Raw genomic sequence first — 57,186 nt, 5'->3', positions numbered from 1 at the left:
CCGCGGTCCACCAGCCGCGCGGTTTCGAGCGCCTGCTGGCGGATGCCGGGGCGAACTGGCGTTATGTCGAGGCACATACCAAACTGCGCAACGCCAGCCATCTGCACCAGACGCTGTGGAACGTCTGAGCGGATCGTGACCTGGCACCATCAGAAGACGGGGGAGTCTCGAATGTCACGTTTGCTCATCGCCGGCCTCGCGGCCGGCCTGTTGTCGGCCTGTGGGTCCTCGGACACAGCGCCGGCAACGCCGCCGGCCGGCGGCCAGGACGCCAAATGCGCGCCTTATGAGGGCCCGGCGCTTGCCGGCCTGCATCATTACGAAGGCACGATGCATGAGCACAGCTCGTACTCCGACGGCGATATCCATTCGATCCCGGCTGATTTCTACGCGCAGGTCCGCGATGCCGGCTACAGCTTCGTCGGCGGCAGCGACCATTCGGATTCGCTCGACACCGGCGTCTTCATCTCGCTCGGCAATGATTGCTTCACGACCCCGGACGGCCTGCTGACCTGCCTGACGCCGTCGGTCGATGCCTTGATCAAGTGGCAGAGCACCGCGAACCAGGCGAGCGAGATCAGCACGCCGGACTTCCTCGCAATCCGCGGCTTCGAGTGGACCTCGGACCGCTTCGGTCATATCAACGTCTATTTCTCGAAGAACTTCTCCAACGCCAAGACCGACCTCGGTTATCTGGTGACGATGGAGACGTTCTGGCAATGGTTCGGCCGCGATCCGGATTCCATCGGCCTGGGCGGCAGCATCACCGCGCCGGTGCCGTTCGGCGGCGGCGGCGACGGCCTCGCGCATTTCAACCACCCTTCCGACAAGTGCCTGTCGGACAGCGACCCCGGCTGCAACTGGAACGACTTCGCGCTGGTGCCTTCGGCGGTCGAACGCATGTTCGGCATGGAGCTGTACAACACCGACAACCGCGACGATCGTTATCTGGACGAGTACATCAAGGCGCTCGACACCGGCTGGCGTCTGTCGCCGGTCGGCTCCGAAGACGAGCACGGCCTGGAATACGGCGCGGAGACGCGGGCGAAGACGGTGACGATCGCATCGTCGCTGGATGAAGCGGGCTTCCGCGAAGCCTGGCTCGCGCGGCGCACCTACGCCCTGTCGCCGGGGCGGCACCTGCGTGCCGAACTGAAGGTCGATCATCAGGCGCCGATGGGCGCGCGCCTGGAGTGCGAGGCCGCGGCGGGTCCTGTGGCGCTCGATGTCTCGATGACACACGCGGACGGCACGCCGTTTGTGGGCGAATACCACCTGTTCACCAGCGAAGGCGTCGAGTTCCCGGCGATCACCGGCAGCTCGGCGCGTTTCGATCTGCCTGTCGAACTGGGCGCGACGCGCTGGTACGCAGTGCGCGTGCATGAAGCGGGCGGCGAGTCGGTGGCGTATCTGGCGCCGGTCTGGCTCAGCGATGCCGCCGGTGGTGCGGCGCGATGATGCGGGTGTTGCGGTTCGCCTGCGTAGCCGGCACCGGCCTGCTCGCCGCCTGCAGCGGTTCGGGTGCGCCGGAAGGTGGCGGCGGTGGGTCCGCCAGTCCGCCACCGGCTTCGTACGTCGCCGTTCCGTATGTGTCCGCGCATCGCGGCGGTGCGGCATACGCGCCCGAGAACACGATGCTGGCCTACGAGAACGCGGCGCGCCTCGGCGTCGACGATTTCGAGACAGACCTGCTGCGCACCGCGGACAACGTGCTCGTGTTGATGCACGACGACACGCTTGATCGCACCACCAGCTGCAGCGGCGCCGTGATCGACATCAGCTATGCCGACCTGCTCGAGTGCGATGCGGCCTACTGGTTCGCGCCCGGCCAGCCGACGACGAGTCCCGACGAAACGCTCGCACACCCGCTGCGCGGCAAGGGCGTCCGGGTGCCGACCGCGAGCGAGCTGTTTGCGTACGCGGCCACCTTCAGCGGCGACTACGAGCCGACGGTGACGATCGAGGTCAAGATCAGCTTCGACAGCCTCGGCGGCATCACCGTCGAGGGTTTGCAGACCGCGCAGCTGCTGGTCGGCGAGATACATGCCAGCGGCATCCAGGATCGCATCATCGTGCAGTCCTTCAATCCGCTGGCGATCCAGCTGATCAAGCTGCTCGATCCATCGATCCGCACGCTGTACCTGACGCCGACCGGCGCCGCGCTGAGTCTGGCGGTCGCCGCCGTCGGCCAGCACGAGTTCGTCGCGCCCGAGTTCACCTCGGCCGATCTCAACGCGGCGACGGTGCAGCTGGCGCAGGCGCTCGGCAAGCAGGTCGTGCCATGGACCGCCGATCGCGATGCCGACATTCAGCATCTGATCGACATCGGCGTCGACGGCATCATCACCAACTTCCCCGGCTGCCTGCTCGCGAAGCAGCAGCGCTTAGCTGCATTGAGGATGCTGCCGCCCGAGGTGCCGGGCGCTGACGTTCCCGCCTGCCGGCCGTAGTCCGGCCTGAGCGATTTTTGCCGGTGTCGCCGCGGCGGGTCTGCGGCGACACTGATCGCCATCACCTCTGGCGAGCAGGCATCCGATGGCACCTCCCTTGTCGCGTCGCGATTTCCTGCTGGCTGCCGCCGGCGCCGCGGGATCGTCCCTGCTGCCGGGCTGCAGCAGCAGCGACGATCCCATCGCCGCCGCGGCGCGTCTGCCGGATCCCAAGGACAGCGGGATTGATCACATCGTCGTCGTGATGATGGAGAACCGCTCGTTCGATCACATGCTCGGCTGGGTGCCGGGCGCCGATGGTCTGCAGGAAGGTCTGCAATTCCGCGATCAGAACGGTGCGCTGCAGTCGACGCACCGGCTGAACCCGGACTATCAGGGCTGCGGTCTCGAAGATCCGCCGCATGGCTACGGCGCCGGTCGCGAGCATTACAACAACGGCGCCATGGATGGTTTCCTCGCCAGCGCGGCGCCCGGAGATACCTTCCCGATCGGTTACTACACGGCTGACGACCTGCCGTTCTACAAGGGCTGCGCCGAGCACTGGACGGTCTGCGATCGCTATCACAGCGGCATCCTTGCTTCGACGCAGGCCAACCGCGTGTACATGCACTGCGGGCAGACCGATCGCTCGAACAACTCCGGCGGCCTGCTCGGCGTCATTCCGCAGACCAGCACCTTGCCGACGATCTGGGACGCAGCGGCGGAAGCCGGCGTCTCGCGCGGCTACTACTTCGGCAATCTGCCGCTGACTGCGATCTGGGGCGCGAAGTACCTCGGCTTCTCACAACCCTACGCGGCATTCCCGGCCATCTGCACGGCCGGTCTGTTGCCGAACATCAGCTTCGTCGATCCGTTCTTCTACGAGAACGGACTGGATCTGCTGTGCAACGACGACCATCCGCATGCCGATGTGCGCAACGGCCAGGCTTTCCTGAATTTCATCTACAACAGCCTGCGCAATGCACCGACCTGGGATCGCACGCTGCTGGTGATCAACTACGACGAATGGGGCGGCTTCTATGATCACGTCGCGCCGCCGGTGATGCCGATCTCCGATCGCGAAGTCGAGGAAACCGGCAACGATGGCCGTCTCGGCTTCCGCGTTCCCTGTGTGCTCGCCGGCCCGCGCGTGCGCAAGGGCCATGTCGATCACACGCTGTTCGAGCCCAATTCCATTCTCAAGTTCATGGAGTGGCGCTGGAATCTCGCACCGCTCGGCGTGCGCTCTGCATTCACCAACAACCTCGCGTTCGCGCTGGATTTCGACAATCCGCCGCGCGCCGATGCCCCTGCTTTCGATGTGCCGATCGGTCCGTTCGGCAACCCGCTGTGCAACACCGCGCTCGGCCCCACGCATGTCGTGACCGAGAGCATGGCTGCGCATTACGCGGAAATCGAAGGCCTGCGCCGTAAGGCGATCGAGGCCGGTTTCCGTTGGTGAGTTGGGCCCGCAGACTGAGTCCGGGCTGAACGATGTTTTTCAGCCGGACTTCAGCTGCTTTGCAGACACTGTAGGCCTCGTAACGCATGACGGTGAGTACCGCCATTGCGTGCTTACAGGAGAGAGTCATGCAAAGACAGAATTTCAAGCGCCATCGCATGCCGCTGATTCCGCTCGTCGTCGCGACGGTCGGCCTGTTCAGTGGTGCAGCCATGGCTGCGGCGGGCGCAACCGCCAGCGCCGAAGCGCCGCCGGAGCAGAACTTCGGCGCCATCAACTACCGCGTCGGCGGCGTGGGTCTGGACGAGGCGCAGGCGATGCGTCAGATCAGCACCTCGTATCCGCTGACGTTGACGTTTGCCGAGCGCGCGTCGGACGGCCACGGCATGTTCACCGCCGGCGTGGACGTGAAGATCATCGACGCGAGCGGCAACGTGCGGCTCGATACCGTCGCCCAAGGCCCGATGATGCTGGTCGATCTGCCTGACGGCGAGTACACCGTCACTGCCGACCTCAACGGCGACAGCAAGGCGCACGACCTTTCGTTGCGCAACGGCGAACCGAACAAGCTCGTGTTCGTCTGGCCGGCGCAGCAGAGCAGCAGCTAGGCGGTAACCGAACAAGGCCTGCCGAAATCGGCAGGCCTTCTTTTCAGGCTGCTTTGGAACTCAGCGCGCGCTGAGTGTGTAGCGCAGGCTCAGCTGGGCGGCGACCGGCGAGCCGAACACCGCGTACGAAGTACCGCGGTCCGCGCCCTCGATATAGAACTCATCGGTGACGTTGCGGACGACGAGATTCACTTCGAGCTGTTTCCATCCGCGGTAGAACGCATGCAGGTCGAGCCGTTCGTAACCGTCGAGCGTGCCCTCGCTGTACAGATTGATCCGCCGGTCGTCCACCGCGACGCCGGTCACCCCGAAGCCGAGGCCTCGCAGGGCACCGCTCTGGATTTCGTAGTCGCTGTACAGGCTGAATTGCCAGTCGGAGATCGCAAAGGCGGCGTCGACTCGATTAAAGGCTGCGCTCACATTCCAGCCACGCATCGGCTGACCATTGACCTCGATCTCGAAGCCTCTGAACAGTTCCTTGCCGCTCGAGATCGAGTAAGGATCCTCGCCCGGTGCGACCGTGGCCGCAATTGGAATCTTGTCTCGCGCCATGCGATACAACGCCGCTGCGATTCCCAGGCGGCCGTCGAACCACTCCGTCTTGGTGCCGATCTCGTAGATGTCGCCGGTTTCCGGGTCGAGCAATTCGTTGTTGATGTCGGTATCGAACAGCACGGGCTGGAACGACTGCGAATACAGAGAATAGACAGAGACCTGTTTGCTGAAGTCGTAGGTCAGGCCCAGACGGCCAGTGGCCGCGCTGGCGGTGTCACTGTCGCTCGTGCGCGTGTCGCCGGTTCCGTCGAAGGTTCGCAACTTCACCTCGTCGTAGCGTGCACCCAGCAGAACCTTGAGCCGTTCAGTCGCGGCAATCTGCGCCTGCGCGTAGTAGCCGCTGCTGCGTGGGTCTCCGCCGAAGGTCGCGCCCTCGGTCAGCGGCGTGGTCGGCAACTGGAAATCGCCATCGTAGATGTTCGCCCCGGCATACTCGGTGTACATGCCGCTGCGGAAATAATCGTTCTCGTTGATGTCTGCGCCGAACGTCGCCTTGACGGTGCGGCCCGCGATCTCGAATACGCCATTGAGCTGCAGTTCACCCGACCAGATTTCGCGACTGATGTCGAACTTGTTGCCGAGGATGTCGATGTCGCCCAGGCGGCCCTCAAGCTCGTCGGTCGAGGGATCGTCGTTGACGTTGAAACCATAGGCGTAGGCATCGACCTTGATCGGAGTGTCGATCTTGCTGCTGCTCAGCCGCAGGGCCAGTAGCCATTGGTCGCCCAGTTCCTGCTCGACCTGCGCCGAAGCAGATTGGATTTCCCAGGTGTAGGGATTCTTGGTCGCGACGCCGATGTAGTCCCGGCGATTGATCCGCGGTGCAGCGAAGTGGTCTGGGCTGTCGTCGCCGAACGCCCCCGCATTGACCGGCAGCCCGTCGCGGGTCGCACTCAATCCGAAGCCGGTATTGGGAATGATGTCTTCGCTCTGATACAGCGCATGCACGAGCAGTCGCGTGCTGCTCGAGAGATCGAAGTCGATGCTCGGCGCGATCACCGTGCGCTGGGTCTCGACGCCATCGACGAAGGAGCCGGAATCCTCGTAGACGCCGACGATTCGACCGCGGACCGCCTTGGAACCCAGCAGCGAGCCAGTGACGTCGACGTCAGTGCGATAGGTATCGAAAGAGCCTGCGCTGAACTCGACATCCGTGTTGAAAGCATCCTTCGGCTTTTTTCGCACGCGATTAATCAGGCCACCGACACTGCCGCGGCCGTAGAGCACCGAGTTGGGGCCCTTGACGACTTCGACGCGCTCATAGATCGCGAGATCTGGAATCGAGAAGTACGAGCCGCTGACGAAACCGTCGTCGCGGAAGTCGTAGAGGTCATCGATCCCGATGCCGCGGATCGTCGTCTGATTGAAGCCGAACGACGGCTGGCCGGCGAACGGCCCGTTGCCGCTGAACTGCAGCGTGCCGGCCGACAATTCCAGCGCCTGCTTGAGGTTGAAGACCTGCCGGCGGTCGAGCGACTCGCGCGTCAGGACGCTGACCGACTGCGGCGTTTCGCGCAGTGTCAGCGGCGTCTTCGACGCGCCGGACTGCACGTCGCCTTTGAAGCCGCCATCGATGCGCGAGCCTTCGACGACGATCTCTTCGAGCTTGACCGTCTTGTCGTTATCCGGACTGGCCGGTGGCGGCGGCGTGGGTTCCGCTTCCGCGGGATCGGCGGCGCGTGTCGGCAGCGACAGGCCGGCCACCGCGGCGGCCAGCAAGGTTTTCTTCCACATCGGTATCAGCCCCCCAAGAGCAGGTTTTTGGCTGACAACCGCGGGCGGTCGCTGGCTAGGACATGTGCTGCCGGAGGACCTCAGCGGTCCGGCCGGCGAGCTAAGACAGTTTTGAAATCGGTGCGCGTGCGAGCCACAGGACGAAAATCCAGCCGAGTGCGGTAACACCGCCGAGCCAGATCAGAAAGGCCGGCCACTGGCCGATGACGCACAGCGCCAGGCCGGGCAACAGGACGACGGCGGTCAGTGCGCGGCGTGTGCTGCTGCTGCTCGGTGCGCGTTTGTCGCGCAGGCTGCGCAGCCGCTTGGGATCGCGCACTGCGATCAGGATCAGCGGCAGCAGGCTGATGGCCAGCGTCAGCGCGGCCCAGGAGTATGTGGTCATGCCTTGCTTTCCTGGCCGGTCCGGCCGCCGATGAGGTCGTCGGCATCGTCGCCGTCGTCGTCGACGGTACTGACCATCGCTACGGTCGCCTGCCGGCGCACACTGCGCAGGCACAGGATGCCGCCGAGGATCAAGGCCAGATCCATCGCCAGCACCGTATGCAGGCCATTGCCGAAGGCATCGCTCCAGCCGATGCCGCCGAAGATCAGACGCACCGCGGGCAACACGATCAGGCCGATGCCGGTCGCGCCGAGCAGCAGACGTTTCGTCGTCTCAAGCTGCGTCGCGCGCGCGGCAATGATCGCGGCCAGTGCGGCGGTGGCCAGGAACCCACTCATCATCACGCTGTTGACTGCTGCGCCCAGCTGACGCGCCGGGAAGTACGCCAGCGCCGCGACCGTCAGCGCCAGCGGCAGACCGTAGCCCATCCAGTGCGTGGCGCGGGCGAGCTTCGACCAGCCCGGCTGTTCCTGGCGGCGCGTGGTCCACAGCAGCAGGCCGGTGATCGTCACGTAGGCGCCGGCGAAGCCGAGCGCGAACCACACGGCCTTGGAGAACACGCCGGCGAAGTTGCCGAAGTGCAGCGGCGCCATCAGCTCGAACAACGCGCCGCCGGCGGAGGGCTGCAGGCCCAGACCCGGCTTGCTGTACTTGAACGCACCGGTGGCGCCGTCGTAGACGTAGTTCGGCCCGAACAGCTCGCCGTCGCGGTAGTCCATGAACATCGTCACCAGTGCGTCGGCACGATTCCAGTGCGACACCTGCACGAAGGACAGCTCGGCGCCGTCGGCGCGCTGGCGCACATCGGCAATCATCGCGTCGAGATTGGCGGTGACGGCCGGGGCTTCATTGACCGCCGGCGGATTGCCGATGACGGTCTCGATCATCTTGTCCTGATCGCCGCCGAACGCGACCATCGCCATGACCGGAATGCCGAAGGCGCTGCCGAAACTGAAGTAGCTGCCGGTGAATGCGAGGATGAAGGCGAACGGCAGATTCCAGGTGCCGGCAATCACATGCGTGTCGCGCACGGTCAGCAGCTTGTCGCCGCGGCGGCGCAGGGTGAACAGCTCGCGGATCAGATGGCGGTGGACGACGAAGCCGGTCACCGCCGCAACGAGCATCGCCAGACCCAGCACGCCGGTCAGCAGCAGGCCCCAGGGATTCGGCAGATGCAGGCGGACGTGCAGGTCGACCATGAAGTGGGCGAGGGCATTGGCCTCGTCGCCGGCTTCGATCTCTTCGTCGGTGCCTTCGCGGCGCTCGATGACTTCGCCCGTGCGCGGATCGAATTCGGCAGCGACACCGCGCTCACGCGGCTTGCCGTCTTCGTCGAGCTCATGCTTGTGGAAGAAGGCGTAGAGGCGATCGCCGGCGCGCGGGAAGAAGAACATCTCCTCGTGATACTGCGGATCGACGCTGTCGCCGAGGCCGCGGATCATGCCGTCGATGCCGGGCGGAAACGGATTCTTCACTTCGCTGGACAGCGGGCTCGACCAGTCGCCGATTTCCTCGGAGAACACCGAGGCGACGCCGGTGAGGATCACCGCATAGAGCAGCAGGCCGAGGAAGACCGCGGACCAGCCATGGATGGCGAGCAGCTGCTTGTTGCGGTCCTGCGAGAGCTTGATCACGCCTGGGTCCTCATGACATGCGCGGCGATCATGCCCGCGTGAAGAACGGAAAGGCCGGCGACGACCAGCCAGGCGCGGCCAATGCGGCGGTCGAGCATTGCGTAGAAAAACACGCAGGCCCAGATCGCCGGAAACAGCACAATGGGCATGACCAGATTGTCGATCTGCGCCCGGCCTGCGGGCAGCCACAGCGCGCCGCCAGCCATCAACAGCGAGGCGCAGATGAATGCCATGGGTCCGGCCAAGGCAAAGCGGGACCAGAAGCGGCGGCGGGGGGTACTCATGGTGCTGAAGATTCCTGAGGGCGGTCGGGGCGGCAGGCGGGTCTGCGCGACCCTCCGCCTGGGCGGCCGGCCATGTCCGAAAACTGTCCTGATACGGAGATGATAATTATTCGTAACTCCGATGGCAATGAAACTCAGCCGTTTGGAGGGTGTCCGACGGGTCGTCGGAGGGTAATTTAAGAAGCCTGTTCACAAATGCGAAACAGATATAAGCATATGGAATAGGAATGGTTCTCAGCGGGTGCTAAAGTGCGCGCCGCACGGACGGACCGGAAGGCATAAGACGCGGGAGAAAGCCCGCCGAAAAGGCCTAACCAGGACCGGTGAGTTTTGATTCAACCAGGGATGAAAGAGAGATGGCCGCGATCGGCACCGAACAGATTCTGAGCGTCAAGCACTGGAACGACACTCTGTTCAGCTTCCGCACCACGCGCGATCCGGCGCTGCGTTTCCGCAATGGCCAGTTCGTCATGATCGGTCTCAAGGTCAACGACAAGCCGCTGATGCGCGCCTACAGCATCGCCAGCGCCAACTACGAAGAACACATGGAGTTCTTCAGCATCAAGGTGCAGGACGGCCCGCTGACCTCGCTGCTGCAGAACGTCCAGCCGGGTCAGGAAATCCTCGTCAGCCGCAAGCCGACCGGCTCGCTGTTGCTGGACGATCTCAAGCCGGGCAAGCACCTCTACATGTTCAGCACCGGCACCGGCCTCGCGCCGTTCATGAGCCTGGTCAAGGACCCGGACGCCTACGAGCGCTTCGAGAAGATCATCCTCGTGCACGGCGTGCGCATGACCAGCGAGCTGGCCTATGAGCAGTTCCTCAGCGTCGACCTGCCGAACGATGAAGTCTTCGGCGAGCTGCTGCGCGACAAGCTGATCTACTATCCGACCGTGACGCGTGAGCCGTATCGCAACCGTGGCCGCCTGACCGACCTGATCGAGTCCGGCAAGCTGTTCACCGACATCGGCCTGCCGCCGCTGAATCCGGAAACCGACCGCGCGATGATCTGCGGCAGCCCGACGATGCTGGCCGACACTTCGCGCATCCTCGATGAGCGTGGCTTCACGATCTCGCCGCATATCGGCGTGCCGGGCGATTACGTCATCGAGCGCGCCTTCGTCGAGAAGTAAGCGTCAGGTAGCCCCGCACCAGCCCCGCCGAACGGCGGGGTTTTTTGTTGCGCGCCGGGCTTTCGCAGAAACCCGGACGATGTCGCACAGGAACCGTTCACCGCAATGCAGCGACAATCGAATCCCTGATTGCCCCGGAGTTCATCGTGTCGGTACTCGCGTCGCCCACCTCATCCGCTCAGGCGGCTGCCGATGAATCCGCCGAAGCGCGACCGTCGTTCCTCGTCGTGCTCAATGCGGCATCGGGCAGAGCCGGTGCCGACGATCGCGTCGAGACGCTGCGCCGGGTGTTTGCCGAGGCCGGTCGTGCGGTCGAGTTCTTCCCGGTCACTGCGCCGCGCCTGCTCGCTCAGACCGCCGCGCGCGCCGCCGCACAGGCGCTGACGCAGCGTGGAGTGCTCGTTGCGGTCGGTGGCGACGGCACGCTCAATGCAGTGGCACAGGCCGCGCTCGATGCCGACTGTCTGTTCGGCGCGCTGCCACAGGGCACGTTCAATTATTTCGGCCGTGCGCACGGCATCTCGCAGGATCTGGAAACCGCGGCGCGGGCGTTGTTGCGTGCCCGAGTGGAGCCGGTGCAGACCGGCGCCGTGAACGGCCAGGTGTTCCTGGTCAATGCGAGCCTGGGCCTGTACCGACGCCTGCTGGAAGATCGCGAGGCCTACAAGAACCAACTGGGTCGCCGCCGCTGGGTCGCCGCGCTGTCGGCATTCGCGAGCCTGCTGCGCGGCCATGGCCGGCTCAATCTGGCCGTCGAAGTCGATGGCGAATCACGCACGCTGCGCACGCCGACCCTGTTCGTCGGCAACAACGCCGTGCAGTTCCAGCGTCTGGGCATGGACGCTGCACTGGCCGCGCTCGAGCGCGGCGAACTCGCTGCCGTGACCGTGCGCACCGCCAGCACGCCGACCTTGCTGGGCTTGGCGCTGCGTGGTGCGCTGGGTGATTTGAGCAATGCCGAGAATCTTGATCAGTTCCCGCTGCGCAAGCTCACCGTTCGCCTCGGCGGGCGGCGCCGCGTGAAGGTCGCCACCGATGGAGAAATCCACCGCCTGCGCCCGCCACTGGTGTTCGAGGTCTCACCGCGTCCGTTGCGGATGATGCTGCCGTTGGAAGCCGATCGGGTGGCAGTGGAATGACCCGCGTCCTGCACATTTCCGATCCGCATTTCGGCACCGAACAGCCGCCGGTCGTCGAGGCCCTCGTGAAGCTCGCGCATGCGCTGCAGCCTGAATTGCTGGTGCTTTCCGGCGATATCACGCAGCGCGCGCGGCACCTTGAGTTTGCTGCGGCCGGTCGTTTCATCGATCGGCTGCCGGCGGTGCCGCATGTGATCCTGCCGGGCAACCACGACATTCCTCTGTTCAATGTGCTGGGTCGATTGCTCGATCCCTATCGCGGATTCCGCAGCGTGTTCGGTCCTGAGCTGGAGCCGGTTGTGGAGACCGAGACCTTGCTGGTGCTGGGCGTCAACACGACGCGCTACTGGCGGCATATCGACGGCGAAGTGTCTGATCAGCAGATCGCGCGGGTGGCGGCGCGTCTGCGTGCGGCGGCTCCAGCGCAGTGGCGTGTGGTGGTCACGCACCAGCCGCTGCATGTGGCCGACAAGCGCGACGAACACAATCTGCTGCACGGCAACCAGCGTGCCGTTGCGGCCTGGGCCGATGCCGGCGCCGATATCGTCATGGGCGGCCACATCCATCTGCCCTTTGTGCGGCCGCTCAGTGAGCGCAGCCCGCCGCCGAGTCGCAATGCCTGGGCAGTGCAGGCCGGAACTGCGGTTTCTTCGCGGGTGCGTGGGCGCGTACCGAACTCCGTCAATCTGCTCCGTCTCGATGCGCAAGGCATCGTCGAGCGCTGGGACTATGACGGCAACGGCGCGTTTGCCTGCGTGCAAAGCACACCGATCCAGCGGGACCGCAGCAAACCCGCAGGCCAGTCGCTCAGAAGCGCAGCTCCAGCTCCACCATGACGGTGCGCGGATCGCCGACCATGTAGTAGCCGAAAGAACGTTGCGTCAGGTAGAAACGATCCAGCAGGTTGCGACCGCTGACGTAGATGCCGCCCCAGCCCCAGCTCCAGTCCTGTTCCCAGCCGAGCCGCGCGTTGAGCAGCGCGTAGGCATCGCTGCGCTGCTCGGGATCGTTGTCGGCCTGACGATAGGTCGCATCCAGATAGTTCAGTTCCCACTGCGCGAGCGGGCCCGAGCCTTCCGGGTTGTAGCGCATGCCGAGCGCGCCGTGATGCTTCGGCGCGCCGGGGAATTCGTTGCCGGCGTAGCTGACGGTGACGTAAGCCTCCGCCTCGCGATCGTAGAGCGTGACGTCGAACGCATCGAAGCGCGTCTGTGCCAGACCGGCCGAGATAAACGCGTCGAGGCCGCTGGCGAAGCGCCAGTCCGCTTCGAGTTCGAACCCATACAGATGCGAGGCACCGGCATTCTCGGTCTGGCTGTCGTTGGGATCATCGGTGAGTTGCACCGTGACCTGCTGATCCCGCCAGTCGGTGTAATAGACGTTGGCGCGTGTGCTCAGCCGTCGATCGAGCCAGTCCACACGCAGCGACCATTCGCCGGTCCAGGTGTACTCGGGATCGACCTCCGCGAACTCGCCACGCGCGAAGTTCACCGACAGGCCACCGGCGCGGTAGGCGCGCTGCAGGGTGAAGCCGCTGCTCCAGCGATCGTTCGCACCGTCGTAGCGCAGGCCGAGCTTGGGCAGGAAGACATTCGATCGCATCTGGCCGGCACCGCTTGCATCGGCCGGCAGGCCGGCGCCAGCGCCAATCAGATCGCCGATCAGGTCGCCAATGTTCAGCAGGTCGCCGCGGGTCAGCGCCGCGTTGTATTCCGACAGGTAGCCGAAATCGACGCTTTGCGAGTCGTAGCGAGCGCCGGCAATCAGGTTCCAGCCCGGCCGGAACTCCCACTCTGTTTCGCCGAACAGCGCGGCCGCTTCCTGCTCGTCCTCGATCTGCGTCAGGCCATCGATGTAGATCGTCGCCAGGCCGATATCAGTCGCGCCATCGGTGACGGCGGTGTCGCGCGTTCCGTCGATGCGCGCGCCATAGGCGCCGATCACCCCGCGTAGCCCGCCGCCGAGCCAATCCAGCCCGCCAAACTCGAGGCGCAGCTCCTGCGAGAAGGTCTGGTCATCAACCAGATTCCTGACGTCGCCGTCGTTGGCGGCATCGCCGCTGTAATCCTTGATCTGGTCCAGCTGCGTTTCACCCACTGCCGTGACCGACACCAATTCCCAGTCCCCCAGCGGCTGGTTCAGACGCAGGCTGGCCAGGCGCGTGCGTGAGTCGTACTGCTCCGGGCTGAATGCTTCGCTCTGACGCGCACGCGGGTCTCCGGTCACCCGCGGCTGACCATTCAGATCGTCGCCCTGAGTCAGTGTCAGCAGCGCCGAGAAATCGCCCCATTCACCAGGCAGCAACGCGATCTTCGCGCGCAGGTTCTTGCGCTCGCGGAACGCGGCGGGCTCGTCCCGCGTGATGTTGTAGATGTCGCCTTCGCTCTTCAGCGACTGCGCGGCGATGCGCAAGGCGAATGGACCGAACTGCGGCGTGCTCGCGGCGGCAGCCAGTTGTTCGGCATCAAAGCGGCCGAGGCCGCCGCGGATGCGCAGTTCAGGCGTGCCGTCCGGATCGCGGCTGCGCATCACAACGGCACCGGCCAGGGCGTTGCGGCCCTGATGGGTCGACTGCGGGCCGCGAAACAGCTCTATCGATTCCATGTCCCACAGATCCAGCGGCCCGGCCCGATTGCCGGCACCGGTCAGCGCGACTTCGTCGATGACGATCGTCGCCAGATCGGAGGTCGAGCCGAAACTCTGACTGCCGACGCCGGTGTCGTTGATGCCGCGGATCGCGAAGCCGCCGCTGCGCCCTAAGTTGACGGCGGTCTGGTTGACGTTCGCGGTCCGCGCGAAGACGTCGTAGAGATCCTGCATGCTGCTGTCTTCGAGATCCTCGCGACGCAGCACCTGCACGCTGGACGTTGTCTCGGTCAGCAGACGCTCGATCTTCTCGCCGCTGACGACGATCGTGTCGAGCCGCGTTGCGGCAGTGGTGTTGCGGCCTTGCTGTTCATCGGCCATCGCCTCGGTGCGGACAGGTTCGACGTCCAGCGTATCGAGCGACGCGGGCTCCTGGGCCTGTACGCAGCAGACTGTCAGCGCGGCGATGCTGCCGATCGCGAAGGATCTGACTGGTCGATTCATGACCAGCGCCATTCCAGTTGCAGGCCGATGACGCGCGGTGACCCGTAGCCGATCGCGCGGCCGGGTTCGCGGCCGAAGCCGGGGAAGAATTCGAAGCGATAGACCGAATAATCCTCGTCGAGCAGGTTGCGGCCGTAGCCGTAGATCGACCAGCGCTTGGTTTCGTAGCCGAGCCTTGCACCGACGAGGCGCCGCGCATCACTGTTCTCACGCGGGCTGTTCGACGGCGTGGACCAGGCACTGTCGGTGAACGCCCATGCCGCAGAACCGAACCACCCGCTCGCGCCGCGCCAGACCAGGCCGGTGCTGCCGGTCCAGCGCGGTGCGTCGAAGAAGTCATTGCCGCTGTAGTCTTCCTCGGCAGTCACGTAATCGTTGAAGCGCGTACGGCTGTAGCCGACATTGGCGTATAGCTGCCATGCCGTGCCGATGCGCAGATTGTTCTCGAGCTCGCCGCCATACAGCGTCGAGTCGGCGGCATTCTCGGTGTAGTAGCCCTCGCTTTCCGGATCGTAGACGCTGACCTGTTGATCGACCCACTGCGTGTGATACAGGTTGAACTGCGTGCGCAGCTGACCCGAGAAGCTGTGCAGGCGCAGGCCGGTCTCGAAGGTTCTCGTGTACTCCGGATCGTAGTCGTTGATGACGCCGTTCTGGACGTTGATGTCGGCGCCGCCGGCGCGATAGGCCTCGGTGTAGTGAGCGAACAGCGTCAGCGCCGGCGTGACCGCGTAACGCAGGCCGATCTTCGGCAGCAGGGCATCGTAGGTCGCGCCGGCGCGCTGGATGCCATTGGTCCCCGGGACGACGCCGAGCCGGCGGTACAGGATCAGGCTCGGGATGCCGGGAACGCGGCGTAGGATCGGATCGAGGCCGACGAGCTGGTCCGGCGTCGCGAGCTGCGTATCAGCCGCGGTCACGGTGAACTCGCTGTCGACCTCGCCCTCCTCGCGGTCGTAGCGCAGGCCGGCGACCAGGGTCAGGCGTTCGCTCAGTGCGTAGTCGAACTCCGCAAACGCCGCGACGTTCTCGGCGCGCTTGCCGTTGTTGAGCGTGTAGTCGACCTGCGCCTCGATCAGCTCGCCGAGCACCGGCAGCGGCAGGACCTCGCCGAGTTGCGTCGGGAAGTCATACGCGTTGTAGAGCGTCGTCGTGCGCGCGCGGCCTGCGAACAGGCCGATGACACCGGTGAAGCGGTTCCAGTCCTCGATGTTGAGGCGCAGTTCCTGACTCAGCGTGCGGCCAGCGGTGTCGAAGCGATAAGTGCCGTTGTCCTTCTCGGACTGATCGTAGTCGGCGGCCAGAAAGCCGTCGGTGCGGATGTAGCCGGCGGTCGACGTCAGATCGAAGCCGTCGGCCAGTGTCATGCGCAGGCGCAGCGACATCGGCAGCGAATCCTGGCTGTTATCGTCGGCGAAATCGTCGGTCGCGGTGCGGCGTGCGCTATCGCCATCCTCGTTTGCTTCGCGGTTGACGCCATTGGCGCCGCCGTTGCGCCGTGTGGCACCCAGTGTCAGCAACGCCGAGAACGCACCGTCGCCCGGCGCCCAGGATAGCTTGCCGCGCACGAGATAGTCGTCGCGCTCGTTCCAGTGCGGATCGTCGAGCGTCGTGTTGGTGATGAAGCCGTCGCTGTGCTGGGCATCGGCAGACAGGCGGAAGCTCAAGCGTTCGCTGATGGGGCCGCCGCCGGCAACCGCGAGCTGGCGTTCCCCAAGCTCGCCGTAGCGCGCGCGTGCGAGCAGATCCCAGTACGGCGTCGGCTCGCGGGTATTGATGACGACGGCGCCCGCCAGCGCGTTGCGGCCCTGACTCGTTGATTGCGCGCCACGCAGGATCTCGACCTGATCGACATCGAACAGGTTCAGTACATTGCCGTTCTGCGCAATCTCATCGACCGCGACGCCGTCGACGTAAGTCGTGATCACCGGCTGACCGGCGCCGAACCCTTCGGCGCCGCCCCAGCTGACGCCGCGAATGCTGATGTCGCCCTCGTTGCTGACACTGACACCGACCATGCGCTCGGCGAGATCAGTCAGCGACTCGTCGCCATAGTCCTCGAGCGTGCGGCCCGACAGGGCAGTGACCGAGGTCATCGTCTCGTCGAGCGTGCGGCCCAGCTTCTCGCCGGTGACGATGATGCTGTCGAGTTTCGCCGTCGGCGCGGGTTCAGCGATCTGCTCGGCGGCGTCTGTTGCTGAGTCGGCGACGGCAATCGTCGGCAGCGGTGCATCGGACTCGGCAACCGCGCAGGGCGATGCCAGCGTGAACAGCAGCAGTGTGGAAATGCGAAGGGAGCGAAACGGAAGGGCGGCTTGCATTGACGCGCTCAGCGATGGTCGGGGGAATTCCACAGCAGCACCAGAGACTGCGCATACAGCAGCAGCCATGCGAGGTTGAACGCGGCGCTGCCGAGCGCCTCGCCGGCCACGCCGCCCAGCAGCGCCGGCCCGCCGATGACGACGAGGCCAAGCAGCAGCGGGTTGGATGTCAGCGCGAACCAGCGCGGATAGGCGCTGCGGCCGGTGGCGACCACGAGCGAGAAAGCCAGCATGCCGAGCACCTGGCTGGCGACGGCCGGCATGTAGGTGGTCAGCAGCACGCCGTGAAACTCGTCGGCCAGCGCCAGCAACGTGGGATGCGCGGCAGGATCGGTGGCGAGGATCGCCTGATAGACCGCGCCGACGAAGTAGAACGCGGCGTGCGGCAGCGGCGACAGCGCGTAGCCGATGAAGATCAGCGTCACCGCCGGCACTGCCCAGAGACGGCTGGCGCTGCGGATGCCGCACCAGAGGTGCCAAGTGCCGACGAGATACAGCGGCACCGTGAAGACGGCAAACAGTGCGCCGGCGATCAGGCGCGCCGTCGAGATGCCGACCAGCCGCTCGGCGAAGTCGGAATCGATCTGCGCCGCGTAGGTTTCGAACAGCAGGGGAAACTGCGAGCGATCGGCCGCGTTGCCGACGATGAGGATGTCGCCGACGATCCAGCCGAGTGCGGCGAGCAGGCCGGCGATGCCCGAGAGGCGGAGCAGCAGCAAGGGATTCACTGACCTGTCTCCGTGCTCAGAAGCGGAACGCGATGCTGCCGACGACGTTGCGGCGCGAACCGTAGAAGCAGTCGCCGCGCGACAGGCAGACGGCGAGCACGCTTTCGTCTTCGAGGTTGCTGCCGCTGACGGCGATACGCCAGTGCGGTGATTCCCAGGCCGCTGCGGCGTCGTACAGCGTCACGCCGGGCACGGTGACGGTTTCGCTTTCGTCCGGAATCGCCGCGGTGTAGCGTGCGCCGAAGCCCAGCGAGAAGCCCGCGGCGCCGAACACGCTGAAGCGCCAGCGCGCCCACGCCGAAGCCGAGTGATCCGCGATGGCCGGCAGCTTCTTGTAGCGCGTGCCTTCGGTCAGCGGGCCGTCGTCGCTGTAGGCGTCGAGGTAGGTGTAGCTGGCGATCAGGTCGAGCACGCTGAACAGCGTCGTCGTCGCTTCGAGTTCGTAGCCGCGGATGCGCGCGAGGCCGAGCTGGATCTGCACGGTCGGGTCCGCGCCCGGGGCGAGGCGGTTCTTCTCCTCGATGTCGAAAACCGCTGCGGTCAGCAGCGTCGGCGAATCCGGCGCCTGATACTTGAGGCCGGCTTCGTACTGGCGGCCGCGCACAGGCTCGAACGGCTGATCGTCGGCATCGCGCTGGGCGACCGGCTCGAACGATTCGGAGTAGCTGAGGTAGGGCGCAATGCCGTCGTTGGACTTGTACAGAACGCCGGCGCGCAGCGAAGTCTCCTCGTCGCGGATCGATGCCTGGCCGGCATTGCGGTTCGTTGCCTCGTCGTAGCGTGCGCCCAGCACGAAGAACCAGCGGTCCTCGATCGCGATCTGGTCCTGCAGGTAATAGCCGGTCTGGCGGTTGGTCAGTTCCGGCAGTGCTGCGGGCTGCCCGGCGGCGCGCGGTACCAGGCGATAGTTGCCGTATTGCGGATCGTAGAGATCGAAGCCGAGCAGATCCTGCAGCGACAGGTCGAGCGACAGGTAATTGCCCTGGATTTCGTGGGTGCGCACCTCGGTGGCATCGACGCCGAACAGCAGCAGGTGCTCGACGGCGCCCCACTGCAATGCGCCGAGCAGACGATGATCGGCGGTCAGCGCCTTGACGTCAGCGTCGCTGGTGTAGGCGACCCGCAGCACCTTGCGCCGCTGCGGATCCAGTACGTAGGGATCGCCGGTATAGATATTGGGAAACATCGAGTGGTAGGCAGCGGCGCTGTCGGCGTAGCGCAGCGTCTGATAGAACGCCCAGCGACTGCCGAGATCTGCGCGCAGCATTGAAGTGACCGAACTGTGTTCGGTGTCATAGCGGTCGAAGTCGGGTTCGCTGACGAAGCGATGGGTCGGAATCCGGCCGTTCGGGTTGTCGATGACGGTGCCTTCCCAGGGCAGGAACGCGGTCGACGAGCCGGTCTCGTCCTTCTGGAAGCGGCCAAGTACGGTCCAGTTGAGCCAGTCGGTCGGCGCCCAGCTCAGCGAAGGCGCAACGTACCAGCGATCGTCGTCGACGTAGTCGACTTGGGTGGCCGCATCGCGCTGCATCGCGACGAGGCGGTACAGCAGACGCTCGCTGCCGAGCGGTCCGGTGCTGTCGAGGGCGAACTGCTGGCGGTCGTAGTCGCCGAACTCGGCGACCAGCTCATGCGCGGCTTCGGCCTGCGGGCGCTTGCTCGTGACATTGACCATGCCGCCGCTGCTGCCTTGGCCGTAGAGCACCGATGAGGGGCCTCGCAGGATCTCGATGCTCTGCACGCCGTACACCTCGGGGCGCACGTTGTTGTAGAAGCCGAACAGGCTGCGCAGCCCGTCCTGATAAGGCATGTACTCGGTGCCGCGGATGATCGCGAAGTCGCCGCGCGAATCGAGGCCATAGGCGTCGGAGCGGATGCCGGCGGAATAGCGCAGCGCGTCCTGGATCGTCAGTGCGCCCAGATCCAGCAGGCGTTCGCGCGTCAGCACCGAAATCGACTGCGGCGTCTCGATCAGCGGTGTGTCGGTCTTGGTCGCGCTGCTGCCGGCGTCGGCGCTGTAGCGGGGTGCTTCCATCGTCGTGCCCGTGACTTCGATGGTGCTCAGCTGGACCGGCGCGCCGTCGCGGGGCGGGCGAATTTCCTCGACGGGAATCGTCTCGACGGTCGCGGCTTGAGGGTCTTGCGCCCAGGCGCTGCCGTGCAGTGTGGCGAGCGCGGCGAGCACACCGGCGCAGCGCCGGCGACGGCGGTCGGAAAATGGGTGCTGCATGCGGATAACCCCTGTTGATCGGCTGAAGTAGTGAGGCCGCCCCCGGCGCTGACGAGAATTATATACAATTGAGAATAGTTCTTATATATATTTGAGCGACGCCAGCTGCGGCCAGCACTTCGTCAGAGCACTGACATTCAGATCTCGGAGTGCCGCATGCCCGCTGTCCGGAAAATCGCTCGCCAATACAGGCGAGCTGGGATGTCCCCATGGTGCTGATCGACGAGCAGGACTGGCCTCTCGTGCTGGTTCGCTGGGATACGCCGATCAGTCGCATGGATACGGACTTCTGCGGCGACAGCCTCGCGTCATGGATGAAGCGCGCGCAGCGTTTCGCAGTGCTCTCGATACAACCGTCGGAGCTGACCGGCACGCGTCAGCAGAACGCCTTCAAGCCGGCGACCCGGTTCGGCGCGCTGCTTGGCGGTCGCTGCGTGGGAATCGCGCTCACCTGGACCGACGGGCGGAGCAGCGAACGCGACGGCATCGAAGACGCCGACCGCTTGAGTCAGAAACTGGGCTGTCCCGTGCAGGCCTTCACGGATACCGACGCGGCCTTGCGATGGTTGCGCGCACAGCTGGCGGTGCCGGCCGTCGGCGCTGTTGCGGGCCGGCCGCAGACGGCGCGTAGCGGCGCAATCAGTGCCGCCCCGGATTCCGGTCGGCAATGACGCAGGCGAGCGCCGCGCGAACGTCTATTCAGCCCAGCCGAAATACACTGCGGCGATGGGGATGCACAGCCACAGCAGCCCCTTGATCAGGAAGAACCAGAAGCCCACCTGCATCAGCTTCGACAGCCGCTGACGCATGGCTTCGGAGATCAGACTCATGCAGTCGTCGGCGTCCGCGCGGCGCGTGCCATGGCGACCATGGCCTTGCGCACTTCGTCCGCGTTGCTGACCTGGGTCTCGAACTGGAAGCGCAGCAGGGACCTGTCGAGCATCAGGTCGAAACCGTCGGCGTCGATCGCGCTCATGCGTGGCTGCGTGTCGCCGATCTCGACGCCGGCCATGCGGCAGTAGTCGCGCATCGCATCGGCATGATCCGCATTCATGTGGGCGATCATGCGCTGCTCGTTGGCGGCGTTGAACGGATTGCGCCGGCACACGTCTTCCGGCGCCAGCCAGTGAATGCGCCCGAAGCCGCCGATGTAACGCACGCGCGAGACCTCGATGCGATAGAACGAGAAATCGTGGGCCTGGTGATACGCGACAGCCTGCGGGAAGCGCGCGTAGTAGCGGCTGGTGATCTCGTCGCTGGCGTCCGCCAGCAGCGCACGCCCGACCAGCGTGACACGGCCGAGCGCCTGACCGTCGGCGCCAGGTTCGGTCAGCGTCAGCGAGACGCGCGGATCGGCGATGACGTTGCGCGTGTGCTCGGCAATCGCGCTGATCAGGATCGTCGGCATGCCGCGCTCGTCATGCGCGAAGGCGACGACCGAGCCGAACGGATGGCCGTCGAGTTCTTCAGAGAGCGTCGACAGAATGCCCTGATGATTGCGGGCGACCAGCAAGCGGGCGGCGTCTGCGGATTTGTTCATGGTGTGCGGGAAATGGGTTTCGCGGTTCAGGGGGTGATCGGTGCGTATTCGAAACGCGGCTGCGCCGCAGTCCCGGCGCCGTCGTAGTAAGCCAGCACGCGCAGCTTCCAGGTATTGCCGGCCGCGTCGCGGAGTACGTAGACGACATCTCGCGGCGAGATGTAATGATTGCCGTTGCCCTTGTCGCAGAAGCCGGAATAGTAATACCAGCCGTAGTCGCCATCGGCATTGAACGCGCACTCGCCGCCGATCTCGCGCGGCGGGTAGGTGACGAACGCAAACGCATCGCCGGCGGCGTCCCGGTGCCACTCGGCATCGGTCGGCACGCTGGTGCGCGCATCCCAATCGTCGCGCAGGCCGGCGCTCAGCTCCACCGTGCCGCTGCCGGAAGTACCGCTGTTCATCTTGATGTCCGAGCGGCGCCAGGCGATGTCCCAACCGCTGGCATCGTTGGCCGCATCGGTCGGCACCACCTGCTGGGCGTTGAGCAGGCTCAGGTAGACCCATTGCTCCTCGCTGGCGGCATCGACGTCGACGGTCGTGCCGGCGCTGCCGGCGGTGAACGTTGCGCGCCCCAGAGGTGCGGCTTCGCCACCGGTGCCGCCGGCGCTGCAGGTCGGGCCCGGAATCTCGAGCAGGTCGAAGCCCGGTCGGCCGTCGTTGTAGCCGGTCATGCGCAGATTGAAGTAGCGACAATCGGCGCCGCGCACGACGTAGCCGACATTGGCGCGTGCGGTGATCTGCGAGCCTGCCGTCGTGCCGGTGCTGTTGTACCAGCCGTGATCGCCGGCGCCGGTGAATGCATTCGGCGCCTGATCCGCAGCGGGATAGCGGGTCATTGCCAGGCGCGGGCGAAGGCCCGGCAGCAGGGGGCCCTGATCGCTGACGTATTCCACCGCGGTAGACGTCGGCGCGGCGTCGACATCGTCGAATGGATACGGTGTGCCGACCGCGGCCTTCTGGGCGTACACGGCAACGGAAAATCCGCTCGGCGGTGCGCCCGATGCCCCGCCGTTGAGCTTGATGTCGCTGCCGAGCAGTGCGATATCCCAGTCGTTGCTCGCTTCCGGCGTGGCCGGAAACACCTGGGTCTGCGTCGCGAGGTCCAGATAGACCCAGTCACCGCCGCTCGCATCGACGCTCGCCTGGTAATAACCGGCGGCATGCTTGCTGAACGCAGCCTGCGGACCGCCGGCGCCGGGCAGCACGGGTTGTTCCGGGCCGGGTTCCTCGGGCGTATCGCTCGGCGAAATGTCTTCGGCGCAGGCGCTCAGCAGCAGCGCGGCCAGCGCGAGGGGTAGCAGGGCGGCACTTTTCTTGATCATGATCGTTATTGGTAGCGAAGTTGCAGTTCGACATAGACGGCGCGCGGCGCGATCGGCAGGAACGAGGCCTCGCCGGCATCAAAAAGATTGTTGATGCCGACTGCAAAGCCGTAGTTCTTCCAGCGCGTCCATTCGGCGCGTGCATCGAACAGCGCGTAGGCGTCGGAAGCACCCGCGGGTGACGGCGCGCCGCCGGTATCGATATCGGTCGCGAACTGACGCTCGCCGATCCAGACGCCGCGCAGCTGCGCGTTGTAATGCGGTTGCTTGAACAGCAGCGAAGCATTGGCGCGATGCGTGGGGCGTCCGCTCAACTCCTCGCCGGTATCGTCGTCGCGGCTGCGCAGCCAGCCGTAGCCCAGGCGCAACTCTAGCGGCTCCGCGAGTTGCAGCTGCGCCTGCGCATCGATGCCGGTAAGGCGCGCGGCCGCGATGTTGCGGTAGCTGAACACGATCGGCGGACCTTCCTCGATCTGGACGATCTCGATCAGATCGTCGACGCGGTTGTGATACGCGCCAAGCGAGAAGCTGGCGGCCTGGGTCATCTGCCAGACCGCACCGAGATTGAAGCCGACGCTGCGTTCCGGCTTCAGGTCCGGATTGCCGTCGACGCGATAGCCGACGGCGGGATTGTCGAAGCGCAGCAGCAGCTGCTTGAAATCCGGCGCGCGAAAACCGCGGCCATAACCCGCGCGCAGCGTCAGGCGGTCGGTCATCGCATAGCGCAGCGCGAGCTTTTCCGAGACCTCGTCGCCGAACTGCGAATCGCGGTCGTAGCGCACGCCGGGTACAACGGTCAGACGATAGTCGTTCCAGGCCGGTGTCCACTCGTCCTGCACGTAGCCGGACTGCCGATCGCGCTCGCCGGCACTGTCGAGGCGATCGGCATCGAGCTCCTCGAACTGGGTTTCGCCGCCGAGCACGAGCCGGTGGCTGTCGAGGCGCGTCTCGAACTGGCCGGCGGCAACATACAGCTCGTTGAGCGTTTCCTCATCGAGATTGACGCTGCCGTCCGCGGCGTTGCGCTGCAGGAATTGATCGAAGTAGCGGTTGTAGTAGAAATCACCGCTGAGCTGCGTTTCGCGACCGAAATTCAGGCGCGGTGCGATGCCGATACGCGAGTCCTCGATGCGCTTGCGCGTGTTGCCGACACGACCGGCCACGCCGCTGTCGATGCGCCGGCTGTCGTCGAGGTTGTAAGCGCCGCTCATGCCGAGGCTGAAGTCCTTGGTCGGCGACCAGTCGGCTTCGGTATAGGCCGCGCGGCTCTCGCCGTCGATGCCGTCGGTTGCCGGCGACGATTCGTCGAGATCGAAAGGCTCGATCAGCAGATAGCTCGCGCCGCTCTGGCCGCGCAGATCGCCGAGCTTCCAGCCGGCGTCGACGAGGTAGTCCTGATTCGCTTCGCTGTCGACCCGCGCCGTCAGCTCGGCCATCGGCTTCGCGGCGCCACGGCGGGTGATGACGTTGACAACACCGCCGAGCGCGTCCGCACCGTACAGCGCCGAGCTCGGCCCCTTGATGATCTCGACGCGCTCGATCGCGCCGACGCGCAAGCGCGTCAGGTCGATGGCGCCATTGATGCGGCCGATCATGCGGCGGCCGTCGACGAGGATCAGCACATGCTCGGACGACAGACCCTGGATCTCGATGCTGCTGCCGCGTCCGGAGAGGCGGGTCGCGTAGATGCCGCCTTCGCGTTCGAGCAGTTCGGCGAGATCGCTGGCGCCGCTGCGACGGATGTCGTCCGCGCTGATCAGCTGGACTTCGACGGGGCTCTCGTCGAGCTGGTGTTCGGTGCGCGTGCCGGTGACGACGATCGCCGGCAGTTCGGTCGGCGGCGGCGTGGCGTCCGCGGCAGGCACGATCGGCTCGACGGCGATGGCGGGATACGCCTCGGGTTGCGCCTGTTGCGCGTGCAGCGGCAGCGCCGCGGCGACGAGGAGCGCGGCGGACCAGGCGCCCAGATTGAACTGCGTCATGACTGCCACTCCAGAACCAGGCCGAAGCTGCGGGGCTCGCCGTAGCGGCTTGCGGTGCGTGAGCCGGAGACCAGGCGACCCTGCTCGTTGAGTTCGTCGCCGAGGTTGCGGCCGTAGACCGACAGCGAGAAGCCGGCCGGCAGGCGGTAGCCGAGCTTGGCGTTGAAGAGCACGCGCTCGTCGGCGCGGGATTGCGGATCGTTGTCGGCGTCGCTGTACAGCGCGCCGATGTAGTTCGCGGAGACCTGGCCGCTGACACGGTGCCATTCACGCAAGGTCAGGCCGAGCGCGCCGGTGTGCTCCGGTGCGTAGGGAAACTGGTTGCCGGCATAGTCGACGCCGCCGTTGACGAACTCGTCGAACTCGCTGCGGATCAGGCCGAGCGTCGCGAAGGTTTCCAGCGGTCCGCCGAGTTTCCACAGCAGCTCGACCTCGGCGCCGTAGTAATGGGAGCGGCCGGCGTTTTCGGTCGTCGATTCGAAGCCCGACGATTCACCGATCGTGACCTGCTGATCGCGCCAGCGCGTGTAGAACAGATTGGCGTTGAGAGTGAGGCGATCTTCCAGCCAGCGCGAGCGGCCGGCGAGTTCGACGGTGCGGGTGTATTCGGGTTCGAAGGGGCTGACGCGACCGCGGAAGAACGACACGCTGGTGCCGCCGGAGCGATAGCCTTCCTGATAGCTCAGGCCCAGCGAGCTGCGATCGTTGATGAGCCAGGTGATGCCGAGCTTGGGCAGCAGATCGATGTAGCGCGAGCGCCCCGAGGCGCTGTAGCTGCGCGGCACCAGATCGGGCAGTGCGTCGGATACCAGATTCGCGACCGGCTGCGGCAGGGGCACGCCGATCGGCAGCGCGGCGAGCTGTTCGGCCAGTGCGGCGGGCAGCGGCACCGGCAGGCTGTCCAGCACGAGCCCGAGCGGAACCGCGAGGGTCAGCGTCGTGTCGCTGACGTCTTCGCGCTGCGCGCGTTCGCGGTTGTAGCGCACGCCGGCGGTCAAGCGGAAATGGTCGGCAAAGTCCCAGTCGGCCTCGGCGAACAGCGCATCGCTGCGCACGTTGCCGACCGAATCGATCGTCCCGTTGATCAGCGCCGCGCCGCCGCCGGCAGCGACGTCGTAGCCGGTCGTGTTGGTCGCCCGGTCAGCGTCCGAGTAATAGGCGCCGACGACGCCTTTCAGGCGCTCACCGAGATAGTGCAGGCGTAGCTCCTGGGTGAAGTTGTTCTCGTCGATGCTGTTGTCGGAGTAGCCGCCGTCACTCGCCGAACGGTCGAAGTCGATCGTGTAGACGTTGGCGATGTCGGCCCAGCCGCTGATCGCATCGATGCGCCAGGCCTCGGCCAGCGCCAGGCTCTGCTCGAGGCTGTGCAGCGTGGTCAGGTCTTCCTCGTTGCCGCGGACGTTGGAGGTTTCGGTGCGCTCACCGCCGCTGGAGTCGTGCAGCGGATCGCCGAATTCGTTGTCGGCGCGCGTGTAACCGTACTGCGCGCGATAGCCGGACAGAATCTCCGGCGTCCACAGCAGCTTGGCGCGCAGATTGCGCGTGTCTTCGCGCTGCGCATCGTCTTCGTTGCGCGTGGTGTTGGTGACGTTGCCGTTGTCGTAGCGATCCTGCACCGCGACGCGGAAGCGCAGCGTGTCGCCCAGCGGGCCGCCGCCGGCGAAGGCGTAGTCGTGACCGTCGCGGCTCATGACGCCGGCGCGCAGGCGGGCATCCCAATACGGCGTCGGCTCGCGGGAGCGCAGGATCACCGAACCGGCGAGACTGCTGCGGCCCTGGTTGGTCGACTGCGCGCCGCGCAGTACTTCGACCTGCTCCAGATCCCAGGCGCTCAGCGGGCCGGCGAAGCTCGCTGCGCGTGCCGGCAATGCGACGCCGTCGAGGTAGACGCTGATCGTCTCGCCTTCGCCGCCGATGCCGCTCTGCGGCACGCCACGGATCGCGATCTCCCGGTCACCCGCTGCGGAGACCACGTTGGCGAACTGGGTCACGACGTCCTTCATCGCTGCGTCGCTGCTCGCTGCGAGATCGGCGCGCGTCACGATGCCGACGCTGGTCGTTGTCTCGGCGAGCGTGCGTCCCAGCTTCTCGCCGGTGACGACGATCGTTTCGAGCTGCGCCGACTGCGCTTTCGGCGCGCTGAGTTCGTCGGCGGGCAAGGTGGCGCTGCTGGCGGGAATCTCGGCGACGGTTTCCGGCTCTGGGGATTGAGCGCCTGCGACGTTCCACAGCAAGCCGGCGGCCAGGATGCCGACCGAACCGACCGCCCACACCGGCCGCCGCAGCAGCGCAAAGTCCTGTGAGGCGTTCGAGATCAGCATCGCGACGCCGATGGCACCGGCGCAGAGGAACCAGCGCGCGAGGCCGGCGTCGCCATGCAGCTCCAGCCAGATCAGCAAGCTGGCCGCGGCCAGCGGTGCGCTGAGCAGACGCCATTCCAGCGTCTGCCCGCCGTGCGCAGGCGCCGGTCGCAACCAGCAGATCGCTGCGCCGAACATGAACAGACAGGCGAGCAGTTCCATGCAGATGATCCCCAAACTGAGTGGCGCGCTGGGTGCGGCTCGGCGGATGCCTTCACTCTTTTACAAATGATAATGGTTCTCATAAAAGTTCACAATCGAAGAGGATGAGAAAATCAGCCACCCCTCAGGAGCCAGTCATGAGCCTTATCTCGAAATCCCGCGGCGACGATCACCCGCTGACGCCGGCCGAGTTCCCTCAGCCGGACGTCGACATCGGCGCCGAAGCCGGCGCCCAGCAGTCCGCGGTACTGGCCGGCGGCTGCTTCTGGTGTGTGGAAACGGTGTTCCGCCAGCTCGACGGCGTCAGCGACGTGGTTTCCGGCTATGCCGGCGGCACCCGCGAAACGGCCGACTACAAGACCGTCTGCAGCGGCATGACCGATCACGCCGAGGTGGTTCGCGTCGACTTCGACGCCACCAAGATCAGCTACGGCCAGCTGCTCAAGGTCTTTTTCTCGGTGGCCCATGACCCCACGCACGTCAATCGCCAGGGCAACGACCACGGGCGCCAGTACCGCTCGGCCGTGTTCTACGCCAACGAGCAGCAGCGCGAGGTGGCGCAGCGCTACATGAAGAAGCTGGCGGATGCGGGTGCGTTCAATGCGCCGATCGCAACGACGCTGGAACCGCTGGCGGAGTTCTTCGTCGCCGAGACTTACCACCAGAATTATGCGGCGCTGAATCCGGCGCAGCCTTACATCCAGGCGGTGGCGCTGCCCAAGCGCGACAAGGTCAGGACCTATTTCGCCGACCAGCTGAAGTCCTGAGTCTGTCCAGCATGAGCATCGTTCTGACGACCTTTGCCCGTCGCCGCCTGTTTCCCGCTTCCGGCCGCCGCAACGCCATCATTGGCTGCACCGCGGCGGAGTTCGAACAGCGCATCAACGTCGAGCCGCCCTTGAAGGTGTTGCCGGGCTACGCGCCGTTCTGCGTGCTGCACGTGCATCGCAACTGGACCGAGACGCGCTGCGCGACGGTGGCGATCACCGACGAGAACCGTCATCTGCTGCGTTCGGCCTACGAGGCGCGCAACGACGACGAGCTGCCGGTGCTCAACCGCTGGTTCGAAGGCGTCGAGCCGCCGCGCGCGGAGTATCTGCTGGTGATTCTCTACGACCGCGCGCAGATGGCGAAGGAGGGCTCGCCGGTCGATGCGGATTGGGGTGTCGTCGGCTGTCTGGCGACCATGCAGCCCGAGGAAACGCCGCTGGCGCCGATCACGATGCTGCGCAATGCGCTGGGCGTCGAAGAAGGCGGTTCGGGTGTGGCACTGGATCGCAAAGCTTACAAACGCAGCGCCGAGTTCTGGGACCAGCACGCCAACTGGCGCGTCTGAGCCTCAGGCCGGCGCCGGCAGGCGCGTCTGCAGCGCGATGACCAGCATGTTGATGCTGCGCTCGACGCTGTGCGCCTCGCGCAGCAGCTCCGGCGACTTCACGTTGCGCATGATGCGCTGGATCAGCTGCGGATTCGATTCGTCGAAAGGCTTGCTCAGATCCATGCGGCTGGCCCGCGATTCCAGACAGGCCGCGCCGATGCTGACGTGGGCCAGCGAGAAGAAAGTCTCCATCGCGTCCTCGGTCGAGAAGCCGGCGCCCTCCATGACATCGATGCAGGCCGCCAGCACTTCGGCACCGCCGATGCGGATGCGCGCGGCAGCGACAAGCGCCATCCAGTCCGGTTCGCGGGTCAGTGCCGTCCACATCGCCTTGCCAACGTGATGCAGCCAGCGGTCCCAGCTCAACGGGGCTTTCGGCAGGACATCCGCATTGAGGATGAAGCGATCCAGCAGCGCGCAGAGCAGATCGTCCTTGTTGTCGAAATGCTTGTAGATCGCCATCGGCGTCACGTCGAGCTCGTCGGCCAGGCCGCGGATCGTCACGGCCTGCACCCCGCGCTGCTTCATCAGCGCGGCGGCCTTGGTGAGAATGCTGTCCTTGGAGAGCGGACGCTTCGCCATTGATGGTTCGCTGGACCTGGGACTTCAGTATAAGGACAGCGCCCCGATCGCAGAAATTGCGGCAGCTGTTGCAACCGCCCGGGTCAGCCGTCATACTTCGCGCCCTTCGGAGACCCGTAGGCGCGTAGCTCAGCTGGTTAGAGCACCACCTTGACATGGTGGGGGTCGTTGGTTCGAGTCCAATCGCGCCTACCAAATTGGTAGTCAAAAAGCCCCGCACTGCGGGGCTTTTTGTTTTCTCTAGCCACTAACTTCATCTAAAACATGAATTTGTGGCGCATCAGCCGGCTCTGAGCAAGGCCCGCTCGCGCAGTTTGCGGATCTGGTCGCGCTTGTTCGCCGCGGCCTCGAACTCGAGATTCAGCGCGTGCTGCTTCATCTCCTTCTCGAGCTTGGAGATCTGCTTGCCGAGCTGTTCCGGCGAGACGACTTCGTAGGCCGCCTGGACCTCGGCGGCCATCAATGCCTTGCCCGTCAGGTCTTCGTAGCCGAAGCGCATGACGTCGGCGATGCGCTTCTGCACGCCGGCCGGGGTGATGCCGTGGGCGAGGTTGTGGGCTTCCTGCTTTTCGCGGCGGCGGTCGGTTTCGCCGATGGCGCGGCGCATGGAATCGGTCATGCGGTCGGCGTACAGAATCGCCTTGCCGCTGAGGTGGCGCGCGGCGCGGCCGATGGTCTGGATCAGCGAGCGGTCTGAGCGCAGGAAGCCTTCCTTGTCGGCGTCGAGAATCGCGACCAGCGAGACTTCCGGGATGTCCAGACCTTCGCGCAGCAGGTTGATGCCGACCAGCACGTCGAACAGGCCGAGGCGAAGGTCACGGATGATCTCGGCCCGCTCGACGGTATCGACGTCGGAGTGCATGTAACGCACCTTGACGCCGTTCTCGCCGAGATAGTCGGTGAGGTCTTCGGCCATGCGCTTGGTCAGCACGGTGACCAGCACGCGCTCCTGCTTGACCGAGCGCAGGCGGATTTCGCCGAGCAGGTCGTCGACCTGGCTCGTCGCCGGGCGCACTTCCACTTGCGGATCGACGAGGCCGGTCGGCCGCACGACCTGTTCGACGATCGCATCGCCGGATTTGTCCTTCTCGTAGTTACCGGGCGTCGCCGAGACGAAGATCGTCTGCGGCACGATCTTTTCGAACTCGTCGAAGCGCAGCGGCCGGTTGTCGAGCGCCGACGGCAAGCGAAAGCCGTATTCGACCAGCGTTTCCTTGCGCGAGCGGTCGCCCTTGTACATCGCGCCGATCTGCGGAACCGTCACGTGCGATTCGTCGAGCACGATGATCGCGTCCGGCGGCAGGTATTCGAGCAGGCAGGGCGGTGGCTGGCCCGGTGCGCGGCCCGACAGGTAGCGCGAGTAGTTTTCGATGCCGTTGCAGAAGCCGATCTCGCGGATCATTTCCAGGTCGAACAGCGTGCGCTGCTCGATGCGCTGTGCTTCGAGGAGCTTGCCGGCTTCCTTGAACTGGCGCACGCGCTGGACCATCTCGGCCTTGATGTCGTCGAGCACGCTGATCAGTTGCTCGCGCGGCGTGACGTAGTGGGTCTTCGGAAACACCGTCGCGCGCGGCAACTTCTGCTTCACTTCGCCGGTCAGCGGATCGAAGGTGCTCAGCGATTCGATCTCGTCGTCGAACAGCTCGACGCGCAGCGCATCGGCATCGGATTCCGCCGGATGGATGTCGATGACTTCGCCGCGCACGCGGTAGGTGCCGCGTTCGATCGCCACTTCGTTGCGCGTGTACTGCATTGCGGTCAGCTGATGAATCAGATCGCGCTGCTTGATGCGCTCGCCGCGCACCAGGTGCAGCACCATCTGGAAATAGCTTTCCGGATCGCCGAGGCCGTAGATCGCCGATACCGACGCGACGATGATCGCGTCGCGCCGCGTCATCAGCGCCTTGGTCGCCGACAGGCGCATCTGCTCGATGTGTTCGTTGACCGAGCTGTCCTTCTCGATGAAGGTGTCGGTGCTCGGTACATAGGCTTCCGGCTGGTAATAGTCGTAGTACGAGACGAAATACTCGACCGCATTGTTCGGAAAGAACTCGCGGAACTCGCCGTAGAGCTGTGCCGCCAGCGTCTTGTTCGGCGCCATCACCAGCGCCGGCCGCTGCAGCTTCTGGATGACGTTGGCGATCGAATAGGTCTTGCCCGAGCCGGTGACGCCGAGCAGGGTCTGGTGCAGCAGGCCATCCTTCAGCCCCTCACTGAGCTGGCGGATCGCCTCCGGCTGGTCGCCGGCGGGCGCCCAGTCGGCCTTGAGCTGGAATTGTGTCTGGTCGCGGCGTTCAAGACGGGCCACCTTTTTGGACTGCAGGGAATCGCGAGAGGCTTCTTGCATGGTCGCGCAAGCTTACCCGTGCCGGCCGTGTGGCGGCTGAACCATGCGCGCTGGCCGCGAATAAAAAATCGCTATGGCGGCGTTGCTGAATATCAATTGGACCGGTCCGGCGGCGGCACCTACGGTGCATGGGCGCCGGCCGCGGGGGATCTCTTCGGTCGCAGCGCGGCCTGATTCCAAAATCATCGAGGAGACCCCGATGCGCAAGAACATCCATTCGGTCCTCACCGCCTGCGCGGTGGGACTGGCAAGCCTGACCCCTCTGCAGTTCGCCGCCGCCGAAGCCGGCCCCGGCAACGACTACTGGTGGCCGAACCGGCTGGACCTGTCGATCCTGCGCGACAGCGCGGCGTCGGCGAACCCGGCCGACCCTGACTTCGACTATGCCAAGGCCTTCGCCAAGCTCGACCTCGTTGCGCTGAAGAAGGACCTCGCTACCGTCATGCGCACCTCGCAGGACTGGTGGCCGGCGGACTACGGCCATTACGGGCCGTTCTTCATCCGCATGTCCTGGCACAGCGCCGGCACGTATCGCGCGATCGACGGCCGTGGCGGCGCGGACGGTGGCATGCAGCGCTTCGCGCCATTGAACAGCTGGCCCGACAACGCCAACCTCGACAAGGCGCAGCGCCTGCTGCTGCCGATCAAGCAGAAGTACGGCAGCGCAATCTCCTGGGCCGACCTGATGGTGCTCGCCGGCACCGTCGCGATGGAGGACATGGGTTTCAAGATCCTCGGCTTCGCCGGCGGCCGTGAGGATGGCTGGCAGTCCGAGACGGTCGACTGGGGTCCGGAAAAGAAATGGCTGACCGACATGCGCCACACCGGCGAACGCCAGCTGTCGCCGCCGCTCGCCGCCGTCGAGATGGGACTCATCTACGTCAATCCGCAGGGCCCCGGCGGCAAGCCGGACCCGCTCGCGTCCGCGCGCGACATCCGCCAGGCCTTCGGTCGCATGGGCATGAACGACGAGGAGACTGCGGCGCTGATCGCCGGTGGCCACACCTTCGGCAAGGCGCACGGCGCGCGCAAGGAAAGGGACTGTGTTGGTGTCGAGCCCGAAGCGGCCGGTATGGAGCAGCAGGGCCTCGGCTGGCACAACAAGTGCGGCAAGGGCAGTGGTGCCGATACGATGACCAGCGGCCTCGAAGGCGCCTGGACCGTCAATCCGGTGCAGTGGACGCACAATTATCTGCAGAACCTCTACGGCTTCGACTGGGTGCTGGCCAAGAGCCCGACCGGCGCCACGCAGTGGGTTCCCGCCAAGGGCGCCGCCGCGAATCTGGTGCCGGATGCGCACGACAAGACCAAGCGCCACGCGCCGGTCATGTTCACGACCGACCTCGCGCTCAAGGAAGACCCGGCCTATCGCAAGATCACCGAGAACTGGCTGAAGAATCCGGCCGAGTTCGAGGTCGCGTTCGCGAAGGCCTGGTTCAAGCTGACGCATCGCGACATGGGCCCGGCCTCGCGCTATCTCGGTGCGATGGTGCCGAGCGAACAGTTCATCTGGCAGGACCCAGTCCCGGCGGTCGATCACAAGCTGATCGACGACAAGGACATCGCGGCGCTGAAGAAGGACATCCTTGCCAGCGGCCTGACGATTCCCCAGTTGGTCCGCACCGCCTGGGGCTCCGCCGCCAGCTTCCGCGCGACCGACATGCGCGGCGGCGCCAACGGCGCGCGCATCCGCCTCGCGCCGGAGAAGGATTGGGCCGTGAATCAGCCGGAAGAACTGGCCGGCGTGCTGACCAAGCTCGAAGCCGTGCAGAAGCGCTTCAATGACGGCGCGCGCGGCGGCAAGAAGGTCTCGCTGGCCGATGTCATCGTGCTCGGCGGCGCCGCGGCGATCGAGAAGGCGGCGTCCGCTGCCGGGCATACGGTCAAGGTGCCGTTCTCGCCGGGCCGTACTGACGCCAGCCAGGACATGACCGACCCCGTGTCCTTCGCGCTGCTCGAACCGACCGCCGATGGCTTCCGCAACTACCTGGCGCCGGGCAATGCCGAGGCGCCGGCCGTCGCCCTCGTCGAGCGGGCCTCGCTGCTGAAGCTGACGGTGCCGGAAATGACCGCGCTGGTCGGCGGCCTGCGCGTGCTCGATGCCAACGCCGGCAGCAGCAAGCACGGCGTCTTCACCAGCCGCCCGGAAAGCCTGACCAACGACTTCTTCGTCAATCTGGTCGACATGTCGGTGGAGTGGAAGAAGTCTGCCGGCACCGAAGGCGTCTACGAAGGCCGCGACCGCCGCACGGGCGCCGTGAAGTGGACCGCCACCCCGGTGGACCTGGTCTTCGGCGCCAACACCGAACTGCGCGCGGTATCGGAGTTCTATGCCTCGGCGGATGCCGAGAAGAAGTTCGTCAAGGACTTCGTCGCCGCCTGGGCCAAGGTCATGAACCTGGACCGTTACGACCTGAGCTGAAGGACCGGATCGGGCGGGGGCGAGCACGCCCCCGCCTTTTTTGCGGGCGAATCGTGCCCACCGTCACGCAGTTCCAGTATCATCGCGCCCGTTTGCCTTTTTGTTTGCCGACTGACGCAGGAAACCGCCGTGGAAATCTCGCTCGCCCAACGCGTAGGCCGTATCAAGCCTTCTCCCACTCTCGCCGTCACCGCCAAGGCCGCCGAGCTCAAGGCGCAGGGGCACGACGTGCTCTCGCTGGGCGCCGGTGAACCGGACTTCGATACGCCGCAGCACATCAAGGACGCGGCCATCGAGGCGCTGAACAAGGGCCAGACCAAGTACACGCCGGTCGGCGGCACGCCGGCGCTGAAGAAGGCCATTGCCGACAAGATGGCGCGCGACAACGGCCTCGAGTACAAGCCGAACCAGATCCTCGCTGCTACCGGTGGCAAGCAGTCCTGCTACAACCTGTGCCAGGCGCTGCTGAACCCGGGCGATGAAGTCATCGTGCCGGCGCCGTTCTGGGTCAGCTACCCGGACATGGTGCTGCTCGCCGACGCCACACCGGTGTTTATCCACACCACCGCCGAACAGCGCTTCAAGATCACGCCCGCCCAGCTCGAGCGCGCGATCACCCCGCGCACCCGCATGATCTGGCTGAACTCGCCGTCCAACCCGTCGGGCATGGCCTACAGCAAGGCCGAACTGACCGCGCTCGGCGAAGTGCTGCGCAAGCATCCGCGCATCGTCATCGCGTCCGACGACATGTACGAGAAGATCCTGTGGAGCGCCGAGCCGTTCTGCAACATCATCAACGCCTGCCCGGATTTGTACGACCGCACGGTCATCATCCACGCCGTCTCGAAGACCTATTCGATGACCGGCTGGCGCCTCGGCTGGTCCTGCGGCCCGGTCGCGATCACCACCGCGATGGCCGACATCCAGTCGCAGTCGACGTCCAACCCAAACTCCATCGCCCAGGTCGCCGCCGCCGCCGCGCTCAACGGCGACCAGAGCTGCGTCACCGAGATGGTCAAGGCCTTCAAGGCGCGTCACGACGCCCTGGTCGCCGACCTCAACTCAGTGCCGGGCATCAACTGCCTGTCGGTTGACGGCACGTTCTACGCGTTCCCGAACGTCGAAGGCCTGATGCAGAAGCTCGGCTGCGCCGACGACCTCGCGCTGTCCGATCTGCTGCTGCAGAAGGCCTACGTCGCCGTCGTCCCCGGCTCCGCCTTCGGCGCTCCGGGTCACCTGCGCCTGTCCTTCGCGACCAGCGACAAAGTCCTGAAGGGCAGCGTCGAGCGGATTCGCAAGCTGGTTACAGGCTGATCCAAGCCCCATTTGGGGCAATGTTCAAAAACGCATTGCACCATTGGGGTCAGATCACTACAATTCGCGTCCTTCGACTGTTCCGCGATAGCTCAGTCGGTAGAGCAGCTGACTGTTAATCAGCGGGTCGTTGGTTCGAGTCCAACTCGCGGAGCCATAAGATTCAAGGGCTTGCCGAAAGGCAGGCCCTTTTTCGTTGGCGGCTGTTTTGCTTGGCTGGCTGTTACGGCGTGGGCGAAACGGTTTCCACCGCCGCGGGTTCGGCAACAGGCGCGGCCACGCTGCTCGCCGGTACCACTTCAGCCGGCGGCGCGGCAGCCGGGATCTGCAGCGCAGCCTGTTTCAGGCTTTCGCCCTTTTGCAGAAGCAGCGTTGCGCAGCTGGCGCAGGCGGTGCGCTTGGCGAGGCCGTTGAGCGTGGCCAGTTTGCTGTCTAGCGCGGCGGTTTCGCCTTCGATCTTGTCGGCCATGCGCTGGTAGCTCGGCAGCAGCATCTCGGACAGCTGATGATCGAGATTGCTGAGGCTTTCGAGGCTCTGTGCGTCGAGGCTGCGGATATCGCCAACTGTCATCAGCTGCTTGAGGCGTCGCAGCGATGCTTCGGCGTCGGTCATTGCCGGCAGTTCCGGATCGGCATTGCCGGCGAGCGCCGTGGTCCAGACCGGATACTTGTGTGCCTGGGCAAACAGCGCAGTGGCCGATTCCCAGATCGTCGCGCTTTGCGACTGGCCGCGGACTGCGGTCGAGCGGATGCAGGCGTCGAGCGGCTGGGCGCGATCGGCGAAGTGTTCGCGCCAGTAGCCATCGGTCGGTGTCACCAGCAGGGCGTATTGCTGGGCGAACTGCAGCAGGCGGCTGGTGTAGCGCGCTCCGGAGTAGTCGTTCTGTGCGCGGCGGGCCTGCAGCAGCAGATCGCCGCGCGCCATGATCTGGCGTTCGTATTCGAGCTGCTTGCGGGCGAGGTTGCCGGAGGCGAGCAGGGCGCGATACTCGCTCCAGACGCGCTCGTCGGCTTCGCAGGACACGGCAACGCCGATGAAGTCCTTGATCGAACGGAAATCGGTGACGTCCAGCTCGAAGCGCACGTAAGCCTGCGCCGGCGCCCAAGGCTTGCCGTCGGGCGAGCACAGGCCGGTCGGTGAGCTCTTCACATCACAGCGCGACAGCTGCGGTGGCGCCTGCAACTCCATCGTCGTCGAATTCAGCAGCACGATGAACTGGCGGCCGTCGAGGGCGAACAGGCCCTGGTCCGCGCGCAGGCCGAGCAGGGTTTTTTCTTCCCAGGGCTTCTTGGTCGTCTGGATTTCGTCGGACAGCATTTCGCCGAGCTTGGTCGACAGGCCGGCGGCGACCGACGCGCCGGGGATCAGGCTCATGCCGATGGAGATCGCGGGTTCTGCGGTCGCGACTTCGAGCAGGTTGGTCACCCACTTTGCTTTGTCACCAGGCACGCCGCGGACGAAGATCTGCAGGTGCGGCGACTTCGACAGCGACTCCGGATCGATCAGCACGCCTTCGCTGAGCAGCGCATTGTTGACGACCGAAGTCATCGTCTTGCCGGCCTGGATGTCGTACAGCAGCACCGGGATTTCCGGATCGGCGTCGGCGGCGAAGCTGGCGACGGTGCCGCGGCCGAACTTGGCCGAGATCAGCAGCATGGCCGGGCGATCCTTCTCGTTGCCGAAGTCCATGGCGCGCCCGTTGGCGTCCAGATTCGAGCTGACGAAGATGCGCAGGTAGCCGTCCTCGTACTGCGTGCGGCTGGCATCGACCTCGTCGCCGTTGATCGGCGAGGAGCTGAGTTTGACGAACTCGGACTTGTTGCTGCAGCCGACGCTGAACACGACGCTGGCGAGCACGACAGTTAGCAGGGATTTACGCATGGAGCCTATGACCACGGATCAGCACATAGTATCCATCCGATTCGTCGTGGCGGCGACTGCGGGCCTTCATTCCGCGTTCAGAAATCGCGATTGGAATGCGCTAGGCTCGCTTTTCACTGAAAGCGGGGGCGGCAAATGCGCGTGAAAGATCGAACCAGACTGTTGGCCGGCATGCTGATCGGCCTGAGCCTGTTGACCGCCTGCAAGGACAAGCCGGCCGAGCCCCAGCCGGAGGCCGCGCCCAAGTCCGAGGTTTCGGAGACGCAGCGGATCAACGAATGGTTCGAGGCGAGGTACGAGGAGCAGCTCCAGTTCAGCCCGATCAGCCTGACCTTTCTGGGCCGCAAGGATCATTACGACCAGCTCGACGACATGTCGATCGAGGCCGCCGACAAGCAGCTGGCCTGGCAGAAGGCGACGGTCGAGCAGATGAAGTCGCAGTTCGACTACGCAGCGCTGTCGGATGAGGCCAAGACCTCCTACGACATCTGGATGCAGCAGTACGAGCAGGCCGAGGCCGGCGCGCGTTTCCGCCGCAACGGCTACATCTTCGATCAGATGAACGGCATGCAGTCGTTCCTGCCGACCTTCCTGATCAGTTTCCACAGCGTAGAGACCGAAGCCGACGCGCAGGCTTATATCGCCCGCGTGAAGCAGGTGCCGCGCGTGATGAAGCAGCTGCTCGCGCAGGTGCAGGATTACGCCAAGCAGGGCATCCGCCCGCCGCGCTTCGCGCACGAGGGCGTGCTCGATCAGTCGCGCAAGGTCATCGCCGGCGCGCCGTTCGGCGAGGGCAAGGATTCCGCGATCTGGGCCGACATGCAGACCGACATCGATGCACTGGCCGAGAAGCAGTTGATCAGCACCGAGCGGGCAACCGCGCTCAAGGGCGAAGCGCGCACCGCGCTGGTCGAGCAGTTCAAGCCGGCTTATGAGGAGCTGATCGCCTTCATCGAGTCCGATCTGCCCAATGCGGCCGTGAATGCCAGCGGCGTCGGCAGCCAGCCGGATGGCCCGGCCTATTACAAGTACCGCCTGGCGACGCAGACCACGACGGCGATGACCGCCGAAGAGATTCACGAGAAGGGGCTCAGCGAGGTCGCGCGCATCCGTGGCGAGATGATGGCGCTCAAGGACAAGGTCGGCTTCAAGGGCGATCTGCCGGCGTTCTTCAAGTTCATCCGCACCGACAAGCGGTTCAAGTTCCCGAACACGGACGCCGGCCGGCAGCAATACCTCGATGCGGCCACTGCCGTGGTCGCCAATATCAAGAAGGAACTGCCGAATTATTTCGGTCTGCTACCGAAGGCAGATCTGGTCGTCAAGCGCGTCGAGGCCTTCCGCGAAGAAGACGGCGCCGCGCAGCATTACGTTCCCGCGACGCCGGATGGTTCACGGCCGGGCGTGTACTACGCGCATCTGTCCGACATGAACGCCATGCCGATTCCGGAACTGGAAGTCATTGCGTATCACGAAGGCCTGCCTGGCCATCACATGCAGATTTCAATCGCGCAGGAACTCAAGGGCGTGCCGACCTTCCGCACGCAGGCCAGCTTCACGGCGTACGTCGAAGGCTGGGGTCTGTATGCCGAGTGGCTGGCGAAGCAGATGCCGAACACCTATCAGGATCCGTATTCCGATTACGGCCGGCTGACTTCCGAGATGTGGCGCGCCGTACGTCTGGTCGTCGACACCGGTCTGCACTCGAAGGGCTGGACCGAGCAGCAGGGCATCGACTACTTCACCGCCAATACGTCGATTCCCGCCACTGCGGTGCAGTCGGAAGTGCGTCGTTACCTGATCATGCCGGGGCAGGCCACGGCCTACAAAGTCGGCATGCTGAAGATTCAGGGTCTGCGTGCAGAAGCCGAAGCGAAGCTCGGCGAGCGTTTCGACATCAAGGGCTTCCACGATGCCGTGCTCAGCGGCGGTGCACTGCCGCTGGATCTGCTGGAGCGCCGCGTCAATCAGTGGATTGCTGCACAGCAAGCAAAGGCTGCGTAACAACCCACAAACGTAGCCCGGGTGAAACCCGGGGGTTCGCGCTGCTTATGTGCGGAGCCTCCCGGGTTTCACCCGGGCTACGGTCTTTGCGTCACTTGCCCCCGGCCGGGATCGAAATGAACGGCGTCGCGCCGCCGAGCATGTACTGCGGCATCTTGCCGTCCCACTTCTGCACGGCTTCCCATTCGACCAGGCGCGGATTGGATTCCAGCGCCTGCGCGCGGATCTTGATCGACTCGGCTTCGGCCTTGGCGCTGAGCAGCTTCTGATCGGCCTGCTCGCGGATCTGTTCGGTGCGGTTCTTTTCTTCGATCGCCTTCTGTTGCGCGACGACCTTGGCCTCGACCGCAACCTCGAACTCGCGCGAGTAGGCGATGTCGGTGATTTCGAAGCTCGTCACCGAGATGTGCTTGATCTTGAGGTTGTCGCGGATCGCTTCCATCGCCTCGACCTGCGCCTTGTTGCGGTTGCCGATCAGATCGACCGCGTCCCACTTGCCGATGACTTCCTTGAGCGAGCCGTAGATGACCTGCGGCACCAGCTTGTCGGCCCAGTCGTAGCCGACCTCCTTGTAGATGATGTGCGCCGCAGAGGAATCGAGGCCGTAGTTGAGCACGAAGCCGACCTTGGCCTGCTGCACGTCCTTGGTATACGTCTCGGTCGAGTCTTCCCAGCGCTGCGTGCGCGTATCCAGTTCGACGATCGTGCTGGTCAGCGGGTTGTAGGTGTAGAAGCCTTCCGGCAGCGATTCGCCGACCACTTCGCCGAAGGTGGTCTTGACGCCGCGATGGCCGGTGTCGACGACTTCAAATCCGCAGGCCGACAAGGCCAGCGGCAGGGCAAGCAGGCTGAGCTTTTTCATGCGGATCACCATTGGTTCGGAAAAATGCTGCGGAGCGCGCGGCGCCCCTCTCTGGAAAGGATGGCCAGCGGCCACAGCACGGCCAGCGGCAGCGCGCGCAGCGCATTGCGGCCGCGATTGGCGCGGTCACGCGAGAACAGGGCGCTGGAAATGGCGCACAGGATCAGCAGCACGCCCACGCCGAGCCAGACGCGGTAGATCAGCAGCAGTACGGCGTAGGTCATCGGGGCCCCCATCTGAATCCCGCCGCAGTATGCCCAATCGACCCGACAGACGTCTGTCGGCCCAATCACATTTGACGCGGCGGCGCCAGATTGTGGGCGCCCGGTGGTCGGGGTATGGTCGCCGGCCTTTCGTTTTTCCAAAGCCCCACGCGCATGCCGCAAGACCGCACCGCTGTTCTGATTGCCCAGACCATTGCCGAGGAAATCGGCGCGCAGCCCCGGCAGGTCCAGGCGGCCGTGGAACTGCTCGATGAAGGCGCGACCGTGCCGTTCATCGCCCGCTATCGCAAGGAAGTCACCAACGGGCTCGACGACACCCAGCTGCGCAAGCTCGAGGAGCGGCTGGCCTACCTGCGCGAGCTGGAAGACCGTCGCGCGTCAGTGATCGAGTCGATCCGCGGTCAGGAAAAGCTGACACCGGAACTCGAAGCACGCCTGCTTGCGGTAACGACCAAGTCGGAGCTCGAAGATCTCTATCTACCGTACAAGCCGAAGCGCCGCACGCGTGCCGAGATCGCGCGCGAGAAGGGCCTGCAGCCGTTGGCCGATGCGCTGATGGCGGATCGCACGCTGGTGCCGCTGGAAGCCGCCGCGGCGTACGTCAACGAGCAGGTCGCCGACGCCAAGACGGCGCTTGAAGGCGTGCGCGACATCCTGACCGAGCAGTTTGCGGAGAACGCCGATCTGCTCGGCCGTCTGCGCACGTATCTGCGCGAGCATGCACAGATCAAGGCAGCCGTCGTCGAGGGTCAGCAGGAAGCCGGCGCCAAGTTCTCCGACTACTTCGCGCACACCGAACGCTGGGGCAATGTCGCCGGCCATCGCGCGCTGGCGATGATGCGCGGCCGCAACGAAGGCGTGCTGAGCCTGGATATTGAAGTCGATGCCGATGATCCGTCGCCGTACAAGCCGGTCGAGCGCATGGTCGCGCAGGCGCATGACATTCGCGCCGACGGCGGCGTGACCGATGCCTGGCTGATGGACGTTGCACGCTGGTGCTGGCGCGTGAAGCTGCAGACGACGATGAGCGTGGATCTGATGCTGGAAATGCGTCAGCGCGCCGAGGAAGAAGCGATTCAGGTCTTCGCCCGCAATCTCAAGGATCTGCTGCTCGCAGCGCCCGCCGGATCGCGGCCGACGATGGGCCTCGATCCGGGCATCCGTACCGGCGTGAAGGTCGCCGTTGTCGACGGCACCGGCCGTGTGCTCGATACCTCGACGATCTATCCGTTCCAGCCGCGCAACGACGTGCGCGGCTCTCAGGCCGAGATTGCGCGGCTGATCGCCAAGCACAAGATCGAGCTGATCGCGATCGGCAACGGCACCGCGAGCCGCGAGACTGAAAAACTGGTCGGCGAGCTGTTGCCGCTGCTCGCCGAACCGCGGCCGACCAAGGTCATCGTCAGCGAAGCGGGTGCGTCGGTGTACTCGGCCTCGGAAACGGCCTCGCGGGAATTTCCGGATCTGGATGTGTCGCTGCGCGGCGCGGTATCGATCGCGCGGCGCCTGCAGGATCCGCTCGCCGAGCTGGTCAAGATCGACCCGAAGGCGATCGGCGTCGGGCAGTATCAGCACGACGTCGATCAGTACCGTCTCGCGCGCATGCTCGACACCGTCGTCGAGGACGCGGTGAACGCGGTGGGCGTCGATATCAATACGGCCTCACCGTCACTGCTGGCGCGGGTGTCCGGAGTCGGTGCTTCGCTGGCGGATGCGATCGTCGTCCACCGCAACAGCAACGGCGCATTCCGTACCCGCAAGCAGCTGCTTGAAGTCAGCCGTCTCGGACCGAAGACCTTTGAGCAGTGCGCCGGCTTCCTGCGGATTCCGAATGGCGACGAACCGCTCGATGCATCGTCAGTGCATCCGGAGGCCTATGGTCTGGCATCGAAGATCGTCCAGGCCTGCGGTCGCGATCTGCGCACCCTGATGGCCGACAGCTCACCGTTGAAGAAGCTGGATGCCAAGCAGTTCGTCGACGATAAATTCGGTTTGCCGACGGTGCGCGACATCCTCGCCGAACTGGAAAAGCCGGGCCGCGATCCGCGCCCGGAATTCCGTACCGCGACGTTCGCGGATGGCGTCAACGAGGTCGCCGATCTGAAGCCCGGCATGATGCTCGAAGGCACCGTGACCAACGTCGCAGCCTTCGGCGCTTTCGTCGATATCGGCGTTCATCAGGACGGTCTGGTGCATGTGTCGCAGCTGGCAGACCGCTTCATCAAGAATCCGCACGAGGTCGTGAAAGCCGGCGACATCGTCAAGGTGCGTGTCGTCGATGTCGATCTCAAGCGTCAGCGCATCGCGCTGTCGATGCGCAAGGATGACGGCACCGCGCGGCCGCCGTCCGGTGCGCCGGCGGGTGATCGCCGACCTCCGGATCGGCGCCAGACGCGACCGGCGCCGTCGGCTCCGGCTCCGCAGGGCGCGTTGGGTGCGGCGCTGCTGGAGGCGATGCGGAAGAAGTAAGGCGCAGTTCTGTCCGAGTCTCTCGATACACCGTGCTGCGCGCGGTACTCGAGACGAACGTGGCTGCGAAGCCGCTGTATCGAGACCCCGCAGCGAATACGCAGCTCGTCAGAACACGATGACCTGCCGCACCGCCTCACCCTTCGCCAGTCGATCGAACGCCAGGTTGATGTCTTCCAGCTTCAACGTATGCGTCAGCAACCGGTCGACCGGCAGCCGTCCGGACTTGTACAGCGCGATGTAACGCGGCAGATCGCGTGAGGGCACAGCCGAGCCCATGTACGAGCCTTTGACCGTACGCTCCTCGGCGACGAGGCTCACCGCGGATATCGAGAACTGCTTCTGCGGATGCGGCAGGCCGACGGTGACGGTCATGCCGCCGCGGCGTGTTGCGGCGTAGGCCTGCGACAGCGCGATTTCCGAACCGGCGGTTTCTACCGCGTAATCAGCGCCGCCACGGGTGGCTTCGCGGATGGCGGCGACCGTATCCGGACCCGCAAGAATGCAGTGCGTCGCCCCGAGGCTGCGGGCGAGCTCAAGCTTGGCCGGCAGCACATCGACGGCAACGATGGGATCCGCGCCGGCGGCCACGGCGCCGAGCAGCGCGGCGAGGCCCACGCCGCCCATGCCGAAGATGGCGACGCTCTGGCCGGGGGCGACGCGCGCGGTGTTGACGACGGCACCGACGCCGGTCATGACGGCGCAGCCGAACAGCGCGGCGATCTCGGGCGGCAGATCCTTGTCGACCTTCACCGCGGAGCGCGCTGAAACAACGGTGTGGTCTGCGAAAGCGGACACGCCGAGGTGGTGATGCAGTTCGTCGCCTTTCGACTCATGCCAGCGCCTGCCGCCGGACAGCAGCGTGCCGGCGACGTTGGCTTTCGCGCCGGGTTCGCACAGCGCGGCGCGGCCCTCTGCGCAGAAGTCGCAGTGGCCGCAACTCGGCACGAACGCGAACACGACCTGATCGCCCGCTGCGAAGCCCGGCGTGTCCGGACCTGTTGCGACGACGATGCCCGCCGCTTCGTGACCCAGCACCATCGGCATCACGCGCGGCCGTGAGCCGTCGATGACCGACAGGTCCGAATGACAAAGCCCGGCAGCACCGACCTTCACCAGCAGTTCGCCCGGCCCGGGCGGATCGAGTTCAACGTCGATCAATTGCAACGGCTGCGATTGCGCATACGGCGCGGGCAGGCCCATCTGGCGCAGCACGGCGGCGCGGACTTTCATGGCAGGGTTCCGGCGGGAGGGACGAGCAGCGGTTCAAGGGCGCTGCGCAAGGCGGTCGGCAATTCGATGGGGCGGCGCGATGCGCGATCGACGAAGACGTGGACGAACCAGCCCTCGGCCGCGGCCTGAGGATTGTCTTCGGCAAACAGCGCGATCTCATAGCGCACGCTGCTGCGGCCCAGCTTGCTGACGCGCAGGCCGGCATCCACGGCAGCGGGGAAGGCGAGCGAGTCCAGGAAGCGGCAATGCGATTCGGCGCAGACACCGATGGCCGCACCGGCGTGGATGTCGAGCCCGCCCTGGCGGATCAGGTAACTGTTGATGACGGTGTCGAAGTAACTGTAGTACTCGACGTTGTTGACGTGACCATAGATGTCGTTGTCCTTCCAGCGCGTGCTGATGCGCTGAAAGTGCGGGTAGTCCTGGCGCTGGACGGGCTGGTTCAAAAGTGATCCCCGGGATATGAGCTGTGGCGATATTAGGCTGCGCGGCGACGGCCTGCATCCGCGCGCGGAATGCGCAACAATCGCGCGTACCCATAAGGACCGCACAGGTCCAGAACATTCAAGGAGAGCGTGGTATGTCGATCCCGGGCCAGATGATGAATGCCCCCCTGCTGATTTCGTCGTTGCTGAAGCATTCCGAGCAGTACCACGCCGATACTGAAATCGTGTCGCGGACGGTCGAGGGCGGGATTCATCGCTATGACTACGGCGCCGCGGCCAAGCGCAGCCGCCAGCTCGCCAAGGCGCTGCTCAAGCTCGGCATCAAGTCGGGCGATCGTGTCGCGACGCTGGCCTGGAACGGTTATCGCCATTTCGAGTTGTACTTCGGCGTGTCCGGTATCGGTGCGGTGATCCATACGGTCAATCCGCGCCTGTTTGCCGAACAGATCGCCTGGATCGTCAGCGACGCCGACGACGAGATCATGTTCTTCGATCTGACGTTCGCGCCGATCATTGAGAAGATGGCCGCGCAGTGCAAGACGATCAAGCGCTGGGTCGCGATGACCGATCGCGCGCACATGCCGAAGATCGATGTGCCGAATCTGCTCTGCTATGAGGATCTGCTGGCCGAGCAGGACGACGCCTACGAATGGCCGGAGTTCGATGAGAACGCGGCCTGCGCGCTGTGCTACACGTCCGGTACGACCGGCAATCCCAAGGGCGCGCTCTACAGCCACCGCTCGATGCTGCTGCACACCTTCTCGGCCTGCCTGCCGGACGTTTTCGGCATCTCGGCGCGCGACTGCGTGTTGCCGGTCGTGCCGATGTTCCACGTCAACGCCTGGGCGGTGCCCTATATCGTGACGATGGTCGGCGCGAAACTGGTGTTGCCGGGCGCCGCGCTTGACGGTGCCAGCCTGCATGAGCTGTTCGAAGCCGAAGGCGTGACGATGTCGGCCGGCGTGCCGACCGTCTGGCAGGGCTTGCTGCAGCATCTGCAGACCAACAAGCTGAAGTTGACCACGCTGCGTCGCTGCGTGATCGGCGGTGCGGCCTGCCCGCCGGCACTGATGCAGGCTTTCGAGCGCGACTACAACACCAAGATCCATCACGCCTGGGGCATGACCGAAATGTCGCCGATGGGCACGTTCAACACGCTGAAGAACAAGCATCTGGCGCTGCCGAAGGACGAGCAGCTCAAGATCGAGGTCAAGCAGGGTCGTCCGCCGTTCGGTGTGCAGATGAAGATCGTCGACGCGGAAGGCAAGTCGCTGCCGCACGACGGCAAGGCTTTCGGCGATCTGATGGTCAAGGGCCACTGGGTCATCAGCAAGTATTTCAAGATGGACAAGAACCCCCTGGTCGATGGCTGGTTCCCGACCGGCGACGTCGGCACGATCGATCCGGACGGCTATCTGCAGATCACCGACCGCTCGAAGGACGTCATCAAGTCCGGCGGCGAGTGGATCGGCTCGATCGACCTCGAAAATGTCGCGGCGGCGCATCCGTCCGTTGCAATGGCCGCGGTGATCGGCGTGTTCCATCCGAAGTGGGATGAGCGTCCGCTGCTGGTCGTCGTCAAGAAGCCGGGCCTGGATGTCGGCCGCGACGAACTGCTGGCGATGTATCCGGGCAAGGTCGCGAAGTGGTGGATTCCGGATGACGTGCTGTTCGTCGATTCCATTCCGCTGACGGCGACCGGCAAGATGTCGAAGCTGCAGCTGCGTGAACAGATCAAGGGCTATCAGCTGCCGGGGACCTGAACTCGGTCATTCCCGCGAAAGCGGAATCCAGGGGTTGAACGACCGCTCTCTCCGCCCTGGATTCCCGCCTTCGCGGGAATGACGAGTCGGAAGTTTGTATCCAACAAAAAACCCGCCGGATCGCTCCGGCGGGTTTTTGATTTGCAGCTTGCTGCGGCTAGCTCAGTCTTCAACAACCTTCAGCTGCACGCGGCGGTTTTCTTCGCGGCCTTCCTCGGTCGCGTTGTCCGCGATCGGCTGGGTCTCGCCGTAGCCGACCGGGGTCATGCGACCGCCATCGACGCCACGGCCGATCAGGTAGGTCTTGACCGCGTTGGCGCGGCGTTCCGACAGGCCCTGGTTGTAGGCGTCGGTGCCGACGTTGTCGGTGTGGCCTTCCAGCTCGACTTCAAGATCGCCGTAGGACTGCAGCGTGCCCGCCACATCGTTGAGGATCTGCTGAGCAGCCTGGGTCAGACGGTCGGAGTCGAACTCGAACTTCACGCCCTTGAGGATGAAGTTCTGCTCGGCGGCGCAACCGTTGGCGTCGACCTGCTCGCCGGCACGCGGGGTGCGGCAATCGCCGACCAGCGCGCAACCGTTGGCGAGGACCTTGGCGCCGGCCGGGCTCTTCGGGCACTCGTCGACCGCGTCAGGCACGCCGTCGCCGTCGCTGTCGAGCGGGCAACCCTGGGCGTTGACCGGCTGGCCAGCCGGGGAATCCGGGCACTGGTCGGCCGAATCCGGCACGCCGTCGCCATCGCTGTCCGCTTCGACGGTCGGCTCGACCGGCGCAACGACTTCGACCGGCGCTTCGGCAACCGGCTCCAGATGGCCGAGCGGGAAGATGAAGCCGACGTTGAACACGCCGTCGGTGAACGCATTGCTGCCCGGGTTGACGCCAGCGGCCTTTTCATCGTGCTGGTCGGTGCGGTAGCGCGCTTCGGCGCGCAGCAGAACGCGCTGCGTGATCGGGTACATGTAGCCCGCACCGATATCGAAGACGAACGAGTGGTAGTCACGCTCGCCGCCCGGCGCCTTGTCGGTCTGGCCGTGCATCAAGGCGAGCAGGGCGTAGAAATTCGGGCTGCTCTTGAACAGCGAAATCATCGAGCCGATGCCGATGCCGCGGAATTCGGTGGAGTCACCGCCGCCGGCTTCGGGGTCCATCTGCTGGTAAAAGCCGGTGAGTTCGAGCGTCATGCTCGAGTTGACCTTCTTGCCGACCGAGATCACGCCGCCCAGGCCGTCGTCCGTGCCGCGGTCGCTGTCGACCTTGCTGAACGAGAACATCGGCGAGACGTACCAGGGCTTGCCCTGCAATGCCGAATCGGTCGGCACCACGTCGTAGCCGCCCTCGTCCTCGACTGCAGCTTCATCCTGTGCCAGAGCCGGTTGCGCAGTCCCCAGCGTCAACAGCAATGCCAGCCACCCAAAACGGTTCTTCATTTGAAACTCCCCTTTATGTCCGTCCCGACATCAGGACCGGTGATCGCATAACTATAACAGCGGCCTTCCGGGCCGTGTCGACCCCCACCGCCTCGGGTCCGGATCGGAAACCGCTGCGGCAAAACAGGTACTCCCGGACCCTTGGTGGCCGCTATAATCCGCGCCCCCAAGCGAGCATTCCCGATGGAAGCCCAGCAGATCCGCAATGAGGTGACAGCCCTGCGAGTGCGTTTCGACGCGCTGCGGGGCTATCTTTGACTACGATAACAAGCGTGACCGGCTGATCGAGGTCAACGCCGAGCTGGAACGTCCGGACGTCTGGAACAAGCCGGAAACCGCGCAGAACCTGGGCCGCGAGCGCGCCAAGCTTGAGGACACGGTGCATTCGCTCGAGCGCGCAGACGCGTCGATGAATGACGCCATCGAGCTGCTTGAGCTTGCCGAAGCCGAAGGCGATGCCGGCACCATCGCCGAGATCTCGCGCGACGTCGAGCGCCTGATCGCGCAGGCCGACGATCTCGAGTTCCGTCGCATGTTCAGCGGCGAGCTCGATGCCAGCAACTGCTATCTCGACATCCAGTCCGGCGCCGGCGGCACAGAGGCGCAGGACTGGGGCGAAATCCTGCTGCGCATGTACATGAAGTGGGCCGAAGGCAAGGGCTTCAAGGTCGAGCTGATGGAGCGCTCGGACGGTGAAGTGGCCGGCATCAAGTCGGCGACGATCTACGTCACCGGCGAGTACGCCTATGGCTGGCTGCGCACCGAGACCGGCGTGCACCGCCTGGTGCGCAAGTCGCCGTTCGATTCCGGCGGCCGCCGCCACACCTCGTTCTCCGGCGTCTTCGTGTCGCCTGAAATCGACGACAACATCCAGATCGACATCAACCCGGCCGATCTCGAGGTCGCGACCTTCCGCTCCAGCGGCGCGGGCGGTCAGCACGTCAACAAGACCGAGTCGGCGATCCGCATCAAGCACGTGCCCAGCGGCATCGTGGTGGCCTGCCAGACCCAGCGCAGCCAGCACGCCAACCGCGACCACGCGATGAAGATGCTGAAGTCCAAGTTGTACGAGCAGGAGCTGCAGAAGCGTTCGGCGGCCAAGCAGGCGGTCGAGGATTCCAAGGCGGACATCGAGTGGGGCAGCCAGATCCGCTCGTATGTGCTGGACCAGTCGCGGATCAAGGATCTGCGCACCAATGTCGAAATTGCCGACACCCAGAAGGTGCTCGATGGCCATCTCGATCCTTTCATCGAAGCCAGCCTGAAGCACGGGCTGTAAAGACGGCACCATGACCGAAGAAACCAAGCCAGCGCCCGCGCCCGAAGAGACGCCGGCGGCCGACGAGAACTACGTCATTGCCGCGCGTCGCGAGAAGCTCGAGAAGCTGCGCGCCGAGGGCAATGCGTATCCCAACGGCTTCCGCCGCGACACATTGGCCGAGCATCTGCACGGCTGCTATGGCGAGCGCGACGCCGAATCGCTGGAAGGCGAGACCACCGAGTTCCGCGTCGCCGGCCGCCTGATGGCCAAGCGCGGGCAGGGCAAGGTCAGCTTCGTCGAGCTGCAGGATTCCTCGGGCCGCATCCAGCTCTTCGTGCAGCACAACGCCGTCGGCGACGAGCTGTACCAGAAGTTCAAGACCTGGGACATCGGCGACATCGTCGGTGCGGTGGGTACGCTGATGCGCACCAAGACCGGTGAACTGTCGCTGCGCGTCACGCAGCTGGATCTGCTGGTCAAGACGCTGCGGCCGCTGCCGGAAAAGTGGGCGGGCCTGACCGACACCGAGATCCGCTATCGCCAGCGCTACGTCGATCTGATCGTCAATCCCGATGTGCGTCGCACGTTCGAGAAGCGCGGCCAGACCGTGCGCTTCATCCGCACTTTCCTCGATGCGCTGGGCTTCCAGGAAGTCGAGACGCCGATGCTGCAGCCGATCGCCGGCGGTGCCGCCGCGCGGCCGTTCATCACGCACCACAATGCGCTGGATCGCGAGCTGTACCTGCGCATCGCGCCGGAGCTGTATCTGAAGCGCCTGGTCGTCGGCGGCTTCGAGAAGGTCTACGAGATCAATCGCAACTTCCGCAACGAGGGACTGTCGACCCGGCACAACCCCGAGTTCACGATGCTGGAGTTCTACCAGGCCTACGCGGATTACAACGACGCGATGAATCTGGTCGAGACCCTGATCCGCGATGCCGCGATCACCGTCAACGGCAGCGGCAAGCTGACCGTGCAGGGCCGCGAGTATGACCTTGAGCTGCCCTTCAATCGCTGGACGATGAAGGAAGCGGTGCTGCGCAACAATCCGCAGCTCGACGCCGCGCGCCTCAACGACCGCGACTACCTCGCGCCATACTGCAAACAGGTGGGCGGCGACGCCAAGCCGGGCTACGGCGCCGGCAAGCTGCTGACCGAGATCTTCGAGAAAACCGTCGAGGCCGGCCTGTTCGAGCCGACGTTCATCACCGAATATCCGACCGAAGTGTCGCCGCTCGCGCGCCGCAGCGACGCCGATCCGGACGTCACCGATCGCTTCGAATTCTTCCTCGGCGGCCGCGAAGTTGCCAACGGCTTTTCCGAGTTGAACGATCCGGACGACCAGGCCGGCCGCTTCAAGAGCCAGGTGGCAGCGAAGGACGCCGGCGACGATGAAGCGATGGTGTTCGACGCCGACTACATCCGCGCGCTCGAATATGGGCTGCCGCCGACGGCCGGTGTCGGCATCGGCATCGATCGGCTGGTGATGTTCCTGACCGACTCGCCGAGCATCCGCGACGTGCTGCTTTTTCCGCAGATGCGGCCCGAAGCCTGAGGCTGCCCCGCGCGGGCGTCCATATGAGTTCGTCCGCGCAACGTCGCTGGATTCTGATCATGGGCACGATCGTCGCGATCGGCCCGATGTCCATCGACATGTACCTGCCGAGCCTGCCGGCGCTGCAGTCGCATTTCGGCGTCAGCGCGGCCGAGGTGCAGCTGACGCTCGCGGCCTATTTCATCGGCCTCGCGTTGGGGCAGATCGCCTACGGTCCGATCGCCGACCGCTTCGGCCGGCGTCCGCCCTTGCTGCTCGGCCTGGCGGTCTACAGCGCCGCCTCGCTGTACTGCGCGCTGGCGCCCAGCATCGATTCCCTGATCTTCGCGCGCTTCGTGCAGGCCGTCGGCGGTTGCGCCGGCATGATCGTCACGCGGGCGATGGTGCGCGATCGCTACGAAGCGCAGGACATGGCGCGCATCACCTCGCATCTCGTGCTCGTCATGGGCGTTGCGCCGATTCTCGCGCCGCTGGCCGGCGGCCAGCTGCTGGCCTTGGCCGGCTGGCCGGCGATCTTCTATGCGCTGGCGCTGTTCGGCGCGGTCTGTTTTCTGCTGAGCTGGTCCGGGTTGCCTGAAACCCTGGTGCATCGCGGCGAGCCGCTGCAGTGGGGGCGCACCGTGCGCAATTACGCGCGCCTGCTGTCGCATCGCCGTTTCATGGGCTACACGCTGGCCGGCGGTGTCGCGACCGCAGGCATGTTTGGCTACATCTCGGGCTCGGCGTTCGTTTTCATCGAGGTCTACGGCGTGACGCCGCAGCAGTTCGGCTGGTTCTTCGGCAGCAATGCCGCCGGCCTGATCGTCGCGTCGCAGCTCAACCGTTACGCCCTCGACCGCTTCCGCGCGGAGCGCGTCCTGCGTGCCGCGCTGACCTCCTACGCAACGTTTGGCGTGATGCTGGTGCTATGCGCCTGGACCGGTTTCGGCGGGCTGTGGGGCATCGCGCTTTCGCTGTTTGGCGGCATCTCCAGCCTCGGCTTCAGCTTCCCCAATGCGACGGCCGCCGCCATGGCGCCGTTCGGCGACCGTGCCGGTCTGGCCTCGGCGATGATGGGCACGCTGCAGTTCAGCATCGCCGCGGTCACCGGCGCGCTGGTCGGTCATTTCCATAACGGCACGGCGTTGCCGATGGCGATCGTCATCGCCAGCTGTGGCCTGATCTCGGTCACCCTGTTGCGGGTGCTGGTGCGCGGCCCGCAGACCCCGGCTGAAATCTAGATTTAACGTGAAGCAGGTCGACGATGGGTCGACCGCTGATTGCTAAGCTGCAGGGAATTCGCGGTATCGAAACCGCGTTCCGGGGGCTTTTCATGTCGATCCGTCGTATCGCGATTCTGCTGCTGCTCGCCAGTCCTTCTGCATTTGCGCTGGAAGGGCTGCCACCTGCCGTCACGCTGCCATCCGACGTCCTCGTCTACGACGCCGCCAGTGTCGTCCAGGAAGAATTCGCCGAAGTGGAATTCACCCAGGCCGACGGGCAGAACGTCGCACGCAAGGGCCGTCACTGGCGCAGCTATCTGAAGTGGAAAGACAGCGACAACAAGCCGGTCGCGCAGACCTGGCCGGCCTGGCTTGCGGCGCTGAAGGCCAGCGGCTGGACGCTGGTTGCCGACTATTCCGAGGGGCGCGGCCACACCCTGCGTAAATCCGAAGGCGGCAAGGAACTGTGGCTGAGCCTCGCGATGGGCGATTACGATTCGCCAGTGCTTGAGCTGATCGAGGTCGCCGGCGCCGCACCGGCGCTGAAGCTGACCCCGCCGGCCGCCAAACCGGAGACGATCGCCGACGACGCGGACTTTCCGTATCTCGGCAAACCCGCGGGCGCCGTGCTGGCGGATACCGGTGTCGTCAGCGAGCCGCTCGACGTCACGGCGATTGGCGTGGATCGAGAGGCACAACTGGTCGGCCAGGGCTACCGGATCAAGCGCTACAGCCCGCCGGCGAGCCTGTCGAAACTGGCCTTCGAGACCAGCTATCGCGCGGCGCTCGAACAGGCCGGCTGGACGGTCAAGCCGGCGGACGGCGGCAAGCCGGGCGAGGGCCATGTGGTCGCCCATTACAGCAAGCAGGGTCGCAACCTGTGGGCCGTGCTCGGCCGCGGCAACGACAACAGCAACACGGGTCTGACGTTCGCGGTGGCCGATCTGGGTGCCGAGGATTGGTCGGCGCGCCTGAAGAAGGATTGCCGTCTGCCGCTCTACGGCCTCAACTTCGACTACAACAAGGCGACGCTGCAGGCCGATGCGGCGCCGGTCCTCGAAAAACTGCTGGCGCTACTGAAGACCGATGCCGCGCTGGCCGTCGAGATCCAGGGGCATACCGACAATGTCGGTGGCGACGCCTACAACCAGAAGCTCTCCGAAGCGCGGGCCAAGACCGTACTCGACTGGCTGGTCGCGCACGGCATCGCCGCCAACCGCCTCAGCAGCCAGGGTTACGGCCTCAAGCAGCCGGTGGCCGACAACGCCTCGGACGCGGGTCGCGCTCGCAACCGCCGCGTCGAGATCGCGCTGAAGGGTTGCGTCAAACGATAAGACCGGCCTTGCTCAGCCCTCGACCAGCAGCTTGTCGATCTCGGCGAGATCGCTGCCGCCAAGGCGGCCGGCAACGGCCTTCAAGCGCAGCACGTTGAGCAGGTAGTCGTAGCGCGACTGGAAGTAGTTGCGCTGGGCGACGTAGAACTGCTGCTGGGCGTTGAGCACATCGACCGCAGTGCGGGTGCCGACTTCCAGGCCGGTTTCGCTGGCTTCGAGCGCAGTCGCGCTCGACTTGACCGCCTGGTTCAGCGCGTTGACGCGCGAGGCGCCGGTGATGACCGCCTGGTAGGAGTTGCGCGCATTGCGTTCCACCGCGCGGGCCTGTGCTTCGCGCTGCGAGTCGCGCTGTTCGCGGACGGCCACGGCTTCGCGCACGCGCGATTGCATGGCGCCGCCCGAGAAGATAGGCAGGGTGACGCCTGCGTAAGCGGCGGTCGCCTGGGTGTCCTGCGGAAAACGACCCGCTTCCGAGGTGTTGTCCTGATAGCTGCCCTGGACGCCGAGCGTCGGCAGATGCGCGGCCTTGGCGACCTGCACGCCGCGCGCTGCGACGTCGAGATTGAGCTGCGCGACGAGCAGATTCAGATTGCCTTCCTTTGCCGCCGTGACCCAGTCGTCGGCATTGGTGGGGACTGGCGCCGGCAGCGGAATTTCCTCACGCAACAGCGCCACGCGATCGGCGGGTGCCTTGGTGATTTCGGTCAGCGCCTCGCGAGCGAAGGACAGTGCCTGCTGAGCTTCGAGTTCGGTGGCGACCGTCAGGTCGTAGCGAGCCTGGGCTTCCTGCACATCGGTGATCGCCGAAAGGCCGACATCGAAGCGCCGCTTGGCTTGCTCGAGCTGGCGCTCGACCGCAGCCTTTTCGGCTTGCGAGGAGCGCAGCGTATCGATCGCGCCGAGGACGCCGAAATAGGCTTCGGCGGTGCGCAGCATCAGCGCCTGCGATTCGGAGCGCAGCACGGCTTCGGCCTGCGCGACCTGGCTGTCGGCCTGCTGCAGCCGGCGCCAGTTCTCGAGGCTGAAGATCGACTGGTTGAGCGTGACGGACAAGGTCTCGTCGGTGCCGTTGTTGTTGAGGATGGGCGATTCGCCGGGCAGCACCGCTTCCGGCGGCACCGTCACCTCGGATTCAACGTAGCCGTAGTTGTAGTCGGCCTGCAGCTGCGGCAGCAGCAGCGCACGTGCCTGCGGCTTGGCCTCGATCGACGCATCGCGCTGGAACTGCGCGGCGCGGAAGGTGGCGTCGTTCTGGACGGCCAGATCGTAGGCGCGCATCAATTCGTTGGCCTGGGCAACGCCAGGCAGGGCCAGTACGACCGGCAATAGACAGAAAGCAAAGCGCATGGGGTTCCTCGGTCTTGTATCTATGTGCTGGCAATCAGTAACGCGGCACCGAGGAATCCACCGACACAGACCATGCGTCTATCCCCCCGGACACGTTTGAGACATTGGTGTAGCCGTTGCGTTCAAGAAAGCGCGCCGCCATCTCCGAACGCATCCCGTGATGGCATAGGACGGCGATCGGCGCCTGAAGGTTTGAATCCCCACCCAGTTCCGCCAGCCGCTGCGGCAGCTCCTGCAGCGGAATATGCGTCAGCGGGCCGGCAATGCGGGCACAGTCCAGCTCCTCGGCGCTGCGCACGTCCAATAGATGGATGCTGCCCGAGGCAAGACGGTCGCGGAGTTCCGACACTTCGATCGTATGCATGCGGCGCAGTCTACCGGAGGCCGGGTAAATCCCGGAATCACTTCACGTAGAAGGCTGTCTGGCCGATCAGCTGGCCGCTTTGGGTCACGACCCGGATATCCCAGCGGCCCTGCACATCCTGCGGGAAGGACTGCTTGTGCGACCAGGCCCGGTAGCCGGCCTCGCGGCCGCCCTGGACCTCCAGCGGGATGGCGTCGACGAGACGCCCGCGATGCATCCAGTGATGCTCGATCTTCTCGCGCAGCCCGCGCGGTACATGGACGCTGCTCCAGGCGTACAGGCCGTTGGCCTGCAGATCCTGCGCGCTGATGACGCGGATTTCGGCGCCGGCGCTGCGCCCCGGAATGTCGATGCTCGATGTCATCTTCAGGTCGCTGACCCACAACGTAGCCGGGGGGATGGCGACGCGAAGCTGCCAGCCCCCCCAGGCCAGGCAGACCGCCATGCACACGGCGAAAACCGAACGCAGCGGCACGACGCTGGGCAGCGCGGCATGCCAGGCCGGCACGCTGACCGCGGCCAGGCAGACCAGCGCCGCCCACAGGCTTTCGGTCGTCGTCAGGTGCCACAGCATCGGCGCCGCGGTCAGCACTGTCACAAAGCCGGCGACGGCGTGAAACGTCCACAGGATGGCGCGTCGCGGCGCGACGCTGCGGTAGTAGAGCGGGTCGATGATCGAGACCAGCGCCAGCAATCCGATCAGCGCGGTGAACATCGCCTGCGGCGACAGCCAGGCGGTCGTCGCATAGAAGAAGGGCAGCGTGAAAAACAGGCATTCCTGGTGCAGGGCCTGCGCGGCGTAGCCGAACAGCACCGGCGCCGGACCCGCCTTGCCGCGCTTCTGCGCATAGGCCTTGAGCGGCGGTTCGATCAGTGCCAGCAGCCAGGACAGCGGCAGCAGAATGACCAATGCCTGGGCCACGCGCTCCTGCCGTTCGAACCAGACGAAGCTCATGATGCCGGCCGCGAAGCTGATGAGGGCGACGAGGTGTCGCCAGCGCGCCCAGCGCGCCTGCCAGTGCTGCTTCTGTTCCTCGGAAAGAGCGATCACGCGCTGCGATTATTCCGGCGACTGCGGATAGACCAGCGCCGCCAGCTCGGTGCGGCTGTAGACGCCGAGCTTGCGGTAAACGCGATACAGATGATTCGCGACGGTGGAAGGCGCGACGCCGATCTGCTTGGCGGCCTGCTTGAACGAGAGCCCCTGGGCGACGCTGTTGACGACCTCGCGTTCGCGCGAGGTCAGGCGGTCGAGCGGGCCGGCCGGCCACAGCGTCAGCAGCGAAAGATCGCCGAGCGGTTCGCAGCGGATCATCAGGTCCTGGAAGCTGACGGTTTGCCCGGCTTCCGGAATCGGCAGCGGCACCGCATGCGGTGCGCGCTTGGGGAAACGTTCGTCGAGCAGATCGAGGAACCGTACAGTCGCTTCGTGGAACGTGCCCTTGGCATCCACCACCGCGGCACCGGCGCCCGGCGGGCGCTCCGCGTGGGTACGCGTCAGATGCAGGAAGAACGCGTGCGAGGCGGCGTTGAACAAATGGAAAGTCAGACGCTTCTGTCGCGCATGATCGGCATCGGTAAACCGGCTCTTGCGATCCTTGCGATACAGCGTCACCAGCGAATACAGACCGGAACGGCGGTCGACATGGCCGGTCGACAGAATGCGCGTGATGCCAAAAGGCTCGAATGCGCGGCGATAGATTTCAGAAGCGAAGAACGCCTTGTCCGGCAGCACGCTTGCCATGTCCACCGGCGTGTCCAGGTGCTGCAGGATGCGCGGCACGATCGGGTTGATGTGCGTCGTCGATTCGAGCACCTGCGGAAATTCCGGCGGCAGGCCGTTGACGGTCACCGTGTGGAACTTCAGATCGCGCGCCACGCCGCTGCCCCATAGCGCGCCGTCGTACGGAAACACCGCCTGTACCTGTTCCAGCGCCCACGCACGGTACTCCGCGGGAGGTACCGACAATGCAGAGCGGTACAGCCGGGCAATCAGGACATCGACCGGATCGGTGGATTCGCCGGGTTCGCTGGTAAGGGTTTGAGCCATGCCGGACATTGAGTTCTATGCAGCCCTTTTAAGCCGTTTTCACTGCTGACTCAAGTGACTGCGCGATGTTCCTCGCGGGCGCACGGCCGATTGTGGCTTGGACATGCCTTCAGGGAGCGCTAGAGTAGCGCGAGAGTATAAAAATTAATCAGGGAGCGGCTTTTCGCGCAGCGTCGCCTTAAACGCAGACCAGGTCATCGGACCGGATCTGCGGGCACTTGCGTCCTTGTCGTGCGGTATCGAAATCCTTGGCTGCGTTGCTGCAGCCGATGACCGGGCGTGCGCGTCTGCGCGTCCCGTTTGCTGTGCCGTTGTTCTGAAAACAAGCGCCGTCAGTGCGCGTCACTAAGGAAGGGAAGATGAACAAGTTATCAATGGCCTTGATGGCCCTGCCGTTGCTTGCCTGCGGATCAGTGTTTGCGCAGCCGCAACCGGCCCCCATGTCCCCCGGCAGTCAGGTGCCCGCATCCACGGCCAGAATCCTCGGTCGCGGCGTTGCGCTGCCCGGGGCGTTGTTGCTGACGTCTCCGCGCAAAGGTGCGCCAGTCGTGGCCGCGCTGCCGGCTCAGACCCCGGTCGAAGTGCTCGATCACATCGAGAACGGGATTACCGAAGAGC

Annotated in this window: 46 protein-coding genes and 2 tRNA genes (2 of these 48 only partly in view); 23 read left to right on the top strand and 25 right to left on the bottom strand. The window is 65.2% G+C overall.

The genetic code is table 11. From position 1 onward, the window contains the following. The 5 genes from AC3WUF_RS19485 to AC3WUF_RS19465 form a co-directional block, all read left to right on the top strand. Positions 1-128: the 3' end of a metallophosphoesterase gene (locus tag AC3WUF_RS19485; RefSeq protein ID WP_492428755.1), read on the top strand. It extends 1,249 nt beyond the left edge of the window; the window shows 128 of its 1,377 coding nt (coding positions 1,250-1,377); the start codon falls outside the window, past its left edge; it ends in the stop codon at positions 126-128. A 43-nt stretch (positions 129-171) separates the two neighbouring features. Then, positions 172-1,458, top strand: a complete 1,287-nt coding sequence (locus AC3WUF_RS19480) for a CehA/McbA family metallohydrolase domain-containing protein (RefSeq protein ID WP_492428753.1) — start codon at positions 172-174, stop codon at positions 1,456-1,458. Then, on the top strand, positions 1,455-2,450 hold the full coding sequence (locus AC3WUF_RS19475; RefSeq protein ID WP_492428751.1) for a glycerophosphodiester phosphodiesterase: 996 nt from the start codon (positions 1,455-1,457) through the stop codon (positions 2,448-2,450). Before AC3WUF_RS19480 ends, AC3WUF_RS19475 begins: the two co-directional genes overlap by 4 nt. An 85-nt stretch (positions 2,451-2,535) precedes the next feature. Further along, the gene (locus tag AC3WUF_RS19470; protein WP_492428749.1) at positions 2,536-3,891 is read left to right on the top strand and encodes an alkaline phosphatase family protein; all 1,356 of its coding nucleotides are present in this window, start codon (positions 2,536-2,538) and stop codon (positions 3,889-3,891) included. 128 nt (positions 3,892-4,019) lie between these two features. After that, complete coding sequence (locus tag AC3WUF_RS19465; protein ID WP_492428747.1) at positions 4,020-4,499, top strand: carboxypeptidase regulatory-like domain-containing protein; 480 nt, start codon at positions 4,020-4,022, stop codon at positions 4,497-4,499. A 60-nt stretch (positions 4,500-4,559) separates the two neighbouring features. On the opposite strand, the gene AC3WUF_RS19460 is transcribed toward AC3WUF_RS19465, so the two are convergent. From AC3WUF_RS19460 to AC3WUF_RS19445, 4 genes are all read right to left on the bottom strand, one after another. Beyond that, positions 4,560-6,788, bottom strand: coding sequence for a TonB-dependent siderophore receptor (locus tag AC3WUF_RS19460; protein ID WP_492428745.1), 2,229 nt, complete (start codon positions 6,786-6,788; stop codon positions 4,560-4,562). A 100-nt stretch (positions 6,789-6,888) separates the two neighbouring features. Next, complete coding sequence (locus AC3WUF_RS19455; RefSeq protein ID WP_492428743.1) at positions 6,889-7,173, bottom strand: hypothetical protein; 285 nt, start codon at positions 7,171-7,173, stop codon at positions 6,889-6,891. Further along, positions 7,170-8,807 (bottom strand): PepSY-associated TM helix domain-containing protein, encoded by a 1,638-nt coding sequence (locus AC3WUF_RS19450; protein WP_492428741.1) that lies wholly within the window; start codon positions 8,805-8,807, stop codon positions 7,170-7,172. Before AC3WUF_RS19450 ends, AC3WUF_RS19455 begins: the two co-directional genes overlap by 4 nt. Further along, a complete protein-coding gene (locus AC3WUF_RS19445) occupies positions 8,804-9,091 on the bottom strand; it encodes a hypothetical protein (RefSeq protein WP_492428739.1) in 288 nt (95 codons plus the stop codon). Before AC3WUF_RS19445 ends, AC3WUF_RS19450 begins: the two co-directional genes overlap by 4 nt. Positions 9,092-9,447: 356 nt before the next feature. Here AC3WUF_RS19445 and AC3WUF_RS19440 point away from each other — a divergent pair, with 356 nt between their 5' ends. From AC3WUF_RS19440 to AC3WUF_RS19430, 3 genes are all read left to right on the top strand, one after another. Then, positions 9,448-10,224: a ferredoxin--NADP reductase gene (locus AC3WUF_RS19440; RefSeq protein WP_492428737.1), complete on the top strand. Its 777-nt coding sequence runs from the start codon at positions 9,448-9,450 to the stop codon at positions 10,222-10,224. Between the two features lie 146 nt (positions 10,225-10,370). Next, positions 10,371-11,363: a diacylglycerol/lipid kinase family protein gene (locus AC3WUF_RS19435; RefSeq protein WP_492428735.1), complete on the top strand. Its 993-nt coding sequence runs from the start codon at positions 10,371-10,373 to the stop codon at positions 11,361-11,363. Further along, a complete protein-coding gene (locus AC3WUF_RS19430; RefSeq protein ID WP_492428733.1) occupies positions 11,360-12,199 on the top strand; it encodes a metallophosphoesterase family protein in 840 nt (279 codons plus the stop codon). Before AC3WUF_RS19435 ends, AC3WUF_RS19430 begins: the two co-directional genes overlap by 4 nt. Here AC3WUF_RS19430 and AC3WUF_RS19425 read toward each other — a convergent pair. Genes AC3WUF_RS19425 through AC3WUF_RS19410 form a run of 4 tightly spaced genes read right to left on the bottom strand, consistent with a single transcriptional unit; the run spans position 12,171 to position 19,732 of the window. Continuing rightward, positions 12,171-14,453: a TonB-dependent receptor gene (locus AC3WUF_RS19425; RefSeq protein WP_492428731.1), complete on the bottom strand. Its 2,283-nt coding sequence runs from the start codon at positions 14,451-14,453 to the stop codon at positions 12,171-12,173. The genes AC3WUF_RS19430 and AC3WUF_RS19425 overlap by 29 nt on opposite strands. After that, on the bottom strand, positions 14,450-16,774 hold the full coding sequence (locus AC3WUF_RS19420; protein WP_492428729.1) for a TonB-dependent receptor: 2,325 nt from the start codon (positions 16,772-16,774) through the stop codon (positions 14,450-14,452). Before AC3WUF_RS19420 ends, AC3WUF_RS19425 begins: the two co-directional genes overlap by 4 nt. Positions 16,775-16,782: 8 nt before the next feature. Next, positions 16,783-17,502 (bottom strand): DUF6796 family protein, encoded by a 720-nt coding sequence (locus AC3WUF_RS19415; RefSeq protein ID WP_492428727.1) that lies wholly within the window; start codon positions 17,500-17,502, stop codon positions 16,783-16,785. A 16-nt stretch (positions 17,503-17,518) separates the two neighbouring features. Continuing rightward, positions 17,519-19,732, bottom strand: coding sequence for a TonB-dependent siderophore receptor (locus AC3WUF_RS19410; protein WP_492428725.1), 2,214 nt, complete (start codon positions 19,730-19,732; stop codon positions 17,519-17,521). Between the two features lie 209 nt (positions 19,733-19,941). On the opposite strand from AC3WUF_RS19410, the gene AC3WUF_RS19405 reads away from it, so the two are divergent. Next, positions 19,942-20,403 carry a hypothetical protein gene (locus AC3WUF_RS19405; protein WP_492428723.1) on the top strand — a complete coding sequence of 154 codons (462 nt, stop codon included), beginning with the start codon at positions 19,942-19,944 and terminating at the stop codon, positions 20,401-20,403. Between the two features lie 24 nt (positions 20,404-20,427). Here the strand turns inward: AC3WUF_RS19405 and AC3WUF_RS19400 are convergent, their stop codons facing one another. From AC3WUF_RS19400 to AC3WUF_RS19380, 5 genes are read right to left on the bottom strand one after another with little or no spacing between them, the layout of a single operon-like run. Beyond that, on the bottom strand, positions 20,428-20,562 hold the full coding sequence (locus tag AC3WUF_RS19400) for a hypothetical protein (RefSeq protein WP_492428721.1): 135 nt from the start codon (positions 20,560-20,562) through the stop codon (positions 20,428-20,430). Beyond that, positions 20,559-21,272 carry a HugZ family pyridoxamine 5'-phosphate oxidase gene (locus AC3WUF_RS19395; protein ID WP_492428719.1) on the bottom strand — a complete coding sequence of 238 codons (714 nt, stop codon included), beginning with the start codon at positions 21,270-21,272 and terminating at the stop codon, positions 20,559-20,561. The genes AC3WUF_RS19400 and AC3WUF_RS19395 overlap by 4 nt, the downstream gene beginning before the upstream one ends. A gap of 26 nt (positions 21,273-21,298) precedes the next feature. Next, positions 21,299-22,597: an HmuY family protein gene (locus AC3WUF_RS19390; protein WP_492428717.1), complete on the bottom strand. Its 1,299-nt coding sequence runs from the start codon at positions 22,595-22,597 to the stop codon at positions 21,299-21,301. Positions 22,598-22,602: 5 nt separating this feature from the next. After that, entirely contained in the window at positions 22,603-24,579 is a 1,977-nt protein-coding gene (locus AC3WUF_RS19385) for a TonB-dependent receptor plug domain-containing protein (protein WP_492428715.1), read from the bottom strand. Then, positions 24,576-27,101, bottom strand: coding sequence for a TonB-dependent receptor (locus tag AC3WUF_RS19380; protein WP_492428713.1), 2,526 nt, complete (start codon positions 27,099-27,101; stop codon positions 24,576-24,578). The genes AC3WUF_RS19385 and AC3WUF_RS19380 overlap by 4 nt, the downstream gene beginning before the upstream one ends. A 137-nt stretch (positions 27,102-27,238) precedes the next feature. On the opposite strand from AC3WUF_RS19380, the gene msrA reads away from it, so the two are divergent. Both msrA and AC3WUF_RS19370 read left to right on the top strand, forming a co-directional pair. Beyond that, the gene (gene msrA, locus AC3WUF_RS19375) at positions 27,239-27,868 is read left to right on the top strand and encodes a peptide-methionine (S)-S-oxide reductase MsrA (RefSeq protein WP_492428711.1); all 630 of its coding nucleotides are present in this window, start codon (positions 27,239-27,241) and stop codon (positions 27,866-27,868) included. Positions 27,869-27,879: 11 nt separating this feature from the next. Further along, positions 27,880-28,437: a DUF3228 family protein gene (locus AC3WUF_RS19370; protein ID WP_492428709.1), complete on the top strand. Its 558-nt coding sequence runs from the start codon at positions 27,880-27,882 to the stop codon at positions 28,435-28,437. Positions 28,438-28,440: 3 nt separating this feature from the next. Here AC3WUF_RS19370 and AC3WUF_RS19365 read toward each other — a convergent pair whose 3' ends face one another. Beyond that, the gene (locus AC3WUF_RS19365) at positions 28,441-29,061 is read right to left on the bottom strand and encodes a TetR/AcrR family transcriptional regulator (protein ID WP_492428707.1); all 621 of its coding nucleotides are present in this window, start codon (positions 29,059-29,061) and stop codon (positions 28,441-28,443) included. 118 nt (positions 29,062-29,179) lie between these two features. Between AC3WUF_RS19365 and AC3WUF_RS19360 the strand changes: the two genes are divergently transcribed. Next, positions 29,180-29,256 (top strand) — tRNA-Val (locus AC3WUF_RS19360). 85 nt (positions 29,257-29,341) lie between these two features. Here the strand turns inward: AC3WUF_RS19360 and uvrB are convergent. Continuing rightward, positions 29,342-31,408: an excinuclease ABC subunit UvrB gene (uvrB, locus tag AC3WUF_RS19355; protein ID WP_492428705.1), complete on the bottom strand. Its 2,067-nt coding sequence runs from the start codon at positions 31,406-31,408 to the stop codon at positions 29,342-29,344. A gap of 199 nt (positions 31,409-31,607) precedes the next feature. Here uvrB and katG point away from each other — a divergent pair, with 199 nt between their 5' ends. The 3 genes from katG to AC3WUF_RS19340 all read left to right on the top strand — a co-directional run bounded on the left by katG (position 31,608) and on the right by AC3WUF_RS19340 (position 35,301). Further along, a complete protein-coding gene (katG, locus tag AC3WUF_RS19350; RefSeq protein WP_492428703.1) occupies positions 31,608-33,830 on the top strand; it encodes a catalase/peroxidase HPI in 2,223 nt (740 codons plus the stop codon). A gap of 129 nt (positions 33,831-33,959) precedes the next feature. Next, positions 33,960-35,144: a pyridoxal phosphate-dependent aminotransferase gene (locus AC3WUF_RS19345; protein ID WP_492428701.1), complete on the top strand. Its 1,185-nt coding sequence runs from the start codon at positions 33,960-33,962 to the stop codon at positions 35,142-35,144. A gap of 81 nt (positions 35,145-35,225) precedes the next feature. Then, positions 35,226-35,301: transfer RNA gene (locus AC3WUF_RS19340), tRNA-Asn, on the top strand. 66 nt (positions 35,302-35,367) lie between these two features. On the opposite strand, the gene AC3WUF_RS19335 is transcribed toward AC3WUF_RS19340, so the two are convergent. Beyond that, a complete protein-coding gene (locus AC3WUF_RS19335; protein ID WP_492428699.1) occupies positions 35,368-37,026 on the bottom strand; it encodes a hypothetical protein in 1,659 nt (552 codons plus the stop codon). A gap of 135 nt (positions 37,027-37,161) precedes the next feature. Between AC3WUF_RS19335 and AC3WUF_RS19330 the strand changes: the two genes are divergently transcribed. Continuing rightward, on the top strand, positions 37,162-39,030 hold the full coding sequence (locus AC3WUF_RS19330; RefSeq protein WP_492428697.1) for a DUF885 domain-containing protein: 1,869 nt from the start codon (positions 37,162-37,164) through the stop codon (positions 39,028-39,030). A 91-nt stretch (positions 39,031-39,121) separates the two neighbouring features. Here the strand turns inward: AC3WUF_RS19330 and AC3WUF_RS19325 are convergent, their stop codons facing one another. Continuing rightward, the gene (locus AC3WUF_RS19325) at positions 39,122-39,892 is read right to left on the bottom strand and encodes a prohibitin family protein (protein ID WP_492428695.1); all 771 of its coding nucleotides are present in this window, start codon (positions 39,890-39,892) and stop codon (positions 39,122-39,124) included. Between the two features lie 5 nt (positions 39,893-39,897). Continuing rightward, on the bottom strand, positions 39,898-40,116 hold the full coding sequence (locus tag AC3WUF_RS19320; RefSeq protein WP_492428693.1) for a hypothetical protein: 219 nt from the start codon (positions 40,114-40,116) through the stop codon (positions 39,898-39,900). A 153-nt stretch (positions 40,117-40,269) separates the two neighbouring features. On the opposite strand from AC3WUF_RS19320, the gene AC3WUF_RS19315 reads away from it, so the two are divergent. Next, positions 40,270-42,585, top strand: coding sequence for a Tex family protein (locus tag AC3WUF_RS19315; RefSeq protein ID WP_492428691.1), 2,316 nt, complete (start codon positions 40,270-40,272; stop codon positions 42,583-42,585). A gap of 108 nt (positions 42,586-42,693) precedes the next feature. Here the strand turns inward: AC3WUF_RS19315 and AC3WUF_RS19310 are convergent, their stop codons facing one another. Together AC3WUF_RS19310 and AC3WUF_RS19305 are read right to left on the bottom strand one after the other, a co-directional pair. Next, positions 42,694-43,818, bottom strand: coding sequence for a zinc-dependent alcohol dehydrogenase family protein (locus AC3WUF_RS19310; protein ID WP_492428689.1), 1,125 nt, complete (start codon positions 43,816-43,818; stop codon positions 42,694-42,696). Beyond that, positions 43,815-44,264 carry an acyl-CoA thioesterase gene (locus AC3WUF_RS19305; protein WP_492428687.1) on the bottom strand — a complete coding sequence of 150 codons (450 nt, stop codon included), beginning with the start codon at positions 44,262-44,264 and terminating at the stop codon, positions 43,815-43,817. The genes AC3WUF_RS19310 and AC3WUF_RS19305 overlap by 4 nt, the downstream gene beginning before the upstream one ends. Positions 44,265-44,398: 134 nt before the next feature. On the opposite strand from AC3WUF_RS19305, the gene AC3WUF_RS19300 reads away from it, so the two are divergent. After that, positions 44,399-46,027, top strand: a complete 1,629-nt coding sequence (locus AC3WUF_RS19300) for a 3-(methylthio)propionyl-CoA ligase (protein WP_492428685.1) — start codon at positions 44,399-44,401, stop codon at positions 46,025-46,027. Between the two features lie 162 nt (positions 46,028-46,189). Here AC3WUF_RS19300 and AC3WUF_RS19295 read toward each other — a convergent pair whose 3' ends face one another. Further along, positions 46,190-47,455, bottom strand: coding sequence for an OmpA family protein (locus tag AC3WUF_RS19295; protein WP_492428683.1), 1,266 nt, complete (start codon positions 47,453-47,455; stop codon positions 46,190-46,192). A 183-nt stretch (positions 47,456-47,638) separates the two neighbouring features. Between AC3WUF_RS19295 and prfB the strand changes: the two genes are divergently transcribed. The 4 genes from prfB to AC3WUF_RS19275 all read left to right on the top strand — a co-directional run bounded on the left by prfB (position 47,639) and on the right by AC3WUF_RS19275 (position 52,807). Further along, positions 47,639-48,734, top strand: a protein-coding gene (prfB, locus tag AC3WUF_RS19290; protein ID WP_492428681.1) for a peptide chain release factor 2 whose coding sequence is annotated in 2 segments (ribosomal slippage) — positions 47,639-47,710 and positions 47,712-48,734 — 1,095 coding nt in all. Because the reading frame shifts where the segments join, the coding sequence is not laid out codon by codon here. 10 nt (positions 48,735-48,744) lie between these two features. Continuing rightward, entirely contained in the window at positions 48,745-50,271 is a 1,527-nt protein-coding gene (lysS, locus tag AC3WUF_RS19285; protein WP_492428679.1) for a lysine--tRNA ligase, read from the top strand. Positions 50,272-50,294: 23 nt separating this feature from the next. Next, positions 50,295-51,491, top strand: coding sequence for a Bcr/CflA family multidrug efflux MFS transporter (locus AC3WUF_RS19280; protein ID WP_492428677.1), 1,197 nt, complete (start codon positions 50,295-50,297; stop codon positions 51,489-51,491). 92 nt (positions 51,492-51,583) lie between these two features. After that, the gene (locus AC3WUF_RS19275; RefSeq protein WP_492428675.1) at positions 51,584-52,807 is read left to right on the top strand and encodes an OmpA family protein; all 1,224 of its coding nucleotides are present in this window, start codon (positions 51,584-51,586) and stop codon (positions 52,805-52,807) included. A gap of 12 nt (positions 52,808-52,819) precedes the next feature. Here the strand turns inward: AC3WUF_RS19275 and AC3WUF_RS19270 are convergent, their stop codons facing one another. From AC3WUF_RS19270 to AC3WUF_RS19255, 4 genes are read right to left on the bottom strand one after another with little or no spacing between them, the layout of a single operon-like run. Then, entirely contained in the window at positions 52,820-54,154 is a 1,335-nt protein-coding gene (locus tag AC3WUF_RS19270; RefSeq protein ID WP_492428673.1) for a TolC family outer membrane protein, read from the bottom strand. Positions 54,155-54,188: 34 nt separating this feature from the next. Next, entirely contained in the window at positions 54,189-54,518 is a 330-nt protein-coding gene (locus tag AC3WUF_RS19265) for a rhodanese-like domain-containing protein (RefSeq protein WP_492428671.1), read from the bottom strand. 37 nt (positions 54,519-54,555) lie between these two features. Further along, a complete protein-coding gene (locus AC3WUF_RS19260) occupies positions 54,556-55,569 on the bottom strand; it encodes a DUF5924 family protein (RefSeq protein WP_492428669.1) in 1,014 nt (337 codons plus the stop codon). A gap of 9 nt (positions 55,570-55,578) precedes the next feature. Further along, the gene (locus AC3WUF_RS19255) at positions 55,579-56,568 is read right to left on the bottom strand and encodes a helix-turn-helix transcriptional regulator (RefSeq protein ID WP_492428667.1); all 990 of its coding nucleotides are present in this window, start codon (positions 56,566-56,568) and stop codon (positions 55,579-55,581) included. A 335-nt stretch (positions 56,569-56,903) separates the two neighbouring features. Here AC3WUF_RS19255 and AC3WUF_RS19250 point away from each other — a divergent pair, with 335 nt between their 5' ends. Then, positions 56,904-57,186, top strand: the 5' portion of a protein-coding gene (locus tag AC3WUF_RS19250; RefSeq protein WP_492428665.1) for an SH3 domain-containing protein. Its footprint extends 77 nt past the window's final position; 283 of the gene's 360 nt are visible here — the first part of the coding sequence; it begins with the start codon at positions 56,904-56,906; the stop codon falls past the right edge of the window.

Source organism: Fontimonas sp. FW305-C-3, from assembly GCF_058783185.1.
This window is presented reverse-complemented; position numbering and strand designations above follow the sequence as displayed.

Excerpts from the sequence above, each read along its gene's own strand:
- AC3WUF_RS19270 (WP_492428673.1), bottom strand. The coding sequence starts at position 54,154 with ATGCGCTTTGCTTTCTGTCTATTGCCGGTCGTACTGGCCCTGCCTGGC.
- AC3WUF_RS19300 (WP_492428685.1), top strand. The coding sequence starts at position 44,399 with ATGTCGATCCCGGGCCAGATGATGAATGCCCCCCTGCTGATTTCGTCG.
- AC3WUF_RS19470 (WP_492428749.1), top strand. The coding sequence starts at position 2,536 with ATGGCACCTCCCTTGTCGCGTCGCGATTTCCTGCTGGCTGCCGCCGGC.
- AC3WUF_RS19475 (WP_492428751.1), top strand. The coding sequence starts at position 1,455 with ATGATGCGGGTGTTGCGGTTCGCCTGCGTAGCCGGCACCGGCCTGCTC.
- AC3WUF_RS19420 (WP_492428729.1), bottom strand. The coding sequence starts at position 16,774 with ATGCAAGCCGCCCTTCCGTTTCGCTCCCTTCGCATTTCCACACTGCTG.
- AC3WUF_RS19395 (WP_492428719.1), bottom strand. The coding sequence starts at position 21,272 with ATGAACAAATCCGCAGACGCCGCCCGCTTGCTGGTCGCCCGCAATCAT.
- AC3WUF_RS19390 (WP_492428717.1), bottom strand. The coding sequence starts at position 22,597 with ATGATCAAGAAAAGTGCCGCCCTGCTACCCCTCGCGCTGGCCGCGCTG.
- AC3WUF_RS19315 (WP_492428691.1), top strand. The coding sequence starts at position 40,270 with ATGCCGCAAGACCGCACCGCTGTTCTGATTGCCCAGACCATTGCCGAG.
- AC3WUF_RS19335 (WP_492428699.1), bottom strand. The coding sequence starts at position 37,026 with ATGCGTAAATCCCTGCTAACTGTCGTGCTCGCCAGCGTCGTGTTCAGC.
- AC3WUF_RS19425 (WP_492428731.1), bottom strand. The coding sequence starts at position 14,453 with ATGAATCGACCAGTCAGATCCTTCGCGATCGGCAGCATCGCCGCGCTG.
- uvrB (WP_492428705.1), bottom strand. The coding sequence starts at position 31,408 with ATGCAAGAAGCCTCTCGCGATTCCCTGCAGTCCAAAAAGGTGGCCCGT.
- AC3WUF_RS19320 (WP_492428693.1), bottom strand. The coding sequence starts at position 40,116 with ATGACCTACGCCGTACTGCTGCTGATCTACCGCGTCTGGCTCGGCGTG.
- msrA (WP_492428711.1), top strand. The coding sequence starts at position 27,239 with ATGAGCCTTATCTCGAAATCCCGCGGCGACGATCACCCGCTGACGCCG.
- AC3WUF_RS19265 (WP_492428671.1), bottom strand. The coding sequence starts at position 54,518 with ATGCATACGATCGAAGTGTCGGAACTCCGCGACCGTCTTGCCTCGGGC.
- AC3WUF_RS19275 (WP_492428675.1), top strand. The coding sequence starts at position 51,584 with ATGTCGATCCGTCGTATCGCGATTCTGCTGCTGCTCGCCAGTCCTTCT.
- AC3WUF_RS19465 (WP_492428747.1), top strand. The coding sequence starts at position 4,020 with ATGCAAAGACAGAATTTCAAGCGCCATCGCATGCCGCTGATTCCGCTC.
- AC3WUF_RS19370 (WP_492428709.1), top strand. The coding sequence starts at position 27,880 with ATGAGCATCGTTCTGACGACCTTTGCCCGTCGCCGCCTGTTTCCCGCT.
- AC3WUF_RS19460 (WP_492428745.1), bottom strand. The coding sequence starts at position 6,788 with ATGTGGAAGAAAACCTTGCTGGCCGCCGCGGTGGCCGGCCTGTCGCTG.
- lysS (WP_492428679.1), top strand. The coding sequence starts at position 48,745 with ATGACCGAAGAAACCAAGCCAGCGCCCGCGCCCGAAGAGACGCCGGCG.
- AC3WUF_RS19330 (WP_492428697.1), top strand. The coding sequence starts at position 37,162 with ATGCGCGTGAAAGATCGAACCAGACTGTTGGCCGGCATGCTGATCGGC.
- AC3WUF_RS19480 (WP_492428753.1), top strand. The coding sequence starts at position 172 with ATGTCACGTTTGCTCATCGCCGGCCTCGCGGCCGGCCTGTTGTCGGCC.
- katG (WP_492428703.1), top strand. The coding sequence starts at position 31,608 with ATGCGCAAGAACATCCATTCGGTCCTCACCGCCTGCGCGGTGGGACTG.
- AC3WUF_RS19400 (WP_492428721.1), bottom strand. The coding sequence starts at position 20,562 with ATGAGTCTGATCTCCGAAGCCATGCGTCAGCGGCTGTCGAAGCTGATG.
- AC3WUF_RS19445 (WP_492428739.1), bottom strand. The coding sequence starts at position 9,091 with ATGAGTACCCCCCGCCGCCGCTTCTGGTCCCGCTTTGCCTTGGCCGGA.
- AC3WUF_RS19295 (WP_492428683.1), bottom strand. The coding sequence starts at position 47,455 with ATGAAGAACCGTTTTGGGTGGCTGGCATTGCTGTTGACGCTGGGGACT.
- AC3WUF_RS19405 (WP_492428723.1), top strand. The coding sequence starts at position 19,942 with ATGGTGCTGATCGACGAGCAGGACTGGCCTCTCGTGCTGGTTCGCTGG.
- AC3WUF_RS19325 (WP_492428695.1), bottom strand. The coding sequence starts at position 39,892 with ATGAAAAAGCTCAGCCTGCTTGCCCTGCCGCTGGCCTTGTCGGCCTGC.
- AC3WUF_RS19410 (WP_492428725.1), bottom strand. The coding sequence starts at position 19,732 with ATGCAGCACCCATTTTCCGACCGCCGTCGCCGGCGCTGCGCCGGTGTG.
- AC3WUF_RS19455 (WP_492428743.1), bottom strand. The coding sequence starts at position 7,173 with ATGACCACATACTCCTGGGCCGCGCTGACGCTGGCCATCAGCCTGCTG.
- AC3WUF_RS19280 (WP_492428677.1), top strand. The coding sequence starts at position 50,295 with ATGAGTTCGTCCGCGCAACGTCGCTGGATTCTGATCATGGGCACGATC.
- AC3WUF_RS19255 (WP_492428667.1), bottom strand. The coding sequence starts at position 56,568 with ATGGCTCAAACCCTTACCAGCGAACCCGGCGAATCCACCGATCCGGTC.
- AC3WUF_RS19310 (WP_492428689.1), bottom strand. The coding sequence starts at position 43,818 with ATGAAAGTCCGCGCCGCCGTGCTGCGCCAGATGGGCCTGCCCGCGCCG.
- AC3WUF_RS19380 (WP_492428713.1), bottom strand. The coding sequence starts at position 27,101 with ATGGAACTGCTCGCCTGTCTGTTCATGTTCGGCGCAGCGATCTGCTGG.
- AC3WUF_RS19430 (WP_492428733.1), top strand. The coding sequence starts at position 11,360 with ATGACCCGCGTCCTGCACATTTCCGATCCGCATTTCGGCACCGAACAG.
- AC3WUF_RS19365 (WP_492428707.1), bottom strand. The coding sequence starts at position 29,061 with ATGGCGAAGCGTCCGCTCTCCAAGGACAGCATTCTCACCAAGGCCGCC.
- AC3WUF_RS19440 (WP_492428737.1), top strand. The coding sequence starts at position 9,448 with ATGGCCGCGATCGGCACCGAACAGATTCTGAGCGTCAAGCACTGGAAC.
- AC3WUF_RS19385 (WP_492428715.1), bottom strand. The coding sequence starts at position 24,579 with ATGACGCAGTTCAATCTGGGCGCCTGGTCCGCCGCGCTCCTCGTCGCC.